Source organism: Binatus soli (SeqCode) (assembly GCF_050015535.1).
Taxonomy (GTDB): Bacteria; Desulfobacterota; Binatia; order Binatales; family Binataceae; genus Binatus; species Binatus soli.
On the sequence record NZ_JBEKBF010000001.1, the window covers coordinates 57,672 to 115,083 of the forward strand.

Below are 57,412 nucleotides of genomic sequence, written 5' to 3' on the forward strand. Positions count from 1 at the left end.
GGGCGTTGGCCCTGAAAATCCGGCCATCGAGACCGGTCGGTCTCGATCCAGAAGAACAGGCCCGCCTCACGCTGGCCGATGAACCTTCTCGGATCGGCCGGTACCTGATGCTCGCCCACGTCATGACTGAACGCCCGCATCCATTCGGTTGCCAGCGCGAGATCCGGCTGATGGCAGAGATGAAGATGCCCGACTATTGGACGCTGCGGATTCACCCGATCGAGGCAATATATCCGCTGGGCGTGCTCCCGCCTGATCCTGGCGCCGGTTATTTCACACCAGGTCTCCGCGAAAATATCGGCTTCTCGCGAGGGAGCGTTAACGCCCGGAAGCTGATGGCCCGCGGCCCACAGCTCGCGCGCCAGAACCGAGACCGCCTCCTCTGACTTCGCCTTCGAGAGCACGAGATTTTGCGGTGGAGTCCGAAGCGCGACTAGTTGACTTCCAGTTTCGGCCTCCACCGAACAAAGCAGCGGCGGCTTGTCGCTAAACTTCTGTCGGCCATCGATTATGCCCGAGAGGATTCCGAACACGAGGTTGTTCTCGGCCTCGCGCTCGCACAAAGAGCCCTCGACGTGCGATCGAAAAAGCGCCGGATCGTGCCAATTTACCAGTCTAAGTTGCATAGCGTTCAATGGTTCCTTTGAATGCTAGAGCCTATCAATAAAGTGCCGGTGAGATGAACGCGGAGAGGGCGGTGCGCGAAAACGGACGGCGGCGGCGTTGCGTCGATTGCGCGGAGCGTACCACAGCCCCCGGCTTCAGCATCGGCGGCGTTACGCGGTGAAAGATTGAAAGAGTTACAGGCTGGCGGCGAACTCTTCGATGACGCGGGCGACCGCTTCGGGACGCTCCAGAATCACATGATGATGTGCGTCGGCAATCGTCACCAGCCGCGCATTCGGATTCGACGCGCGCGCATGCTCCGCGCCCTCCGCGGTCATGATGCGACTGTGCTCGGCGCGCACCAGCATCATGGGAATCCTGATTTGCTTGATCGTCTCGAGCACCGCCATCCCGTCGCCGCCGAGGAAACACTCGCGATCGAACTTGAGCGTCCAGCGGCCTTCATCGGTGCGCGCCAGGCTTTTTTCGGCGATCTCACCAAGTACTTCGTCGGCGACTCTGCCCTCGCGCGGCATCAGCCGAAAGCGCGCCTTCGCCGTTGCGAGATCGGCATAGGTCACCACCGGGATTGATTTCAGCCGCTCCAAATATCGATCGCGCCCGCGAGTCGAGGTGACCGGGACGTCGATCGCAATCGCGCCGCGTGCGCTGTCCGGATGATCCCGCGCGAACGCCAGCACGTTCAGACCACCCATGCTGTGACCGGCGACCACCGGCTTTTCCGCATTCGCGGTCGCGTGCGCGACGAACCTCGCGATGTCGTTTGCGTAGTCGATCGGCGAGTACGCCGCCGGGCGCGCCCATTCGCTGTCGCCATGCCCGCGCTGGTCGAGCGCGAGGAGGCGGTACTCCGCCGCAATCGCGCGCGCCACCGGTTCCCACCACCACGCATTGGCAGAGTTGCCGTGGAGCAGGATAACCGTTCGCGGCGCGTGCGGATTCCACTCCAGGTAATGGAGCCGCGGAGAGCCTTCGAGCAGATGGCTGTGCGGCGCGGTCATTTCAAACCGTGCACAAAATCCCGGATTATTTCGATCAGCGCCTCGGGATTGTCCAGCATGACGTGATGATACGAATCATCGATCTCCGCCATCCGCCCATCGGCAATCTGCGCGGCCATTTTTTTTGCGAGCTCGCGATCCAGCAGCGGACTCTTTGTGATCTTCACGATCAGCGCGGGGCATGCGATGCGATGCAACGACTTCCACACCCGCGACGGTTCGCGAATCATCGTGCGCCGATCGATCTTGTGCGTCCACCCGCCGTCGGCGTGCCGCTTGAAGCTCAGGCGCGCGACGTGCTCCAGGATTTCCTTTTTCGCCAGCGTCTCACGCGGCAGGACCCTGAAATTCCGAGCCGCCTCGTCGAGCGATTCGAATCGGCGCGGCGGCTTTTCCGCGATCGACTTCAAAAATTCGACCACCCCCTCCGGGTAGTCGGGCGGAGGATCGATCGCCACGATTCCGCGCAATTTTTCGCTTTCGCTTTCGCTGTGCTCGGCGGCGTATGCGAGCACGTTATGCGCGCCCATCGAGTGCCCAACCAGGATCGGCGCGCCGAATCCCCATCCGCCGATCACTTGATCCAAATCCGACACGTAATGACGCGAGCCGTACGCCCATTCATCCGCCCATTGGCTGTCGCCATGCCCGCGTTGATCGAGCGCCAGCACGTGAAAATCGCCGACGAACGCCGGCGCGACAAAGTCCCACCAATGCGCGTGCGCGGAACCGCCATGCAGAAACAGGATCGGCGGCTTGCCCTCGCCTCCGTAATCAAGGCAATTCAGCGCAAGCCCGTTGGCTATGAAACGATGCGACTTCATCCGTCCCCCGGAATTTCCTTTCTCATCTCGAAGCCGATCCCACCCGCGCCGACATGATACCTTTGCAGCGTGCGCCTTTCATGCCACCATTTAGCTGCCAGTTCACACCTGAAGCCATGCGAGATCGAACCGCGCTGAAACCACTGACGCTAGTCGCCGCACTGATACTTGCGCTCGCGTCCGTTGCCTTCCCGGCGCGCGCCCAGGATGCCAACGCGGCCAAGGCTCGGGCGCTCGTCGATGCCGCAATCAAAATGACCGACAGCGACGCCGCCCTAAAGCTGCTCTGGCAGGCCACCGAAATCGATCCCACTCTCGACGACGCCTACGTTTATCTCGGCCTCTACTACAACTCGCGCTCCGACTTCACCGACGTCATCAAGGTTTATCAAAAGCTCATCAAGTATCAGCCCAGACAGGTCAGCGCCTATCTGAATATCGGCGAGGCGTACATGTCGTTTTCCCCGGCCAGGACCGACGACGCGCTGGTTTATTTTCGCAAGGCGTACGATCTCGATCGCAATAACAGTTTCGCCGCGCTCAGAATTGGACAACTGCTCGCGCAGACCGGGCAACGCGACGAGGCGCTCAAGTATCTGAGAATTGCGCTGGGCGACAGCGCCAGAAATCCCACCGTCGCGTCGGAAGCTGAGAAGACTCTCAAGCAGATGGGCGCGCTGTGACAGGGGCCGCCGGCTTCACTTCCTCGCCGCGGCGACCAGCGCGCGCACTGCAAATTCGACCGTCTGGCGGGCTTGCGCCGCTCCCCGCTTCTGATCGCGGCGCAGATGCTGCCAGGTCGCAAAGCTAAGCACCAGATCGAGCGCCTCGAAAAATTTGCGGTCGTGCTTGAGCGTCGTCGGCAACGCGGCCGCGAGCGCGGTCCGCTCCTCGCTTCTCATTCTCTCGTAGTCCTTGCGAAGAAAGACCGAGCGATGGCGATGCACGTCGGCCGCGTCCTTGAAAGGCATCGCACGCTCGAACAGACGCGCGCGCCGATCCGCCATTTCTCCGAGCATCCCCTTCCAGTCCCGCGATGCGAACGGAGCATCGACGATCGGCTGCAGTTCATTGCGCATCGCCTCCGCCATCTCGCGATACAGGCTGTCCATATCGTCAAAATGCCGGAACACTGTGCGCAGGCCCAGGCCTGCCCGCGCCGCGACCTCCTCGGCACCCGGTGAGATCGCGCCGGCGCGCACCAGCTCGAGCATCGCCGCGACAATTCGGCGCCGATTGTTGTAGCGCCGGATTATCCGTCCGTCGATGGTTTCGGGTCTCGCCCGTGTATCCTGCGCCATGGTCATCGGCGATGTTTCCGCGCGCGTGCGGACGAAGTTTCATTTCGTCGATGCGATAAACTCGTGGATCAAGTCGGCGATCTCATCCGGCTTATCCTCCTGCAGAAAGTGGCCCGCGTCCGTGATAGTCACATGCTTTTGCCCCTTGGTCCCTGGAACGCGCTGGTGGAAGAGGAGCTCGCCTCCTTTCGTAATCGGGTCCGAATCGCTGAACGCGGTCAGAAACGGCTTGGTGAACCCCTCCAGAACTTTCCACGCGGCCTTGTTCTCGGGGACAGAGCCGTGTTCCGGCGTAATCGGGACAAGGGCAGGAAAGCGGCGCGCACCCGCCTTGAACGATTCATCCGGGAACGGCGTTTCGTAGGCGGCCTTTTCGGCCTCGCTCAGGCTGCGGCGGCATCCCATGCTCAAAATCTGCCCGATCGGCAAGACGGGTGCGCTCTGGCTGAACTCGAGCCATTGCTTGAACCCTTCGCTGAATCCCTCGCCGGTCGGCAGCCCGGTATTGGCGACCACCACGCGCGCGAATCTCTCTGGAAACGCGGCCACCAGCCGAAGCCCAATCAGCCCGCCCCAGTCCTGGCAGAAGAGCGTAATACCCGACAGGCGCATAGCAGTCAGCCAATCACTCATCCATCGCACGTGCCGTTCGAAAGTGTAATCGGATTGATCGGCAGGTTTGTCCGAACGGCCGAAGCCCACCAAGTCCGGCGCGACCGCGCGATGGCCGCGCGCGGCGAGACTCGCGATTATCCGCCGATAGAGGAACGACCACGACGGCTCGCCATGCATGAGCAGCACTGGAGCGGCGCTCGGCGGACCTTCGTCGAGATAGTGGATTCGCACCGCGGTCCCGTCGGGGTCCGTGACTTCGTAATAATGCGGCTTGAATGCGAAGTCGGGAAGATTGGCAAATCGCGCGTCGGGAGTTCTCAAGATCTTCAAGGCGCACCTCACCCGGAATCAGAGTTGGCGATCATCGATATATTGACACTATGAATGCCATTATATTGGGGCCGGGTCAACCAACGGCAGGAGTGACCCCTGCACCCAGTGAAAAGAGAATCGGCACCGCCGCGGGATGCGGGCTTCGCCCCGTTAGAAGAGTAAGGGGGAGGGGTTTTTCATAGGAGGCCGGGTGCGGCCGCGCTTAATTCTGCGGTGCGGACGGGGGCGGCTGCGGAGGCGCCGGCGGCGGCGCGCCCTCCTCGGGCGGCATCCGATCGCCACCATTGCCGCCGCCGTGGCCGCGATGCGTCCACGGCTGCGTGAAGTCGCGATCGAATATCTTCTGCTGCTCGGGCGTCAGCACGGCGCGAATCTCGCCGAGTCCATCCCAGAACAACTCATGCCGCTTATGCTCAAAATCCTGCCGCGCCTGCGTCACTTTGAACCGCGTATCGCGCAGGATGTCGCCGATGCGATCGCGTTGCGCCGGCGTCAACTGAAGCTCATGATTCATTCGCTCGATCAACCCCGGCCCCGGCACCCGCAAGTAATGATACCGGTACGCCAGGGTGCTGAGCGCGAAACCAATCAGAAGGCACGAGACTCCCACCACCAAGCCGAACAGGAAATTCGACTTAGCTGGCAAGGTCGCTCTCTGTCATCGGCATCTCGGGCGCCAATGGATCGCCTGCGCTTTCGGAATTCATACTCGCCTCGGGTATCGATAGCGCCTCGCCCAAAGACTCATTCGGCGCCCGCGTCGAAAGATACGCCGCGCTGCTCGCGAATACAAAGATCGCCGCCGCCGCCGACATCGCCAGCCATCGATTCGGCTGCCGCGACAACAACGTCTCGCGCGATACCGACGCGAATCGCCGCGGCCTGTCTGCCAGCGAGAACTCGCGCCGGGCCGGCCGCGATACGCGAGCCGCATCCGGTTCCATCTCGCCATACAGCACCGGCGCCGTCAGCGCGAAGACGCGAAACGCATGATCGCACTTCCCGCATCCCTTCAGATGCGCCAGCAACTCGGCCCGCCGCTCGGCCGTCGCGGTCTTGCGCCATAGTCCCGAAAATTCCTGTCGTGCTTCAAAACAATTCATGACTGTTACCTGTTGCGGCCCGTCGCGAGCATCCGCTCCGCCTGCTTGCGAAGCGCCTGCCGGGCGCGGAACGCGCGAATTTTTACCTTGGCCTCACTCCATCCAAGCGTCTGGGCGATTTCGCTGACGCTCATATCTTCGCTCTCTTTGAGCACCATCACCATGCGGTCCTCGGGCTTGAGCGTGTCGAGCAGGCGATGCGCCAAGTCGTACGCTTCGCGCCGCTCTTCGGCCTCACCGACGATGTCCTCCGGCGACGCGACGTTCGCCGTCTGCATCCATTGCACTTCCGGCGCGCTGAAGTCTCCGACCAGTTCCTCGGGACGCCGGCGCCGGCGGCGCAGCTCGTCGTAACATAGATTCACCACGATCGCGCGCAGCCACCCGCCAAACGGCATCTCGGCCCGGTACGTCGCCAGCGCCGTGTACGCGCGGATGAAAGCTTCCTGCGCGATATCCCGCGCCATCTCCTCGTCCGAGAAAAAACGCCGGCATAAACGCTCCACACGTGGGCGATGCCGCCCCGCCAACTCGGTGAAAGACTCCGTTTCCCCGCCGAGGACTTCGGCTATCAGTTCCTCGTCGGGTTTGGCGCTCAATCTCCACCCTGCCCTGCTACGCGCCGAGAGACCCAACATAACCGTTTATTAATACGCATTATCCTGCCGATGGTTACATGGTTTCCGGCCGAAACTGCAACCAAAACCGCGTGCCTTTCAATCGCCCAGAGCTTACCATCTCCGTTCGGGTCGCGTAGATTCGCGGTGTCACCGCGCGGAGGTCCCAATGGCGGCGGAGCGCAAGGGTGCGATCGATATCTTCAAGGTGGCCGGCATCCAGGTCGCCATCGACTATTCCTGGCTGGTCATCTTCGCGCTGATTCTGTGGTCACTGGCCTCGGGATATTTCCCCAAGGAGTATCCCGGCTATTCGACCGGCAGTTATTGGCTGGTGGGACTGGTTGCGACCATCCTGTTCTTTGGCTCGGTGCTCGCACACGAGCTGTGCCACGCCGCGATGGGGAACCGGCTCGGCGAGGGAGTGCACCGGATCACGCTGTTCATCTTCGGCGGAATGGCGGAGCTCGAGCACGAGCCCAAGAGCGGGATCGATGAGCTCAAGATCGCCGCGGTGGGTCCGCTTAGCTCGCTGGTGATGGCGGGAATCTTCTGGCTGATCGCGCGCGGGATCGGCGCGGCTCCGGCGACGACGCTATGGAAAGCGGTCTTCTCCTATCTCGCCTACATCAATCTGGCGCTCGCACTGTTCAACCTGCTGCCCGGATTTCCGCTCGATGGAGGGCGGATACTGCGCGCCGCGCTGTGGATGCGATGGGGCGATCTGCGCCGCGCGACGGCAGCAGCGGCTGATTGGGGCAACACGATCGCGTGGGGACTGATTGCGTTCGGCGCGATGGAGATCTTCGCGGGCGCGCTGATCGGCGGGATGTGGCTGATATTCATCGGGCTGTTCCTGCGCAGCGCCGCGTCGATGGGCTACCAGAGCATGATCGTCGAGCAGGCGCTCTCCGGCGCGCGCGTGGGCGAGATTATGGTGCGCGATGCGATCGTGCTCGGCCCCGATGAAACGGTCGCAGACGCCATCGAGAACTATTTCCTGCGCTACGGTTTCGGCGGCTTTCCGGTCGTGGCGGATGGAAAAGTGCTGGGCGTGGTGACTCTTGCGCGGGTGCGCGAATGTCCCGCGTCCGAGCGCGCGAGCAGGCGCATCAGCCAGGTTATGCGGCCCGCCGATGGGACAATCGAGATAGCACCCGGCGCCGGCGTCACCGATGCAATCCGGCAGATGGTGGCTGCGGACATCGGACGGCTGCTGGTCGTCGATCAGGGCAAGCTGGTCGGGCTCATCACCCGTACCGGCGTAACGCGCTACGTGCACACCAAAACGCTGCTCTCGACGCCCGCCAGCACGGCAGCTTAAAACGAGTCCACTATGTCGAGCGCCTCAACAGCGCTGAGAACGGCGGCGGCGGCGGGAGGCCGGCGCGGGCTAGATCAGCGGGCGTGTCCAAATCGAGATTGATTCCCGGATCGTCCAGGTCAACGTAAGCCACCCGCGACGCATCGGCATTCACGACGAACCGCGCGCCCTCTTTTTCAGGAGCGGAAAGGATCTCGGCGAACAATGCGCGGTCGAAAATCACCGGATGCCCCCGGCGGCCATCGTGGCGCGCGATCACAATCGGCTTGCCCGTTCGATTGTACGAATCGACGATCGCTCGAAACGTTTCGAGGCGCACCATCGGATGGTCCCCGAGATGCACAATCGCGCCCGCCGAGTCCGGTTGAACAGCACCGAGCCCGACCTTCAACGACGACAGTTGTCCGCGCGAATAGTTCGGATTCTCGGCGATCGCGATACGCGCGTCGCGCGGAATCGCGGCCCGAACGCGATCGCGATGCGCCCCGATCACAATCACGAGCCGCGGCACCACCGCGAGCATCGTCTCTGCTATCTGCTCAATAAAGGTCCGCCCGCCGATCTCGAGGAGCGGCTTCGGATAGCCCATCCGGCGCGACTCGCCCGCCGCCAGGATGATTCCTTCGAGCTGCCGCTTCATCGTGTCGACCTAAGCGCCGGACGCCGCATCGATGCGGGCTACTTCGAGCGTTTGAGGATGCCGAAACGCACACCGAGCGTGAAATCGTCGCGCTCGCCGGTGCGGCGTTCGCGAATAATCTCCGCGATGATCGAGATCGCGATCTCCTCCGGCGTCTCGCCGCCAATCGTGACGCCGAGCGGCGCATGAAGGTCGCCGAGCCGCTCTATCGGAACCCCGCTCTCGCCGATTCTCTCGAGCGTGGCCTTCACCCGGCGGCGCGAACCGATCATCCCGACGAATCCGCACGGCTGCATCAGGGCCGCACGCACAACTTCCTCGTCGAAAGAATGACCGCGCGTGACGGAAACCAGATAGCAGTGGCCGTCGAGCGCGAGCGAGTCGATCGCGGCCTTGAAAGGTTTGACGATTATTTCGTCGGCATCCGGGAACCGCTCGCGGTTCGCAAACGATGCGCGATCGTCGATCACCGTGACGTGAAGCCCGATCATCGCTCCAAGCGCACACAACGGCGCCGCGATATGGCCCGCGCCGGCGATTATCAGCCGCTGCGCACCAACGATCGGATCGACGAACAGGCGCACGCCGCCATTGGGTTCGAGACGCGTGATGGGTTGAAGCCCGCCGGCGCCATCGATTTCGAGCAAGGTGGGAATCGCGCCGTTCGTTCGCTCAACGATTTGTGCGAATTCCGCCGCGGGCAGATCGATCGGTCCCGCACCTCGCGCGCCCGCATCCCGCGGATCTATAAACGTCCGCGACCCGGCCGGCATTTCGCTCCGCGAACCCGGATCTACCACCGTCAGCAGTGCGCCGGGAGCGCTGCGGCCGGCGGCGTCGGCCAGCTTGCGGGCGATTGCCAGGTCGCGGGCCGGGGACCACAGATCGACGAACACGTCCATTATTCCGCCGCAGGTACCGATCTCGGGCTGGTCGAAATCGCCGGTGAGATCGACTTCCGCAAGCCGCGCGCCGCTTTCGTCGCCTTCTTCAAGTAATACACGAGCTTTTCGAAAGACCTCGGCTTCGCCGCATCCACCGCCGATGGTGCCGAACTGCCCGTCCTCGCGGACGATCATCTTGGCGCCGACTTCACGCGGCGTAGAGCCGCGAACGTTCACCACCGTTGCCAGCGCAAATGGCTGCCCGCGCTCCAAGGTGCGCAGCGCTTCAGCCCAGATTCGATCCGAACCACTCATTTGAACCCGTGATTAGAACTTACCAGAACGCGCACTCGCGATGAATGCGGTCGCCGGTGTCAGTGGGAGGTTTCGCGCAGATGGCGGAGAATCTCGCGGGCATGAAGCAGGCTGTCCTCGGCGGATTTGTAATCGCCGGATTTGATTGCCACCTCGCCCTTCTGTTCCAGCTGGCTCGCGTCGAAGAGCTGCTTGCGCTTGACGGGATCCGTGGGTCCGCTGTCGCGCACGTGCGCAAGCTCGAGCGACACCTGGCGCTCCATCTCGACCAGGTCCGGCGGCGGCGAAGCGGCCCGCGCCGGGAATACGCCAACAAAAGTTGCGATTGCGGCAATCGCCGTGAAAAGTCGTGCGCCCGCCCTCATCAAGACGGAATTGTCATTGAATCGATCGAGGTTTTCCAGCCCCTGAAAGCTGACCGAAGTTGACGGAACGCGACGAGAGCAGGCGGCGCAGTCTCAGAATGGAAAGCCTCACAAGCCGGGAGCAACTGGCGCCACGACCGGTTAAGGGGTGGTATCTTCTGCGACCGTACAGGAGATGCTGCCATTCGGACCCGTAGCCTGGGTACATGTGCACAGACACTCATTGATATCCGGAAGTGGTGGTCCGTCGAGCTGTAGCGCAAGGAATTTCGGGACTCCGGTTGCGGCTCCAACGCGGAGGGCGGCTCCGTTAGCGGTGGGGTCAGCCACGCTGCAGGATGCACAGGCGCTTGCGTCACATCGGCTTCCTTTGGGGGCGGCCGGATGGTACGGGCCGAACACTTGATATCCCAAGCTATCCGAGCTGCCTGGCGTCGCGTCAGATGAGATCGGGCATGAGCAAATTATCTCATCATCCTGGAGCCGGCCGGCGAAGCCCGGGAACTTTTGGCCCGTGCTGCTCTTGAAGCAAATGCCACCGTCACATTGGCCAAAGGCTACCGGCGCGATCACCCCACTTCCCGCGTCAGCCGATCCAGGGCAGGTGTAGACGGCCGCGGGACCACCCTTCTCCACATTCTCCGGCAGGCTGAAGGTGCTCACCATATAACCATTCGTCTTGCCCTGCCGGTTCACATCACAGACATTTTGCTCGCTGACAGGGTTCGAGTAGCTGAGCTGGAGACTGATGCTGTCACCTTGCAAGATAGCGCACTTGCAATAGGCGACTCCGTCGTAAACGAAGCAAGTCGCCGCGGCGCAGAGCGCGTATTGCTGGTTTTTGCAAATCACGAAGGGGGGCTCGGGATCGAGCGACGGATCCGGATGGAAGCCGAACGCTGATACCGCGGTGAAGAGTTGGACGGCCGCCATGACAGATATGGCCTTAAGGAACCAACGCATAATCTTAGATAGGGTGCGGGACGGATAGCCGGTGCGGATTCTCGGCGATCCCATAGCGAAGGAGCATCCGGTAGAGCGTCGAGCGCGAAACGCCCAGCAAGCCGGCGGCGCGCCGTCGATTTCCCTCGGTCTCTTCGAGCGAACGCATCAGGGTCTTCTTGATCATGTCATCGAGCAGGAACCCCGGCGGCTCGCCGCCGAAATCTATGGTGGGCAAGCGGCGCGCGACTGGCGCGGTCGCGTGGTCGTTGGCGGACGATTGCTCGTGCGGGTACAACAACTCGGCGCCGGTTCCGTTTACGATCTGCTCGGCGAGATCGGATACGCCGATGCTGCTGCTCTCGCTTAAAATCACGGCGCTTTCGATCGCATTGGAGAGTTCGCGGACATTTCCCGGCCATTGATATGCGCAGAGGATCTCGATGGCGCGGCGCGAGATTTCCGAGACATTTTTGCCGAACAGACGATTGTATTGCTCGATGAAAAATCCGATGAAGGCTGGGATGGCCTCGCGCCGTTCTCGAAGGGGCGGGATAAAGATCGCCGAAGCGCTCATGCGGTAGTAAAGATCGTCGCGAAACTGGCCCGCTCTGACCATCGCGTGCAGGTCGCGATTCGTCGCGGCGACCAAACGGAGATCAACCTTGTAGCAATGCGACGATCCGACCGGCTGAACCTCGTGCGTCTCGACCGAGCGCAGCAGCTTGGGCTGGAGCTTGAGCGGCAATTCGCCGATCTCGTCAAGGAACAGCGTGCCTCCGTTGGCGGATCGGAAGTATCCCTGCGACTCCTCGCGTGCGTCGGTGAAGGCGCCGCGAACGTGGCCGAATAACTGCGACTCGGCCAACGATTCGACGAGGTTGGAGCAGTTCAGCGTCACGAAGGGACCGTTTGGAACCGGACCCAGCGTGTGGAGCGCGCGCGCGACCAATTCCTTTCCCGTTCCGGATTCGCCTGAAATCAGCACGGTCGCTTTGTACGGACTCAGCTGCGATACCGACTTTAAGACCTTGCGCACCTGCGCCGATCGTACGACCATGCCGCCGAGCCGGTCCGCACTGCGCACGAGATGGTCGAGCGGAACCATCTCGTTTGCACGGTCCCCGTTGGCAGCCGTCCCGGATGCGGGCTGAGTTCCTGAAGCCGATTGAGTATCTGTATCTTGCACAGTGCTCCGTCTTTGGCCTGTAGTCACAGGTCAACCACAAGGTTTCAGAGCAAATGACGGGCCATCGGCTCGGAATCGGGACACTCATTGAACGGTTGTCTGTAATAGGCACAACTGCGCGCTGCGCCGCATACGGCGCTCGATGCGGCATTTCGATGGCGTCGAGCAGTCGGAATGCGACATCGGTTTGCCGCTACTCGCACGCGGCGAGCAGGCGGATTAGTCGGCGCGCGTCAGCAGCGCAGGCAAGTCGCGCCGGCCGGTGAGCTGGAAGTCGGGGCTGGTATGGCGGGCGGTGAGCGTTCTGTTGTAGCGATTGATCCAAACGGATCGTGATTACCTGGAAAGTGCCCGCATGATCTGAATCATGGCGGGGCCGACGATCACGCTCATCATGGCGGGCAAAATGAACAGCACCAGCGGGAAGAGAATCTTGACCGTGGTCTTTGCCGCCGCTTCTTCGGCGCGCAGGCGGCGGTTGTTGCGCAGCGTGTCCGAGATCGAACGCAGCGCGGGACCGATTTGCGCGCCCAGCTTTTCGCTCTGCACCAGCGTCGCGGCCAGCGGTTTGATGTCGTCGACGGCGGTGCGAACGGCGAAACTTCTCAGCGCCTGGCCAAGCGAACTGCCGGCGGCGAGCTCGGCTGACACGATCGACAGCTCGGCCCCTATTTCCTGATTTTGGCGCTGCGTTTCCGATCCGACGATCTTGATGGCTTCGCTGAGGCCGAGACCGGCTTCGACGCAGACCACCAGCAAATCCAAAACGTCGGAGAGTTGGCTGGCGATTAACTGCTGACGGTTTCTGGCCTTGCGGCCGATATAGTAGCTGGGTGCGAATGCGCCGGCGCCCAGACCGATCAGCATGAACAGCAGCGGCTTGATGCCGTGGAAGCCAAGCGCGATCGTGACGACGAGCGCAAGGAACGCAGTTCCCGCCGTCGATGAGAGGCGGGCGAAGTGAAAGGTGCGGACGGCGCCGGGCCCGGGAAAGCCGGCGCGAACCAAGGTCTGTGCGAGCTTCTCGCGCTCCGGAGTATTTGGCGCGGGTTCGGGAAGATGCCTGGCGACCCATCGAAACAGCGAACGCGCGAAGGTCTTGGATTCCATGTCGAGATGGGCGGGATTTCCATAGGCGACGCGCATCTTGACGCCGATCTCGGTGATGCGCTCGTCAAACGGGCGATTAATCCCGTAGATCGCCGCGTAGATCGCGAGGAAGATCGCGCCGAACAGAACAAACACCGTCAAGCTTGCATAGATGGCCGGCATCGCAGTTATTTCAGTACTTCACCTTCAGGAGCTTGCGAATTGACAGGAACGCCAGGGCGTCAAGCACGCAGGCAACTTCGAGAATCTTTTGGCCGGTCGGATCGTAAAAGAGCGTGTTGGTATAGCTTGGCTGGATGACGCTGAACGCAGCCAGCATCACGATCGGCAGGAACCCGACCAGTATCCCGCTCATTCTGGATTGGGCCGTCAGCGCCTTGATTTGCTGTTGCAGGCGCTGGCGGGTGCGAACGATTTCCGAGAGCCGTCCGATTATTATCGCCAGCGAGCTGCCGACCTCCGATTGCACCCGCACCGCGACGACCAGCAGGCGGAGATCATCCTGCGGCACGCGCTTGAGCATCTCTTCAAGCGCCCGCGGCAGCGGCAGCCCCAGCCGGCTCTGTTCGATAGCAGAGCGGAATTCTGTGGAGATCGGATCGGCGAACTCTCCGACCACGACTTGCAATCCGCGCAGCAGCGTATGGCCCGCTTCGAGTGACGATTTCATCAAATCAAGCGCGTATGGCAGTTGCTTGGCGAATGCCTTGAGGCGCCGCTGCCTGCGCACCCGGATATAAACTATCGGCAGGCTTGCCATAGCCGCGCCCACCGCGATTGACACCAGTTCCATCCCCCAAATCGCCTCGCCCGCGAACAGGCCCGCCGTGAACATCAGCAGGATCACGAGCAGCACGTCGCTAATGCGGGCGTAGATTCCGGCCTGCCAGAGGTTTTCCTCGAGCTTCTGGAGCAGATCGAGCCGATAGAACCTGTTTAGAAATTCGCGTCCGGTCAGGTGGTAACGATCGGTCCTGGTGATGTCGTCGGCCGGGATTGCGTTGGGCCGCGACATCCGCCGCATCACGGAGCGCGTGACGCGGGGCCGATTGCGCCGCATGAACAGCAGCGCGCAGGCAATCAGCACGAAGCCCGCGGCCGCAGCCGGAATCAACAGGTCGCCGAGGTTCATCGCGCAGCCATCTTGATCACCTTCGATTCGGTCTTGTATCCGGCCGTTTCGAGGCGCTGCGTGTAGGTTGAACGAATGCCGGTCGATTGAAAGGCGCCGTTGATTTTTCCTGCCGGCGTGGTGTCGGCGCGGACAAACTCGAACAAGTCCTGCATCATGATCATCTCGCCTTCCATGCCGCTGATCTCGGAAATCCTCATGACTTTGCGCGAACCGTCGGACAGCCGGCTGACGTGAACGATAATGTTGACGGCAGAGGCAATTTGCTGGCGCATCGCGCGCTGCGGAATCGACATTCCCGACAGCAGCATCATCATCTCGAGCCGGCCCAGGCATTCGCGAGGACTGTTGGAGTGGATGGTGGCGATAGAACCGTCGTGGCCGGTGGACATCGCCTGCAACATGTCGAAGACTTCTGCGCCGCGGACCTCGCCGACGACGATTCTGTCCGGGCGCATTCGCAGACAGTTCTTGACCAGGTCGCGCTGCGTGACCTCGCCGCGGCCTTCAAGATTCGGCGGCCGCGTCTCGAGCCGCACGACGTGAGGCTGTTGCAAGGAAAGCTCGGCAGAATCCTCAATCGTCACGATTCGCTCGTCCTCGGGAAAGAACGCGGACAGACAATTGAGCATCGTGGTCTTGCCCGAGCCGGTACCGCCGCAGACGATTACGTTCAGACGCGCTCGAACGACAGCGAGCAGAAACTCGACCAGGTCCCAAGTGAGCGCATCCTTTTCGACCAGCGCGCCGATGTCGAAGCGATGCTTGCCGAAACGCCGGATCGACAGTGACGGGCCGTCGAGCGCCAGCGGCGGGATGATCGCGTTGATACGCGAGCCGTCGGGCAACCGCGCATCGACCATCGGCGACGACTCATCGACGCGCCGTCCGACGCGAGACACGATCCGATCGATGATCATCATCAGATGCTGGTCGTCCTGGAACACGATGTCGGTGGCGTGCAGCTTGCCGCGCTTTTCGACGTAAACCTGGTTGTAGCCGTTGACCAGGATGTCGGTGATTTCGTCGTCGCGGAGCAACGGCTCGAGGGGACCCAAGCCGAGCAGCTCGTTCTTGAGTTCCTCGATGAGCCGGCTGCGGTCGGTGTCGGTCAGGAGGCGGCCATCTTCATTGAGAATATCGTTGATAGCGGCGGTGACTTTGGCGGAGACCATCGCAGGCTCGAGGGTCTCGAGCTTGGATACGTCGATGGTCTCGAACAGTCTGTTGTGAACTTTGACCTTTAAGCGGCGCGAGCTATCCGCGATCGCATCCTTGCGCCGGCGCACTGCCGCGCCGATAAGGGAGCCACCGCCGCCGACAATCTCCGGCGGGCGTCCGCCCCTGGGGGCATTCGATAGCCTGTCCGTGAGTCTCATCTTGCATACCTCATCGACTTCAATGCGTGGCGAAGGCGGATTTGAGCCGCGACATAAATGTTTCCTGAAGCGGGGCCGGTTCCGTACGCGGCATTACCAGAGCTGCGAGATCGAGCATCGCGTGCGCGACCGGGGACGACGGCGCGAGCTGGAAAAGGTCCTGCGCCTTCATCTCGATAGATTCGAAAGTCCGGTCGTCGCTTGGAATCTTCGCGTAGATGGATCTGGCGAGAGTTGCTTCGATCGCCTTCTCGGTCAAAGGATGCGACGGACTATAGCGATTGAGAATGAAGCGCGGCTCGAGGCTGGTCAGGTCCAGGCGCTCGAACAGATCGACGAATCGCCATGCGCATCGCGCCGCCGCGATCGACTGATTGAGGACGTAAAATAGATGCTCCGAGCGCTCCCACGCCGCGACCGCGTTTTCGTCCACGTGGTCGCCGCAATCGACGATCACGTAGTCGAACAACTGACGAATCAGATCGAGCACCGTGCCGACCGTGATGTCCGAAACCAGTTCGCCTTCTTCTATTCGCTTGGGCGCGGCCAGCAGATAGACACCCGATTGATGCCTGGTCAAGGCGGATTCGAGCTGGATCGAATCGAGCTTACGCTCCAGCCGCACCAGCGGCATGATTGTCACTTCCGGATCGAGGTTCATAAAGACCGCCAGGCCTCCGGTCTGAAGATCGAGATCGACCAGCGCTACGCGTTTATGCAACGACTCGAGCGCCAACGCGAGGTTGGCAGCCAGCGAGGTCACACCGACACCGCCTATCAGGCTGGTGACGGAAATGACCACACCGCCCTCGTGGCGCTCGGTGCGCCAGCGCGCCTCGCTTATTTTCAGCAGGGCGCGGGTGGCCTCTCCCGGGTCGAGCGGCATGAAGAGAATCTCATCGGCGCCCGAGCGCAGTGCTCGCTTCATCAGCCCGGCCGAGCGCGCGCCAAGGACGGCGAGCAGACTTGGGCGCGGCGAATGGAGCGACTGGCTCTGGAGAAAGCTCAGAGCAGCCTCCTCGTTGCCGTTGACCATCACCAAGGTTGCGTCGGGCGGCGCGGCGGCATTCTCGGAAAGATTCGCGGCGGTGGCAGTTTCGCCCTCGACGATCTCGAGTTCAGGCTCAGCCAGTGCCGCCAGCACCGTCTTGAGCTGGCTGCGCTGCTCGCCGGGATCGCCGACCAGCATGACCTTCATCGTGCTGCGACGACCCTCACTCTTTAATCCGACAACTGGCACTCGATCTTTCTCCTGGGTATGGCCGCCTGGAAGCGGGGAATGTTCGTGCGTATGTTCTTGCGTACCCTCATGGCTTCCCCCCTTATTGCCACCTGCGATCACTGAACTTCATAGGTCTTCGGCGCCGGTACATGCCCCGGATCCCCCGGCCCGATAGGCGCCGCGAATGCGCTCGCGGTCCATCCGGCAAAGCTCGCGGACGAAGCAGGCTTTGCGGCCGAGACCGGAGATTGCGGTGCGTCGGGCAATCCCGGAGGCGCAGGCAACTGCGGCTCCGAAATGGCAGGCGCGTCCTGATGCGCTTGAACGAAAGAACGCGCTCCCACGCCGGAATTGACAAAGGTAATCTCCTCCGACGATGTGCCATTGCGCATCACTTCCACTTCGACTCGAAGCGGCGTGGGTCCATGCACTGGGCGCGCGCCGAGCGCCGCTGCCGGCTGCTGTTGCATCACGGGCAAGGTCGGGCCGCCCGCATGCAAAAGCTCGCCGACTGCGATTCCTCTGGTCGCGACAATTTTGCTGTCGCTGTAGTTGCGCATCGCCAGACGCAGCATTCCCTCATGGCTCGCAAGGGTAAGTTTTTCGGCGTCGGTCGGAGTTACCAACAGGGTCACGACCTTTACTACTTCCGGCTCGTCCTTGACGTGTTCGATTTCCTGGGCGACAGCCAGAACCTCGATGTTCTGGAGAACGATCCGCGAGAAGGACCCCTCGCTCGGGCCAGTGCCCGAGACCGCGACCAGGATGTCGACGCGCGTGTGTGGCGCGACAAAGCCTGCGATGTCCGCGACCTCGTCCACCGGCACCGACATCGCACGCATCCCGGCTGGAATCAGCAGCGGCATCACGCCGGAGGTCTTTTCGCCCATGAACAGCTTGCTCGCGACAACCGGCTCATTGGCGACGAACTCGCTCCTGGCGAACGAGCCCGCGACCGCCTGCGGATCCGTGAACGCGCCCTGCGGAACGCCGTCGCGTGCCCAGCGAACCACTTTGACGGCGTCGGGCTCAAGTTTCGCGCCGAGCGGTATGTCCTTTGCCGCGACCACGATTTCGACCGTGTGCGCCATCGCGCGCTGGACTTCGGACTCGCGTTTTCTGATCGCTGAAAAGACCACAATCGCGGCCAGCACCGCGCCCATTCCTGCAAGGATTACGAAACCTATAGGTCGTTTCATCTATGCCCCCGTTCTTGTGCGACCCGCCGGTGCGGACCGCCAGCACCAGCAGAATTCAATCGCTCACGCTCCCATTACGACCTCCGTCGCGAGCTGCGCCGAACCGGGCGAACTCGGAGCTTCCTGAAGTCACTGTTTCCCTCGCATCGACCCGTCACTTCGTCTGCAAAGAAACCCTGATTTTGCGCGGCGGGGCACTCGGTCCCCGCCGCTTATCCCGCGCGCCGGGTTTCGGCCTCGCGGGCTTGGGGGCTGGTCTCACGCAGCCTCCAGACTCGCGGTCACGTTAATAATGATCGAGTTGATTCCGCCTTCGAGGCCTTCATACGCGATGTAACCGGCCACCCGATCGCCGCGATAATCAGCACATACTCGGTCATCGTCTGGCCCGCTGGGCCTTCACGAACCCGAACAATGAGTTTGTTGACGTAGTTCATTGCCGATGCCCCTCTTTGTGCGTTGCCTCAGCGCAATCGACTGGTTGCGAGAACCAGCGTTCTTACGCAGCCTTCAGCGTCGCAGTCACGTTGGTGATGATCGTGTTGATTCCGCCTTCGAGGCCTTCATACGCGATGTAACCGGCTACCGCGATCGCCGCGACAATCAGCACGTACTCAGTCATCGTCTGGCCCTTCTTGCTCTCGCGAACCCTGACCATGAGTTTGTTGATGTAGTTCATTATTGATTTCTCCTTTGCGCGTTGCGTCAGCGCAATCGATTTGTTCCACGTTACCCGGCAGTTGACCGCGGCGCTTGTGTTGCCTGCCAAATTCATTTTGTTTCTGCAATGAGCCCAGCTCTTCCGCTTAGATCTCCGATCCGTTCAGCATTCGGCTCACTGCCCCGTAGTGAGGTTTAGGTGCACCACTCATGCCAGCCGTTGCTTCGAGAGAAAGTTAGACGTAGCCGCCCAAAGAAAGAGCGAGCGGGCCAATCTGAGACTGCCTGTGTCCCATCGCGATACATCGAATGATTCAATCGCCGACGCGGCATCCCTTCTTCATCTTGAGGAGTAGGCAATCGGCTGCCGCCTTTGCCATAATCAACTCATGCCTCGCTACCGCCGCACATCTATCCTGCGCTACGCTTCGCCGTGCCTCCGCTCCGTCAAGTAAGAAGGCGCCATGCCGGCATCAACGAAAACGAATTCTCTAACCGAGCGCCCCGCGTGGAAGGCATTGCAGGCGCATTACAACCAGATCCACAGCCGCCACCTGAGAACTCTGTTCGCCGAGGATCCTAAGCGCGGTGAACGGCTCGTCGTCGAGGCGGCCGGCCTGTACTTCGACTATTCCAAGCATCGCGTGACCGACGAGACTCTTCGCTTGCTGCTCGCATTGGCCGAAGAGGTGGGACTCCGCGGGCGCATCGACTCGATGTTCCGCGGCGACCAAATTAACGTGACCGAAAAGCGGGCCGTCCTGCATGTCGCGCTGCGAGCGCCGCGCAGCGCTTCAATCGGCGTCGATGGCGACGACGTGGTGCCCAAAGTCCACGCGGTACTCGATCGCATGGCGGATTTTTCGGCGGGCATCCGAACCGGCTCCTGGAAAGGTCACACCGGCAAGCGTATCCGCAACGTGATCAATATCGGGATCGGCGGTTCCGACCTCGGCCCGGTCATGGCGTACGAGGCGCTGCGCCATTACAGCGACCGTAATCTGACCGTGCGCTTCGTCTCCAACGTCGATGGAACCGATTTCGCCGAGGCCACGCGCGATCTCGACCCGGCCGAAACGCTATTCATCATTTCGTCGAAGACTTTCACCACGCTCGAGACGATGACCAACGCGCAGACCGCGCGGAGTTGGAGTCTCGCCGCGCTTGGCAACGACCAGGCGGTGGCGAAGCATTTCGTCGCGGTCTCGACCAACGCCGCCGCAGTGGCGAAGTTCGGAATCGACACGAAAAACATGTTCGGTTTTTGGGATTGGGTCGGCGGCCGCTACTCGATGGACTCCGCGATTGGCCTTTCCACGATGATCGCGGTCGGCGCCGACAATTTCCGCGCGATGCTGTCCGGCTTCCACGCCATCGACGAGCATTTTCGCACTGCGCCGTTCGCGCGCAACCTGCCGGTCCTGATGGGCCTGCTCTGCGTCTGGTACAACGATTTCTTCGGCGCGCAAACCGTCGCGGTGCTGCCGTACGAGCAATACCTCAAGCGCTTTCCCGCCTATCTCCAGCAGCTAACGATGGAATCGAACGGCAAGCACGTCACGCTCGAAGGCGCGCCGGTCGATTATCAGACTGGACCGATTTACTGGGGCGAGCCCGGCACCAACGGCCAGCATTCGTTCTACCAGCTAATCCATCAGGGGACGAAACTTATTCCGTGCGACTTCATCGGTTTCTGCCGAGCGCTGAATCCGCTCGGACGCCATCACGATCTGCTGCTCTCGAACGTGTTCGCGCAGGCCGAGGCGCTGGCATTCGGGAAAACGCCCGACCAGGTCAAGGCCGAAGGCACGCCGGATTGGCTGGCGCCGCATCGCGTGTTCGAGGGCAATCGTCCCTCGACGGTAATCCTGGCCGACGAGCTAACTCCCGAAACGCTCGGCAAGCTGGTCGCGCTCTACGAGCATAGCGTGTTCACCCAGGGCGCAATCTGGAACATAGACTCATTCGATCAATGGGGCGTGGAACTGGGCAAAGTCCTGGCGCAAAAAATCATCCCGGAGCTGGAATCTCCTGCGGAACCTCCACTAGCCCACGACAGCTCGACTAATGCGCTGATTCGCCGTTACCGCGCGCGCCGCAAGAGCTGATGACCGTCCGCCGCGATTGTCGCGGCTCGCCACCGGCCGCCCGGGGTCGTAAAAGGAACATCGGAGGACAACTAATGAATTTCAAGATCCACATCCCGCCCGTCGACGAGCATCTTCCTGACAGCGAAATCCATTTTCTCGAAGATCGTATCAATGAGTACAACGTCCAGCGGACTGGTATCAGAGACGGCAAAATCCTCTCTTACCTGGTGCGCGAGGAAGACGGAACGATCATTGCCGGCCTCTACGGTTGGACCTGGGGTGGATGCTGCGAAGTTCGCTATCTTTGGGTACGGTGGGACTATCGCAATCGTGGATACGGCAAAGGTCTGATGGCGGCCGCGGAGGCCGAGGCAATTGCACGCGGCTGCGGCCAGATGGTCCTGGACACTCACAGCTTCCAGGCACCGGGCTTTTACCAGAGTCTCGGGTTTGAGATTGTCGCCACTCATGCCGACTATCCGCGGGGCCATCAGAAGCACTACCTGAGAAAAGCTCCTTTGGGATCTTGATCACCTCTCAGATGTCAAAGAGGCATCGGACAAGCGCGCCGCAGTTGTCCCGCCGCCACGCATGGCATCCACCGCCGCGCCTGCCATATGATTTCACTCAATCCGGCGGCCGTTCCGATCGATGCATCGGCCGCAGCGGCATTTTGGAGGAAGTTAGATGATGCACCTGGTCGAGGTCCGGATGACGCGAAATGTAGTCACCGTAAGACCGGGCGATACGCTCGCTGCCGCAGCATCCAAAATGAAGGCGGGACCATTTCGCCGGCTGCCGGTCGTCGAGGCAGACCAGCTGGTCGGGATCGTGAGCGAATTTGACTTAAGACGCTACGCGGACGCGCTCGACTCGACGCTCGTCGAAACCGCGATGACGCGCGATCCGGTCACCGTGATACCCTCGGAAACGCTGGAACATGCGGCCACCCTGATGCGCGAGTACAAGGTCGGCGCCCTTCCCGTTATGCACCTGGGCAAACTCGTCGGCATCGTTGCGGCAAAAGACCTCATGATGCCCGAGCCGCAGCCACTGCCGGAATGGGACCCGCGCGCGCACCGCAAGAGCTAGTCTCGATGCCGATCGCCATGATTCTCGCGGCTCGCGGCTAGCTGCCCGGATTTGTTAGCGCGGCATTTTCGTGCCGCCGCTGTCATTGAATTGCCGCCGTCCGCACGCTCAGTTCTCTTTCAACCAGCCCATTTATTCACCGCGCGCGGCATAAATCTTGAACTGGAAGAACAAGGCGCTGCCAAGGCAGTGAAGTGAGAAGGGGAATCTGTGAGCGAAAAGATGCCTGCGAAACGGAACTTCAGCGACAGATTACTTTGGGCTGGCTTTGCCGCGGCGATCGTTGCCGCAGTGCTAATCGGGGGGACTGCCTATAAAGACGCGAACGAGTCCTACGCCTGGAGCACGTGGATAACTCACACACAGGATGTTCTCGGTGTTCTGGACGACACTCGAGGGAACACCCTCGCCGCGCTCGCGGCAATTCAAAACTACTACCAGAGCAACGATCCGCGGAACCTGGATCGCGTTATCGATATCGCCTCCAAACTCAAGCGCCAGTCGGTAGTACTCCGGTCCGTGACCCTGGATAACGCGTCCCAGCAGAATCGACTCGATCAATTCGATCGGATTGGGCGGCAAATGACAGCGCTCTCTGAGGACATTATTCGTTCGGCTCCGGCCTTTGACCGGCAACAGTCGATCAGGACGCCGCAGCTTGCAGAGTTGAGTACTGTTGTTTACCAAATGGTTGCGCAATTGCAGCAAATGTCCGCGGCGGAACAGCTGCTGCTGACAGAACGCACCGCAAAGGCCCGCGCGACGTCGCGCCAGAGCATGATCGTATTGGGGATCGGCGGCGGCATCGTCATCGTATGGCTGTTGATAGTCGGCGGCTACGCCTTCCTGATCACGCGGCGGCTGACTGACATTGCCAAAGCACTCGCGATCAGCCAGGCGGAATTGGCGCGCGTCACCGAGCACAAACGCGTCGAGGATGAAGCCCGAGTCGGGCGCAACCGCGAGGAAGCCCGCTACCGCAGTCTGGTCGAGCGGGTGCCGGTGGGCTTGTACAGAATTTCAACCGGCGGAAACATTCTCGAGGCCAATCCGGCCATGGTCGAGATGCTGGGATTTCAGGATGCCGACAGTCTCAAACGCGCCAACATCGCGGAGCTATGGCTGGACGCCGAGGAGCGCGCCCGGCTCGAGGCTATCATCGAAGGCGAGGGAGTGGTCCAGAACTTCGAAGTGGGGATACGCCGGCGCGACGGCAGCATCATCTCGTGCGAGCAGAGTGCGCGCGCCGTTTACGATGCAGCGGGCAAAGTCGAACACTACGAGGGCGTGCTGGTGGATATCACCAGCCGCAAGCGCGCCGGGGAACAGGCCGATCGCGCGCGCGATCAAGTGCGCGACGTTGCGCTGGAAGCAGCCCGTCTGCGATCCGACTTCCTGGCCAGCATGAGCCATGAGATTCGCACGCCGCTTAGCGGAATCATCGGCACCGGAGAGCTGCTGTCGCTTTCCGATTTGACTCCCGAGCAGCGCCGCCAAACTGATATCATCCGGTCCAGCGGCGAGCTGCTGCTGACCATCGTCAACGACATACTCGACTTCTCGAAACTCGCCGCCGGCCGGGTCGTGCTCGAGAAGCTCGACTTCGACCTTGTCGAACTGACGGAAAGTCTTATCGATTCTTTTGCAGTGGCTGCTCGCGCCAAAGGAATCGAGCTTGCCCTGTATGTGGACGTAAACATGCCGAGCGGTTTGCGCGGGGATCCGAGCAGGCTGCGCCAGATTCTCAACAACCTCGTGTCCAACGCGATCAAGTTCACCCATCAAGGCGAGGTGATGGTCCGGGCAAGCAGAGTGGAAGACTCGGCCGGCGGCGTGCTGGTGCGCTTCGAGGTGATGGACACGGGAATTGGAATTCCACCCGAGACACAGGGGCGCCTGTTTCAGCCATTTGTTCAGGCGGAAGGATCGACCAGCCGGCGCTTCGGCGGCACCGGACTCGGCCTGGTCATCGCGGCCAGACTGGTCGATCAAATGGGCGGCGAGATCGGATTTGAAAGCGCGCCCGAAAAAGGATCGAACTTTCATTTCACCGCGCGACTCGAGAAGGGACTCGAGATTGTCCGTCCGTGGATGTCTGCGACCGCCGCCTCATGTTTCAACGGGATGCGCGCGCTGATCGTCAACGATAATCCAGCCAGTCGTCAAGTCATTTCCGAATACCTGTCGTCGTGGGGCATTGAGAATGTGGCGGTCGGCAGCGGGGCCGAAGCGCTGGATATCCTGGAGCAGACGCGGGCCGGCGACGAGAAGCAAATCGTTGTGCTCATCGATGAACAGATATCCGGCTTGGGCGCACTCGGCTTCGCGCGTGCGATCAAGGAGGACCCCGATATCAAACATAGCAAGGCGATCATGCTTAGCGCGGAAAGCGCTGCGTGGAATGCGACCGAAGTGGTGGATGCCTGGATTACCAAGCCGGTGCGTCCGTCGCAGTTGTTCACCTGTCTCCTCGAGCTATTTGCAAAGCCCGATGGCATCGCCACCAAGACCATTGCCGACGCGCCGCCGAGCCCGATTGGCAATCAACCGCCGCCATGGCGCAAGGCGGTACGGGTGCTGTTGGTGGACGACAATCTGGTGAATCGAACTATGGGGGCGCAGCAGCTTCACGTTCTCGGCTACACCGCGGAAATCGTCGACAGTGCGCGCCGTGGGCTGGAGGTCGTATCGAGCGGGCACCCCGATATTGTCTTGATGGACTGCGAGATGCCCGAGATGGACGGCTACGAAGCGGTCGCGGAGATTAGGCGGCGCGAAGGAACCACTCGGCACACCGTGGTAATCGCCCTTACTGCGCACGCGACCGAAGGCGATCGCGCCCGATGCCTCGACGCCGGGATGGACGATTATCTGAGCAAACCCGTAAAGCTGCAGTCGCTTGCAGCAATGCTGGACACCTGGGCACGCGGCCAGCTCGACCACATCCTCAGCGCGGCGTAGTCGATGACCGGATGAATTCGGCTGGCCGACACTCTGCTCGGTCGGGCTCGCGCGTCTCGCGTATTGGATGCTTAGTCAGGCCTGCTAGGCGATCCTGAGGCGACTAAATACCGGGAATTTCGCCACATCCGCGACGAATGCCAAGGCAACTGCCGCGGCCAGCGTGCCGACCACAAGCACGTCCGGCAAAGCCGTCATTACGATTCCGCAGACGGCCAACGTCGAAGCGATCAGGACATCCGCTACGGACGACAGAACCAGCCATCGGCTTGGCGCGGACCACAGGCGTTGGCGTGCGCGGATGGCGTAGAGCGACGCCTCATTGCCGAACACAACGGCTAGAAAGGCCATGGTTTGCAGCGCCTCGATCCCAAGCCCCAGCCGGAATTTGCCGACGGCCAATACTGCCGTGCAAAAGGCCAACTCGCAGACTCCCATAAAGACCCCAGCTACCGTCAAGCGGCCGATTCGCCAGGCATCGGGCAGCGGGGAGGGACTCACGTTGTCGGTCGTCAGCGACATGCCCAGGAAGTCGCCGGTGAGCATAATGATGACCATCAGCATGGGGGTCAGGATGGCGTGTCCAGTCATGACCAGGCCAACCGCCAGAAAGAGCACCTGCACGATCTTTTTGGTAACCGAGCTCAGCGTATAGGTCAGGATGCGCTGAAAGGTCATGCGGCCTTCCTTAAGCGAGGCCACGATGCCGCCAAGGCCGGGCTTGGTCAGCACTATACCTGCCGCCGACTTGGCGACGTCGGTGGCGGTCGATACCGCGATTCCCATCTGCGCCTGCCGCAATGCGGGCGCGTCGTTGGCGCCGTCGCCGCACATCGCAACATTGTGGCCACCCTTCTGGAAAGCCTTCACGAGTTTGTACTTGTCCTCCGGCAGGACGCCGGCAAAGACCGCGAATTGCTCAGGCGTCACAGCGTCGCCAATCGGCCCGGGCGGACAGACGGCTCCATCGAGGCCCACCGCACGAGCCACGATTGCAGCCGTCGCGGGGGCGTCGCCGGTCACCATCACGGTCCGCACGCCTAACGTGCGCATCTCCGCGACCAGCGCCGCCGAGTCAGCTCGCGGCGGATCGCTCAGCGCGATCAGTCCCGCCAGGCGCATCGCCGCGGCGGTGCCGGCCGCGACGGCGAGCAGCCTGAAGCCATCCGCCTCCAGTTCGGTAGCCGCCGCGGACAGCTCCGGCAATGGCGGCGCAAGGCCGATCACTGCGGCATAAGCTCCCTTCACGACTCGCGTGGCGCCGCCTCCGCTTGGATCCGCGGCAGTCGCCTCGGACGTCTTATTTGCGGGATCGAAGGGGATGAACTTAATCAGTTTCAGCAGCTTGGCGCCCTTGCTCGAGGCTGCGGAGCGAATCGCTGCATCGACAGGATCCTGCCCGCCTTCCGCGCTCGCTATCGCCGCGAGTCCCAGCAAGCCGGCCTCGTCGAAGCCCGGCGCGGGACGGACTGCGGTCACCGTCAATTCGTTGCGCGTCAGCGTGCCGGTCTTATCGGCGCACAAGACATCGATGGTTGCCGCTTCGTCCACGGCCGAGAGCCGCGTCGGAAGCACGCCCAGACGCGCCAGCGCGCGTGCGCCCAGAGCAGCCGCAACGGTAAACGTGGCCGGCAGCGCCACCGGGATCGATGCGAGGATCGCGGTCAGCACCAGCGGTATGATCTCGGCAAGCGGCATCGCGAGCCGGTAGGCATACGCCACCAGCATGACAATGACGACGCTATTGAACATCGCGAGATTGCGCACGACGCGAAGAACCGCCTTCTGCTCCGAACTCGTGACATGCGCCGTGCGGACCAGCTCCGCAGTGCGCCCGAACTTCGTGCGCGGTCCGGTCGCCGTGACCTCCGCAACCGCCTCACCGCGCCGCACCAGCGCGCCGGCATAGGTCTGCAAGCCCGGACCGGCTTCTATGGGTATTGATTCGCCGGTGAGCATGGACTGATCGAGCAAAACTGACCCCTCGACGATGCGCACGTCGGCAGCTACCACGGCGCCCAGAGACAGCTTCACGATATCACCCGGCACCAACGAGACTGCGGGCACAATCGTCCAAACACCGCCGCGCCGGACCGACGCGTTCAGCGCCAGCCGCGACTTCAGCGCCGCAAGAGTTGCCTGGGCGCGCGACTCCTGAAAAAACCCGAGCGCGGCGTTGAACACCAGCAGGCCCGCGATGATCGCCCCCTCGACGTACTTGCCGAGCGCCACCTCAAGCACGATCGCAGCCTCGAGCATCCATGGAACCGGCGTCCAGAATTTGCTCAACGCCGAACGCAGCGGATGCACCGCTGTGTCGGGCATCGCGTTGGAGCCGAACTTCTTAAGCCGGAGGCCGGCCTCGTCACTCGTAAGGCCGGTCGCTGAGCCATCGGTGACGTTGGAGGACTCAGCCTTGGGCGCATCTGCGGAAACTGATGCCTCTGCCTTTTGCCAGTCGCCGATCTCATTCCCCGGTCCGCCGTGGCGCGCCTGGAATATTTCGTAGGCGCGCGTGCGAATCTCGTCCGCGCTGGGCTTCGACTCATTGGGCTTGGCGACACTTGCCTTGGACGGGTTAGGCGAGGAGTCCTTTGAATCGTCTAAGGTCTTCGCATCTTCTCGTGACTTCTTCTCAGTAGCCATCCTTTAACTCCCGCCAAAATTCCTTCCATACAGCCAAGACTGACGCGACCCATTCGAGGTCTAGGTGGCGTAGCGAAGCCCGAACAAACATTTGTTACCTGTGCGGATTCGAGAGCTGGCAACACATCACTTGTGGACCGTACGCCGACTGAGTTTCCCAACACCTTGAGTTAAAAATGCTCGGTGGTGGTACAAGGAGCGGCTTCGCAACCGTATCTTAGCAGATTCGGAGCTAGGTCACCTTCCTGTTCCATAACCCTCATCATACGGCCGACGGTCTGCGATTCTCCCTTACATGATCGCTACTTCTACCCGCTTGAGTCATCGGACGATTCAGGATTCATCGGAGGGTTTGACGGCGCGGAACTGAATCAGCAGTGCGATGTCGTAAATTGTTTTGAGCGCGCCCGCGCAAATCAGCGGCCATCCAAACGACGAATGAGTCAGCATCGCGCCCGCCGGCAACGGCGCCATCGCCGCTGCCAGGCTGCGCGGCACATTGGTCACTGTCGCCGCGGCCGCGCGCTCTTCGGGCGGCACCACCGCCATCACATACGACTGGCGCGCGGGAACGTCCATCTGCGAGGTCGAAAAGCGCAGCAGCAGAAATGCCATCGCCAGCCCCGGGGTCGGCATCAACGCCGCGACGATCAGCATGGCGTTCGACGGCAGATGGCTGAATACCATCGTGTTGATCCGGCCGAACCGCGCCGCCAGCGCCGACGAAATGAACTGTGAAAACGAGCCAAGCAGTCCGGCCGCAAAGAAAAACGTGCCCGCCGCTTGAACCGAGAGGTTGAAGCGGCGAAACAGCCACAGCGCCAGCAGTGACTGAATTACGAATCCGCCGCCGAGCGAGTCGAGACTGAACAGCGCCGAAAGCCGGAGCACGATTGCCCGCGATTTCGCCAGCGGCGCGGACTTGGCGGGCTGGCGCTCGACTTCGACAGCCGGGGAGAGACGCCGATAAACCGCGAACGCAATCGCCGCGATGATCGCGTATGCGACAAAACCCGACCGCAGCGCCGGCGCGAGCGCCCATCCATGCCGCGCCGCGAGTATCGCCGGCACGCCACTGGCGAGCGCGCCGAACGCACCGGCCGTCGCGCCCGCAACGTTGTACAGCGCGAACATCGCGGTCAGATCGCGCGGCTGTGCGGCTTCGGCCAGCGCCGCCTGTTCGACGGGTAGAAACAGGCTGACGTCGCCCGCCGACGGATTCAGCGTGCCGACGACCGCGACTACGAACAGCACCCAGAAGCTCGCCGTGGCGGCAAATCCAATTCCCGTCGCCAGCATCAGCGCGCAAGCCGCAAGCAGGACTCGACGCCGGCCCAGCCGATCGGTGGCCAGCCCCACCCATAGCGTCAGCGCCGCCGAGCCCAGCAGCGTGCCAAACACGATTGCGCCGACGCGCATCGGATTGAATCCGATCGCGGTCAGGTAGCTCGGCAGCAATATGCTGACTGTCCCGTCGGCAAGGCCCCGGAGCGCGCGTGTCGCCAGCAGCAGCTTGGCGTCGGTTGTAGCGCTGCGCGGAAACCATCGATTGATCGGGCTCAGCATGATGTCGCAATGCGCACGTCTATAAGGCTCGCGCCGCCGAGGAAAGCCAATACCAGAACCCTGTTTCTCGCGATGGCGCCGCGAGCCCGAGCCGCGTACCAGCAATTCGTCTTAAGATAGCTGCGAATCTTAGCTCCGCAATGCCCCAGCGTCTCTACGTTTGCGAAACAGCAGGTCGCGACGCTTGAACGCAACCAAAAATAGGCGGGCCGGATAATACAGCGGGTAAAGCGCGCGCGGCAACGGCATCAGCATGCGGTCGCTCATCTTGGGAGCGAATACGCGCTCGACGATGTATCTGACGCGGTCGCGCGCCGACTCGATCGTTCCCAGCGCGATCAACCATTCGTCGAGCTCAACTGCACGCCTTAAATTGAAAATACCCCGCGTTACCCGGCGGCTGAGCGACGCGACGTGCGAATCGCGACGGGCAGCGTCGAGCAATTCTGCCGGTACCTCGCAGAGCGAAAGCGAATGCGCCAGGTCCACGCCGAGCAGGAGCATCCTCAGGCTTCGCGTCCGCCGCGCGTCGTCGAGCACGCTTGACCAGCTGCTGGGCTTGGCGATCGCGAGAACGCGTGCGAAGTCGGATACTTGGGCAAGCGTCATCCAGCCGTCCTTGGAGCCGTGGCAGGCCTGAAACAGAATCGTGTCGGCGGGGCCGAGCATGCGGACGCGCCTGCCGAGTAACTCGATCTCGACGGTTCGATTCCAGACTTGCTCGCCTTCGGGAGCAAACGGGAAATGGCCGGGCGACAACCGCCAATGGAGGTCCACGACACTGTCTTCGCGTGAGAAGTCCAGCGTCACGTCGGGAAAGAATCCGCTCTCGACCACACCGGCTCGGTACGCTGCCGATGAGTAGCCGACTCGCTCCAGCGCCTCGGCCGCACGCGGCAGATCCGAAAGCCGCACCATGAAATCCAGGTCTCCGAACACCCGCATCGCGACGTCACCGTACGCGGCAATCGCGAGAGCCGGACCCTTGATCGCAATCGCCGGCACGCCGCCGGCCGCAAAGGAATCGACGATTTCTGCGGCGCAGCCTGCCCGATGGTTACATCGCAGCGCGTTGACCTGGTAGCTCAGCCTAAGCGCCCGGGCGACGTGTGGAGGCAGATTGGCAACGCCTTCGGCGCCGAGACGCGCACCGACCATCGGCGCCACGCTGTTGCGATTGGCGAGCGCGAGAAATCGATTCCAATCGACGCCGCACCCGGCCAATGCAACCATCGCGGCTCTATCCGCGAACGGGCCGGATGCCGCGCAGCATCGGATTAATAACTCGCTCTCGGTGTCAAGCGTCCGTAGCGTCGGATGATTCATTCAGATTGCGGAGCGCCGCCGGCGGCGCAAACCGCCTCGCGCGACTATACTACGAGCAAGATGCCGGCATCGAGCATCAGCGCCGGCCGCCGCGCGCGTGATGAACCAAAGGGCACTGCTTCAGTCTGGATTAAGGGAATGACCTGTTCAGCCTGCCCACGGCGCATGTGACGTGCTATGCCTACGGTATGGATAGCCGTCAGCATGCCACATACTCGCCGTACTCGCCCGAAATCGGGCGGCGCCAGCTTCGCGCAGAAATAATTTTTGACGGAACGAAACTATCCATAGAGCCCAGCCGTCCTAAAACCACTACGGGTGGTATAAATTCCTGTTTCAGGCCCTGTTCCATTAATCACAATCGCGCCAGTCATAGTCTGATCTTCACGGCGCTAGCGCATTCTATCGACTGTTGCCGATCGCATCAGCGAGCGGCGCCGATCGCGCGATGTCGGGCACTGGTCAGGCCGGCAAACTGAGCCGGTGTCGGCCAAAGCAACCGGTTGCCACACGGCACACGGTACGCTATTGTTTGATGACTCTAAATTAGTAGTGGTGAGTAAAATGCTGAAATTTCAGTCGAGGCCCTGGATCATCGGTTTACTCATTTGTGGCTTCGCGATGCCGGTCTGGGCCCAGGGCAATGAGATGAGTCTCGATGACGCGGTTCATGGCTACGAGGCCACCACGCATCAGACCTTCCAGGGCGTGGTCGACGACTGGAGCACCCATCACGTTGTTTTCTCGCGGCCCGAGCCCGGCTCGGAGACCGAATATCGAGTTCAGCGGGACGGGCGCTACTGGCTCCAGCAGATTAAGGAAAAGATGCCCGCGGCTGCGGCCACCTACGACCTTGGCTTGCAGTCTGATTTCGGGCCTCCTCCAAAAAAGAAGAAAAAAAAGCCCGTGAAACCCAAGGGCAAACTGAAGAACGACTGGAGCGTGAACATGGGCTCCGGCGCGAAGGTGGGCGCAGGCCAGTATCCCGCGAAGTTCCAGCTCCGTACGGGTACTGCGCCACTTTGCACGGACTATGTGGTGTTCAACACCGGCCTGGCCGGTTCAGCTACGCAAGCGAGCATCCTCGCCTTCGACAACCTGTATGCAACGACGTGCACCGGCACCGTCCCCACGGTCTATTGGGCATTCAACACCGGCGGGACGGTAGTGACCGCGCCAGCGCTTTCCCCCGACGGCACGCAGGTCGCTTTCGTCCAGTCATCCTCGGCAGGTGTCGCAAGCCTGGTCCTGCTTAAGTGGAAGGCAGCTAGCGGCACCCTCGCCGCACCTGACACTCTTACCGCTGTCGCGACCACCGCTTATCGCGCTTGCACCGCGCCATGCATGACCACAATCGCGTTCCATGCTACTGCTACTACTGATCCTACGCCCAACGACACCAACTCGTTTCCGTTCTACGATTACAGCGGCAGCGACCAACTCTTCGCCGGGGACAACAGCGGCTACCTCCACAAGTTCACGGGTGTATTCAATGGGACCCCGGCAGAAGTAGTGACCGCTACCGAATGGCCTGCGGCTGTGAGCACACCCACAGGCGAAGCCGGTCAAGCCTTGTCTACCCCGGTTTATGATCCCAATAGCCAGCTGGCCTTCGTGGGCGACGGGCATGAGGCCGGCAACACCACCGACGGGCACGTTCACTCAGTGTCTTCCACCGGTACTGTAACTACCTCGGGGCCTGCCGGTGACGCGCTATGCCATGGCATCGGTTTCGCGGAGGGTCCCTTGCTCGACCCGACCGCCGGCGCCAGCGGCACGCTCTATATCGGTTGCGACCATGACGCGGGCGGTGGTAACTGCCCCACCTCCGGAGATTACGCGTGTGTCCGCCAGTTTGCGGAAACCGGATTAACCGGAAATGGCATCGGGATAGGTGAGGAGTTGGGAACCCAGGCGGACGCTGAAATGTACGCCGGTGCGTTCGATTACAAGTACCTGACTTCGACCGGCGGCACGCCCGCCGGCTCGGCTCCCACGGGCCACCTCTACTTTTGCGGCAACCCGGGCGGCACGGTCTCTCTGTACGAAATACCGATTACTTCCAATGTGATGGGAACGCCGGTCCTCGTTCACGCGTTGTCCAGCTCCTCCGCCACCGCTGGAACGGAAGGCTCTCCGATTACAGAGTTCTACAACAGGGGAACGAGCACCGACTGGTTGTTCATGAGCGAGCCGAACACCGCTGATATGGCTGTTGGAACTTGCACCACCACCAGCACCGGGTGCGTTTACTCGTACAACGTCACTACTGCGCCGGTTGCCGGCGCAACCGCGACCGCCGGGCTGGCCTCCACAGACGGCTCGAGCGGAATTATAGTTGACAACTCGTCGACTGCAACAGGGGCATCCCAGGTTTACTTCTCGACGCTGGGTAACGGGTCGTGCGGCGGCGGATGCGCCATACAGGCGGCACAAAGCACCTTATGAGCGATTAAAGATATGAACAAACAAGATCATACCGGAAAGAAGCCGCGCGAAGCTCAGGTCCGCAAGCATTACACGAAGCCTGCCTTCCGCTGCGAGCGGGTGTTCGAGACCATGGCTCTCACCTGCGGGAAGACTGCCACTCAGGGGATTTGCACACGGCTGGTGAAGTTTTCCTGACCGGTGACCAGGCCGCCGGATCCCGGCAACCGCAACTCGATCGGATCGGCTGCGAGATAGTCGCGGATTGTCTGCGCGCAGGGCGCGAGGTTCGGCTGCGGGTCGCGGGAAGCAGCATGCTACCTGCGATTTGGCCCAAGGATGTGCTGCTGGTCCGCCCAAAGGCCGACTCGCAACTATTCGAGGGAGAGGTCGTGGTTTTCGCCAGAGACGGACGCCTGATTACGCATCGGGTGGCACGGCGCCTCGACGCAGAGGGCCATCGACTCCTGACGCGCGGCGACAGTTCGCGCGCCTTCGATCTTCCCGTTGAGGCGCATGACGTCCTGGGAACGGTGTCGGCTATCTACCGAAGTGGACGCGAAATGCAGGTTCACAGGGCCGGCCCGTCGGGCGCCGGCGGCCTGCTCGCGTTCGCGCTGCGTCATACTCCAGATCGCATTCGAGAACTACTTTTGAGGTTCCATGCGCTGCGCCGCCGGCTTGCCACCTGGACGCCGTGGGGGACTGATGCTGTCGCCAGCGGCGAATGAAACCCTCGAAATCGGAATCGATATAGGGCGACTGCCGATTGCGATTCAGACCGACGATCCCGAATACATCCGGACTCTTGAACATCGCTTTGCGCGCTTCCAATGCAATCCCGCCGGCGCGATCGCGCGTCTCCAGGTGACCGTGACAGAACCGCCAGTCTCGAAGGGCGGTGACGATGAGCTCAAGGTGGAACGAGCCGGGACGCAATGGACGATGCGGCGCGGTGATTTCGCTGCGCAATGGAATCCAACCGAGCGCCGGGGCCAGCTACGTTCGCTGCCATTTCACTACGCTCTCGATTCCGTATTGAGAATCGTGCACAGCCTGGAGCTGGCCGAAAGCGGTGAGGGATTCCTGTTGCATTCCGCGAGCGTGATACGCAACGGCCGCGCGTTCCTGTTCTCTGGCGTATCGGGCGCCGGCAAGACCACGATCTCCCGGCTCGCGCCCGCCGATGTAACCCTGCTGAGCGACGAGATCTCCTATGTGCGGATGCTTGGCGAGCGTTACTACGCGTTCGGCACGCCGTTCGCCGGCGATCTGGGAATATCCGGTGAGAACGTAATGGCGCCGCTCCACACGGTCTATTTCCTGAACAAGGGAGATCGGAACCGGATCAGCCCCGTTTCGCCGGCCGCAGCGGTTAGCTCCCTGTTGCGAAATGTGCTTTTCTTTGCGGACGACGAAAGACTGGTCGGAAGGGTTTTCCAGACCGCCTGCGAGTTTGTCTCCCGGGTCCCGGTCTTCGAGTTGACTTTCCGGCCGGATGAGGAGGTCTGGAACCTCATCAGATGAGCGAGAAGTACATCAAGCCAAGCCGCAATATTGCCGCCCGGATGCTGGACGATGAGATGATCGTGATGTCGGTGCGCGATTCGGCGGTCTACAGCCTGAACGCGACCGCGAGTGTGATCTGGAGCGCGGCGGACGGTTCCACGCCGCTTCGCGAAATCGTCGCGAGCAAGGTCGTCCCGCAGTTCGAGGTCGAGCCGGAGGTCGCGTACCAGGATGCCTTGGAGCTGGTCGAAGAACTGGCCAGGGAAGGAATCCTGGTTGTCGCAGACCATCCGATCCCAGGCGAAAGCGCATGAGTACGCTGGCGCAATCGATCAACGAGAAGGCGGTCCGGCTGGGCATCCCGCTAAGCGTGCATCTCGACGTCACCTATCGATGCAACGAGCGCTGCGTGCATTGCTACCTCGATCACGACGACAATGGCGAGCTGACCTTTGACGAAATTCACGACCTGCTGCAGCAGATGGCCGATGCCGGAGTTTTCTACCTGACGCTGAGCGGCGGCGAGCCGCTCCTGCGCAATGATTTGTTCGCGATCATCCGGCGCGCGCGCGAGCTGACCTTCAGCGTGAAACTCAAGACCAATGCGATCCTGATCAAGGAAAAGGAAGCGGCGCTGATCCGCGATCTCGGAGTGGAAAGGGTCCAGATCAGCATCTATTCGCATCGGCCCGAGGTTCACGACGCGATCACCAAGGTGCAGGGCTCGCTCGACCGTTCGCTTGCCGCGATCCGGTTCCTTGAGTCACAAGGCCTCAAGGTCACCATGGCGCATGTGATAATGTCGCAAAATCGATTCGACTATTCCGGCGTGCAGGCGCTCGCCGCCGAGCTTGGCGCCGAGTGCACCATCGACCCCACCATCACGCCGCACATCAACGGCGACCGTGGATTGCTGAAACTCAACATGTCGCGCGAGAACCTGCGCGACGTGATGCATGATCCGACGGTACTGGGCGGCGATCCGGCGAAATTTTGCGCACCGCCTCTACCCGCCACTGATGACGACCTCGACGCGCTGCCATGCAGCGCGGGCAATAGCGCCTGCTACATATCGCCATACGGCGACGTATTCCCGTGCGTGCAATTCCCGCTGCCGAGCGGCAATATCCGCGAGCAGAAGTTCATCGACGTCTGGAAGGATTCGCCGCAACTCAAGGAAGTGCGCTCGATTCGAATGCGCGACCTGCCGGTGTGCTCCGGATGCGCGCACGTCGCGGGGTGCAGCCGCTGCCCCGGGCTGGCGTACATGGAAGGCAGTATGCGCGGACCGTCGACGGCCGACTGCGAGAAGTCTTACGCCAAGACCGGAATTCCCAGCCCGAACATGATACGGCTCGGGCTCGCGGGTGGATCCGGCCGCTAGCGCCGGCGGCGCTCTTCCCGCCCTACTTGCCGATTCGGCCGTTTCTCATGACAGTGCAATACGGGTCGCGGCTGGTCCGCGCTCTTCGAACAGCTAGAACGCCTGAGCGTCCTCGCCAAAAAGCGGGATGGTGCCCTTCTCGACTAGAGTTGGGTGTCCACGCTGGTCAGCACGCTGGTGACGGTCGTCCCCATGAGTTGGTAGCCGGCGAACACCACAACCGCGACTGCGGCGAGGATCAACGCGTATTCCGTCATCGTCTGACCGCGCTGGCGCTGATACTCGCGCACCTTGACAAACATCCTCGTGGTCATATTTATTTTCCCGTGTCCTCTTTGCTCTCGGCACTGAATTTCAAACAATTTCTCGCAGCTTTCTCATATATCCCCATGACGCATATGCGTCAACGCCGAAAATTCAAGGTTTTTCTGGGTTATTTCAAAAAATTCAATTGAAATTTTTCGCGGCCCTGTCTCGGAAAAGATCTCGTAATCCGCCCTGCGTTGCGGGTCAAAATGTCTATGTCGCGTCTAACTTGATTCTACCCTGGCGCCGGCCCGATCGCGCGCTGAGCGGTGAAATCGCTGGGAGAGAAGGGAATTTGAGTGAGCCGGCCGGGACTTGAACCCGGGACCCTGTGATTAAAAGTCACATGCTCTACCACCTGAGCTACCGGCTCACCGAGAGATTTCAATGCTTACAGGTAATTCAAAGCATTGGAAACAGTCGCGACTTCAGAAGCCGGTTCCGCAATCGTGCGCCTCCGCGACGGATTAGAGGGCGAGGCGCAGGCAGAAGGGGGATTATGTCATTCGCGACGTTGTCCCCCGTCATGATTGCACCGCGCTTGCCATGAGGAAAATCGCGACGGCGAAACATAAATGGACTCGCCTTTGCCCAAAGACGGTGAAATCAGCATTCAGCAGCTTGACATGCTACCCACTACTCGAATATACCCAAATCCTACAAAGAAGTAGAGCAGGTTTTGTAAATAAGTGTAAGTTGGCGGAATCAGGGTTGATTTGAGGGGAACCAAAGATGCGCCTACAAGAGTACTCGGCGAACAGACCGTCGGTCGCGGCTGCGAGCGAGAATTTTGGCGCTGCGCCGGCGGACGCGACGCGCGAGTGGTTGAGCCTGGCGGATCTTGCGCATGGGTCGGAACGGGTTGCCGGGGCGGTGGTGCGGTCCGCGCAAGCGCGCAAGATACTCAAAACCATTTTGCGCTTGAGTCCGTACAAGTCAACCATCCTGATTCAGGGCGAATCCGGGACCGGCAAGGAGCTGGTCGCGCGAGCGTTGCATACGCACGGCCCGGCGCCGGGCGGCCCGTTCGTGACCTTCAATTGCTCCAACCTGGTCGAGTCGCTGGCAGAGTCGCAGCTTTTCGGCCATGTGCGCGGCGCTTTCACCGATGCCCGCGAGGATTCGCTCGGTTATTTCCGCTCCGCCAACGGCGGAACTCTATTTCTGGACGAAGTCGGCGAGCTCCCGCTGCGCCTGCAGCCCAAGCTGCTGCGCGTGCTCGATACCCACGAGATTCAGCCGGTCGGTTCGGCGCGCTCCTACGCGGTTGATATTAGGCTGGTCGCGGCGAGCAATCGCAATCTGCGCGCGATGGTGAAGGCGGGGGAATTCCGCGACGATCTCTACTACCGCCTTAACGCGGCGGCAATCCTGGTTCCGCCGCTTCGCGAACGACGCGAGGCAATCCCGGCCTTCGTCGCCCATTTTATCGAGCACTTCAACCGCCTGTTCGGCAAGGACATAAAGCTGGTTTCGCGTAGCGCCTTGGACGCGCTGTGCGCCAACCAGTGGCCCGGCAACGTCCGCGAGCTCGGCCATGCAATCGAAAGCGCGGTTCTGATGACCGAATGCGATCGTATTGATCTCGACGACCTGCCTTTCCCCCACGACGATGCGAATCTGGAAGCGCTGAGCGAGCCGGCCGAGACGCTGCCGCAAGACGGCGGGCCCAATCTCGAGGGTGGGCCCAATGGCGCCACGATTGACTGCCCGAACGCGTCGTCGAGGCGATGCTTCCAAATGGCGGGCTGGCCCTACTCGCTCGACGGTGTAATCCGCGAGGCCTCGAAGATCGCGCTGATTCGCGCATTGCAGGCGACCGAGGGCAATTGCCATCGCGCGGCCGAGCTGCTGGGCGTATCGCGCTACACGGTTTACCGGATGCTGAACCGGTTTGGCCTGGGCGAAGGCCGTACCTACAAGACGCTGCGCAAGTCGACCGCCCGCCGCGCGTCATAAATACCGTCCGACGGGGCCCCCCCGGTTTGCGCTGGCGACCAGTCGCCGGCCGCAGGAGCGGCTATTAGCTTAGGCGGATCAGCCAAAGAAAAAAGACGACGGGATTTCTCGAGAGATGGACAGTACGCGATCGATCCTGTACACGTGACTCGGTTGCAGGATGTCAGGGTCCTGGAGCCGTGAACGGGAAGTGAACTGACAGGCTCTGTGAGTTGCTGAACACGGTGCGCCCGCGAACGGCGCGGTAAAAGGAAAGGCGCGCATGCCCGTCGAAACATCGCGCGACGAATTCCCCGAAGAAGACCTTCCTCCGCCTACCGGCACGATCTTCATATTAGGAATGTACATGCTGGTGCTCGCCGTGGGTTGGGCCGTGATGTTCTGGATGCTGGTGGACAGGTAGATGGAACGGTACGAGAAGGCCTTCCTTTCGGCATGCGCCGCGGTGCTGGTGATTTTCCTGTGCGCGCTTGGCTACAGTAGCGTCGCGATGAACGTCCATCTGCCTTCGCATAGCGGGATGATCTATTGCAACGCCGGCCAGAAGCTTCGCAAGGTACTGCTCAAAACGCCGCCGTTCGATCACACAGGAGTGAAGGAAATCGCGCCGGGGAAATACCAGGCGGTGGTGATCGCCAAGACCTGGGCCTTTACTCCCAATGAGATCGACCTTCCGGTCGGCGCCGAGGTGAAATTCATCGCAACCTCGGCTGACGTAACCCACGGATTTTTCATCGTCGGCACGCGAGTCAACATGATGCTCCTCCCCGGCCAGATTTCTGAATTGGACTATCGCTTTACCAAACCCGGCGAATACTTGATGATTTGCCACGAATATTGTGGCGAGCTGCATCACACGATGGCCGGAAAGGTGGTGGTCAAATGAGTACGGCTGTCGTCTCGGAGCCATCCGGCTTCGCCCTGCCGCAGGGCCAGTTGAACGTTATCCGATGGAACATTTATTTCGGATTCGCGGTGCTCGCGATTGGCGTCATCATGGGACTGGGCCAGGCGCTCAATTATGCGCAAGTGGACATCATCCGGCACTATCCGGTAGTGAAATCATACTACCAGGGACTGACGATTCATGGCGTGTTCAACGCGCTGGTGCTCACGACAGCGTTCGCGAACGGCTTTATCGCGCTGACCACCGCGCGAGGGTTCGGGCGCAAGCTCAATGATGCGCTCCTTCAGGCGGCGCTCTGGACGCTTCTTATCGGCTCGCTGCTGGCGGCGTATGCGATGTTCGCCGACAAGGCCTCGGTTCTGTACACCTTCTATCCTCCCCTGGAAGCCCACTGGACGTTCTACCTGGGCCTCGCGTTGGTGGTGGTGAGCACGTGGTTCATCTCGGCGGCTCAGCTGGTGGCGCTGCGCGGATGGCGCAGGGATCATCCGGGCGAGCGAGTTCCGCTGCTCGCCTTTATGTCGATCGCGACCTACGTGATGTGGGATATCGCATCGGTCGGCCTGGCCGTAGAGGTCGTGGTGTTCCTGCTGCCATGGTCGCTGGGTTTGCTTCCGGGCGTCGATCCGATGCTTGATCGCACGCTGTTCTGGTTCACCGGGCATCCGATCGTGTACTTCTGGCTGCTGCCGATCTACGTTTCATGGTACGGACTGATTCCCAAACAGGCCGGCGGCGTGCTGTTCAGCGACACCCTGACGCGGGTGGCCTTCATACTTTTTATCCTGCTGATCCCGGTCGGCTTTCATCATCAGTTCGTTGACCCGGGAATATCGCAGGGACTGAAGTTCACTGTCGCGGCGATGACCTTCGCGATTTTCTTCCCCAGCCTGATGACCGCGTTCTCGGTGATGTATGCGCTCGAGATCGGGGGACGCCGCCGTGGCGGGAAGGGGTTGATCGGATGGTTCTTCAGGATTCCATGGAGCGATCCCTCGGTGGCGGCGCAGGTGCTGGCGATGATCGCATTCCTGCTCGGCGGCATCTCCGGCCTGATGAACGGGAGCTACACCATGAATATGGAGATTCATAACACCGCGTTTGTGTCGGGCCATTTTCATCTCATGATCGGCTGCGGGGTGGCCCTCTCCTACATGGGAATCGCCTACTGGCTGATACCGTATCTCGAGCGGCGCGAGCTATGGTCATCTCGCCTCGCATTGTTCCAGGCGTTTCTATATTTCGTCGGAGTGATGATTTTCTCGCACGGCCTGATGGCCGGAGGCATAGCGGGAATGCCGCGGCGCACCGACATGCTCCAAGCCAGCTACGACCTGCCGGCGTGGAAGATTCCGGAAATCATGACGGGCGTGGGCGGCTCGCTGATGTTCGTAAGTGCGATGCTGTTCTTCTTCATCGTGGTGATGACGATAGTTGCCGGCAAAAAGACCTCGCAGCGCGACCTCCCGTTCACCGCGACGGTCCAGGCACCGCCCACCATCGGATGGCAGCCGCGGCTTGATCGGCTTAACTACTGGGTCCTGGCTTCGGTCGTCCTCGTAATAGCGGTCTATGGCCCCGTCATCCTCGGACACTTCCCGCTCCGCCTCACCACCGCGGGCCTCCTCTATCCTTAGACGCCTGAGCCGGTCGCCTTCATCGCCTGCCGCGCGTGAGCGGGCGGATGAAGCCGCTTATTCGCTAGCGCGCGGTGCGCGATCGTCCGCTGAGCGCCCGCGCCATCGCGTCCGGCAGGATAGTCCTCGCCAAGCGCAGGTAATTCTTGATTCGTAATGGATCGAAGCGGATTGCGCGCGCGAATGCGCGGCGTGCAAGCGTCCGATCGCCCTCTCTGAGCGCGCGAAGCCCGATATAGCCGAGGATGCTCCGCGGCGCGCGACGGCGGGCGACCACATGACGATGCGCCGACACGCCGTAGCGCTCGCGCACCATCCGCTCGAAGACTACGCCCGCCTCCTCCTGCCCTCCGCCGGGCTTGAGCGGCTCCGGGAACAGCGCGAAGCGCCATACCGCGAGCGGCTCGGCGAGATAGTGAAAGTTTCCGTGCTCGCGAGCGCGGAGCCAAAGGTAAACGTCCTCAAATGCGGTCAGCGCCTCCGGGAATCCGCCCGCAAGCTCGAACGCGCGCCGGCGCATCACGACTCCACTCGGCAGAATCGGCCACAGCCGTTCGAGCATCTCGTCAACCGTTGGAGGGTGGCTGTCGCCGACCAGCGACGCCATCTGCTCCCGCCCGGTGCTGTCGACCAGCGCAAGATCGGTATAGACGAGCACGCAATCCGGGTCGCCGTCGAGCGTCTGGACCGTGCGCTCCAGCATAGTCGGCCGCCACCAATCGTCGGCGTCGAGGAATCCCAGGTACTCGCCCGACGACGCGCGCACGCCGGCGTTGCGGGCAGCGGAGGGTCCGCGCTTGGGCTCCTCGAGAATTTTTACGCGGTCGGCGTACCGCGCGAGAACCTCGCGGCTGCGGTCGATCGACCCGTTATCGATCGCGATGATCTCGAAATCAGTGAACGTCTGCGCGAGCACGCTCTCGATCGCGGCTGCGACCGTAGAGGCGGCATTGAAGACCGGGATGATTACCGAAACCCGCGGCATCCGCCATCCCCGATAGGCGAGCTACGCGACCGCCGAACGGCCGGCGCTGGCGCCGTGACGGGTGGGGCCGATTGCGGCGCGCGGGCGCTTCCACGCCGAGAGATCGCGCCCTGTCATCCGCTCCCCTGATCGGGGATTTCCTATTTGAATCTCCAAATGTAAACTCTGAGATACGCTGCACGGCCTCGGTCCGCAAGGCCCCAGCGCTAGCTTTGGCCCAGGTCCAAATTATGTTGGCATCGCGCGTGACTCCTGCGCATCACATGGAAAACATCGTAACATTTGTTATCCCGGTTCGGCATCAGGAGAATGCCAGGGACTGGCCCCAACTTAAAAGACATCTGAGTGAAACCGTTTCGTCGATCTCTCGGCAAACCAAGCCGGAATGGAAAGCTGTGATCGTCGCCAATTACGGTGCCGATCTTCCCGAACTTCCGCCTGGCTTCGAGGTCAAACGCGTCGACTTTCCTCCCAATCAACTGCATGAACGAGGGAAGAGCGATAGGGAGGATTTTTACAACGCCCTTCGGCTCGATAAGGGACGGCGTGTTCTGGCCGGCATGTTGCACGCCGGCGAGATGGAATATGTCATGATTGTTGATGGCGATGACTTTGTCAGTTGCAACCTGACATCATTTGTGGCTGCCAATCCTCACGCGAATGGGTGGTATATTCGCGATGGGTATGTCTGGAGCGGCGGCAATCTACTTTATCTTTATCCGAAGTTTTCCATTTTGTGCGGGTCGTCGCACATCGTGCGCGCCGATCTTTATCATCTGCCGGCCCGTTTCGAGGATGCCGACGACGCCTACATTCGCCGCATGCTGGGGAGCCATATTTTTATTGATGACCATCTGAACGCGGCCGGAACGCCTTTGGCGCCATTGCCTTTTGCTGGCGCCGTGTACCGTACCGGGCACGATGAGGCACACAGCCGTTCAGACACAATTCTGAAAATGTTCTTCTGGCATAAAGATGTTCTACGCAAACCCCGTAGGTTACCTCGCCGCCTGTTTCGCCTGCGAGTGAGAACCAAGCGCTTGAGGCAAGAATTCTTTTCGTGAAATGAACCTATGCCTTCAGTCCCGCACGCGCCTACGATCGGCGCGAGCAGCCTTCCAGGCAGAGAGATCACGTCCGGTCATGCGCTCGAGGCCGTCGATCTCGGGGCGCATGAGTTCGTACAGGTGCGACTCGCTGGCAGGATCGAGCGGCGGGAAGCGCGAGCCGCCGCCGAAAACCAACTTCCATGCACCCGCCCGCTCGAGAAAATTGCTTGTGCGGTAGGCTTGCTTCTCCCTGAGCCAGTACATGAGATGGCGCGCCTTGCGAGCTACACGCCAGAACCTGGGCAGATCGTTAATTGAATTGATCAACTCGCCTTGGCCCGCAGACGCCGGCACGGGGTACCGCTCGATGCCGATAAAATCGCAAACCCGGTCAAGGTAAGCCTGCGGATCGGCGCGCAGGTCCTCGTTGAGCAAGACCAGCACCCGGTCCTGACCAAAACGCGCGAGCCAGTCGGGCAGATGCTTGGCATAGCGGGTCGATTCGATCACCTGCGGAACTTTTACCAGGAACTTATCGAGCGGAAAACGCGTCAGGGTGTAATGCCGCCAGAGTTTATACTCCGAGTAAATACGCTCGACCGGGTTGCGAAAAGTGCAAATAATCTTGCATCGCGGAATATGCAGCGCGACGCGCTCGGCCGACTCGGGAAAGCCGAAGTATGGATTAACCTCGCCAACCGGACGCACGCTGTCCGCGTTGCGGAAGTGATGCGCGTACCAATCGATCCCCTTGTAATAATTGGTCGTGAAAAACTCGGTTTCCTTGATCCCCGCAGGCAGGTTGACGCGGCCCTTGAGGATCTCGTGCAGCCACGTCGTGCCGGTCCGGCCCGGCCCTACCGCGATGAAATCGGGCAGTCTCAGTTGACGTCCGCTATTTGAAGATTGGGTCACGAAGATCGTCAAGGCTGGTCGCGCGCGCGACAGACATCGCTGCCTTCCGCTTATCGCTGTGGCCGGCTTGTGGATCGCGCGGTTTCTTCCACGCGGAAAGATCGATCGCAAGCAATTCCTCGAGCGCTTCGACTTCGGGCCTGTACAGTTCCCGGACGCGCGCTTCGACGTCGGGCGCCAGCGGCCCATACGGCCGCCCGCCTTCGTACACGAAACGGCCCAGCGCACTCTTACGAAACCGTATGGCCGCCCGATGCATCCGGCGCGAATGCATCCAGGTAATGATCTGGCGCGTGGCACGCACCAGCCGGCGGCTCGGCGGCGCGGTTTCGATCGGATGCACGCGCTCGAAGGCCCGCCCCGGCGGAATCACGATTCGATCGATCCCGACAAAGGCGGTTACCCGGTCGACAAACGCTTGCGCGTCGGCCTCGAAGTCATCATACAGACCGACCAGCACGTGGTCAGCGCCAAATTGCCGCTGCCATCCGGCGAGATGAAACGCGTAGCGGTTCTGCTCGCGGATTTCGCGATGCTTCGCCGCCGCTTCTTCGAATGGGAGCTTGGTCCACGCGTGCCGGCGGAGCAGCCTGTAGAACGAGTAGGAGCGATCGACCGGGTCGCGGAGCGTGCAGATGATGCGGCATTCGGGGAGGTGCCGCGCGATTCGCTCGCGAGCCTCCGGCGACGCAAAATAGGTCGCGCACAGTTCGCCGATTTTTATCGCGGGCGGACAATGGCGGAAGTAGTCGGCGTACCAGTCGATTCCCTTGTCGTAGTGCTTGGAAAAAAAGTCGGTCTCCTTGATGTCGAGCGGCAATCCCACGTGGCCCTTCAAGACCTCGTGCAACCAGGTGGTGGCGGTTCGCGGCGGTCCGACCGCGATGAAGTCGGGGAGCCGCAACGGGCGTGAGCTTTGTTTTGCGCGCGATATAGGGTTCAAGGATTGCGGCCTGGCGATGCCTTTCCGGGCGAGCCCCGGCGCGGGCATCGCGGCGATGACAGTCACGCTAACATCGCCAATATTTCATATCAATGAGGCCGCCACCGCCCGCGCAGGTCGGCGATCCCCGCGCGCCGCGGCGGACGCGCTCGGACAGCGGCATACGGTGTTGCGATGCTCACAGTTGACCGAGTAACAGTTTCGACCCGCCGCCAAATCAGCAATAATTGACCTCCACTATCCGGACTGATACTTCAGCGGTGCGGCGCAAGCAGCGCGAGCTTTCCGAGTTCTTCTACACGGCCCTGCACAGTCGCGGGCCCCAGACTGGGTGCAGCGTGGAACAACCAAAACCGCCCTCATCTACGGATACGGAAACGCCGGTCTCAAGCACGAGGATTGAACCCGATCTTCATCCGAGTCTGCTAACCCTGTTCAGAATCTTCATTCTCGCCGGCGGGCTCAGCTTCGGCGGCGGCGCGGTGGCCTATCTGCGCGAGTACCTGGTGCGGGAAGAAGGATGGCTGGACGACGAGGGATTTCTCGGCGCGATGGAGATCAGCGAGACCCTGCCGGGGCTCAACGCCGTCAACATGGCGATCATCATGGGCGACAATCTGCGCGGGCTGGCCGGCGCGGCGGTGTCGGTCATCGGGATGCTGCTGCCGGGGACGATCGTCGTGATGGTGCTGGGGATACTGTATCAATCGAATCACAGCAATCCCGACGTCAGGCGCTTCCTGCTGGGGATCGCAGCCGCGGCGGTTGGTTTGCTGTCGGCGGTGACGTTGCAGATCGGGCGGCGCCAATTTCGCCAGCTTCCGGATATCGCGATCATCTTCGTGACGTTTCTCGCGGTCAGCTTCGTTAAATTACCACTGTTCGTGGTGCTGCTGGGTCTCGGGCCGATATCGGTCTGGCTGTACCGGCCCACGGTCTCAAAACCGCGCGCGCAGGACGAGCATCTGCCATTTCATCGCGGCGAGCGCCATCACCTGTTTCGTCATTAACTATTGAGATCGAAGTCCGCATGACGCGATTGATACATCTGTTCCTGGTCTTCGCACTGCTGTCGGTGATGGCGGTCGGCGGCGGCACGGCGGTGCTGCCCGAGATGCAGCACATGACGGTGCATACGTTTCACTGGCTGACCGACGCGCAGTTCCGCAACATCTACAGCCTCGGCCAGGTTGCGCCGGGACCAAACATGTTGATGGTGCTTGTGATCGGCTATCAACTGGCGGGATGGGCCGGGATGGCGGTGGTGGGAATCGGATTCTTCCTGCCCGACTGCGTGATTACGCTGTTCGTCAATCGATGGTGGGTACATCTGGGCGGGTGGCCGTGGCGCACGTCGATTCAGCGCGGGCTCGCGCCGGTGGCGGTTGGCCTGATGACGTCGGGGACGTTTGCGCTTGCGAGGCTTTCGATCCTGAACGTGCAGACGCTGGCGATCGCAATTGCGGTGTTCGGGATTTTGCTCTGGCGCCACATCAATCCGGGCGTGCTGGTGCTGCTGGGAGGGGCGGTTTGCATATTGTGGAGATAGGCTGCGGGAATCGGCGCCCGCGCCGAAGAGAAAAGAAAACGCCGGCAGGAGCGGATGCTCCTGCCGGCGTCGTACAATCCGAATCGTAAGGCGACTCGCCTCGCGGCCGCTCGCTACATGTGGCCGGTTTCGGACATCTTCACCATCGCCTCGGTGCTGAAGAACGCTCGATCCACCGCTCCCATGTTGATGTACCAGCATTCACGCTCGGGCGTCTCGATGCCGGGCAGGTAGCACATCGATGCCTGGCCGCTCTGCACATCGGTGGAGGAGGAGCCGACGACGAATTCGCGCTTGAAAGGATAGATGGCGATTTTCGCGTCGGGCACCGGACGATCGCGATACGCGAGCCAGAAGACGTTGTTGCGGAACAGTTGGCCGCGGCGATCGTAGGTATCGATGTACGGCTCGAACCACACTTCGGAATCCATGTAGATGATGCTCTTGGAATCGAGCGCCTCGGCGTTGTTAACGCTGCGCCGCGGCTCGGCGGTCACAATGTACATGTGGCGCATCTGCCAGCGCTCGGGGCATGCACTGCCGCCGCCGTCGGTGGAGCATCGGATTTCCGGTGAATGCTCGGCGTCAACCGTCGCGAGCATCTCCTTCTCGCCGATCAGCTTATAGTCGTACTGTTCGGTCTTGGGATTGAAACCCGAATAGTGATCGGGACTAAACGTCTGCGCGCCGGTCGCGGTCGAATTCATCGCCTCGTTCAGACGGCGCAGGCGCCGCGTGCCGGGCTCCCAGCTCCAGGTGTCGTCGCCATGAGCCGGATTGCCGTACCGATAACGCAGCAGACTGCTGCCACGTTCATTCTGGGGCGCGAGTTCCGGACCGAGCAGGAACAACCACAGGCGGTTGGTATTCTTGAAGTCGGGATCGACGGGAATCGGCTCCACCTCGGTTCGGCCGACGAGATCATAACCGGCGTAGTGCCCTTCCTGCAGGTATTCGACTGGAAAGAAGGGCTTGTTGTAGCCGGTGAAAACCGTCTCGCAATCGAAATATCGCAGGTCGTAGTCGTCAGTGCTGATCGGGCGCCACAAAGAGTTCCAGACGATCTTGGTCGCGACGTAGGGATCGTTCGCGTCGATCAGCGGAAACGGCTGGCCGGCGACATAGCCGATGACGGTGCGATGATCCTTCGAGAGCTGCACCTGCGACGAATATTTCTCGGTCGCGTCCTTGTACGGAGGCGGCCAATCGATGCGCAAGGTGGGGACTATTTTCATCGTCATCCCGCGCTGCACTTTGTAGTACACGCCCGGCGAAACAAGATCCTTCACCTGCGACGCGTTGTCTGGAGTGATGAAGTCGCCCGGCTTGACGCCGGCCTCCCCTGGCAAGCTCAGGGCCACGAGGGCCAACAATGCAATGCCCCCGGCTACGACCGCTTTGCGAAACTCCAGCTTCCCCATTTGCATTTGAACCTCCGTAAGAGCCCTGAACTGTTTTTCCCCTGGCTCGAGTAAAAATACCCGCCAGCGCTAATATTTCACGAACCTGTTATTAGAATGAATAAATGCAGAAGTCAATCAATCCGCCCACTTGCGCAGTTTACATATTGGTGGAGATAGGCCGCGGAAATCAACGCCCGCGCCGAAGAGAAAAGAAAACGCCGGCAGGAGCGGATGCTCCTGCCGGCGTCGTACAATCCAAATCGTAAGGCGGCTCGCCTCGCGGCCGCTTGCTACATGTGGCCAGTTTCGGACATCTTCACCATCGCCTCGGTGGTGAAGAACGCTCGATCCACCGCACCCATGTTGATGTACCAGCATTCACGCTCGGGCGTCTCGCGGCCGGGCAGGTAGCACATCGTTGCCTGGCCGCTCTGCAAATCGGTGGAGCTGGCGCCGACGACGAATTCGCGCTTGAAAGGATAGATGGCGATTTTCGCGTCGGGCACTGGACGATCGCGATACGCGAGCCAGAAGACGTTGTTGCGGAACAGTTCGCCGCGACGATCGTAGGTATCGATGTATGGCTCGAACCACATTTCGGAATCCATGTAGATGATGCTCTTGGAATCGAGAGCCTCGGCGTTGTTAACGCTGCGCCGCGGCTCGGCGCTCACAATGTACATGTGGCGCATCTGCCAGCGCTCGGGGCATGCACTGCCGCCGCCGTCGGTGGGGCATCGGACTTCCGGTGAATGCTCGGCGTCAACCGTCCCAAGCATCTCCTTCTCGCCGAGGAACTTGTAGTCGTACTGTTCGGTCTTGGGATTGAAACCCGAATAGTGATCGGGGGAAAAGGTCTGCGTGCCGGTCGCGGTCGAATTCATCGCCTCGTTCAGACGGCGCAGGCGCCGCGTGCCGGGCTCCCAGGCCCAGGTGTCGTCGCCATGAGTCGGTTCGGCGTACCGATAACGCAGCAGACTGGTGCCACGTTCATTCTGGGGCGCGAGTTCCGGACCGAGCAGGAACAACCACAGGCGGTTGGTATGCTTGAAGTCGGGATCGACGGGGAGCGGCTCCACTTCGGTTCGGCCGACGAGGTCATAACCGGCGTAGTGCCCCGTTTGATAGTACCAGAGTTCAAAGAAGGGCTTGTTGACGCCGGTGAAAACCGTGTCGCAATCGAAATATCGCAAGTCATAGTCGTCATTGCTGATCGGACGCCACAAGGCGTTCCAGACGACCTTGGTCGCGACGTAGGGATCGTTCGCGTCGATCAGCGGGAAGGGCTGGCCGGCGACATACCCGATGACGGTGCGGTGATCCTTCGAGAGCTGCACCTGCGACGAATATTTCTCGGTCGCGTCCTTGTACGGAGGCGGCCAATCGATGCGCGTGGTGGGGACGATTTTCATCGTCATCCCGCGCTGCACTTTGTAGTACACGCCCGGCGAAACAAGATCCTTCACCTGCGACGCGTTGTCCGGAGTGATGAAGTCGCCCGGCTTGACGCCTGCCTCCCCCGGCAAGCTCAAGGCCCCAAGGGCCAACAACGCAATGCCCCCGGCGACGACCGCTTTGCGAAACCCCACTATCCCCATTTGCATTCGAACCTCCGTAAGAGTCCTGAAACGTTTTCCCCCTGGCTCGGGTAAAATACCCGCTCAGCGTGACTTTTGAGTATTAGAAAAAAAGATGCTGAAAGTCAATCCGCCTAATTGCGCATCAAATAGAATTTACCTGTTGCGTTCCGAGAGGCACGATTGTGACTCGAAACCACCCAGCGAAACCTTCCACCTGTGGCGCCGTTAGCTACACATGATCCGGATTTAATCGCGAACCGTCCGTTTCGGTCTGGCACAGCGGATGCTCTGTCCTACAGATGCTAATAAATCCACTGGCGGCGAAGCGTTTCTGGCCGATCGCCGTCGCGGTCCTGGCCGTGGCAGCCGTTTCGCTCTATTACCTTCTCCGCAGTACGCCCCAGCCGCGATACACGACTGCCGCGGTTGACCGCGGTGCTGTCGTTCGCTCGGTCACCGCAACCGGCACCGTCAATCCGGTTACCACGGTGCAGGTCGGCACCTACGATTCAGGGCCGATCATCGCAATCTACGCTGATTTCAACACTCCGGTTAAGTCTGGCCAACTCATCGCCAAGATCGACCCGCGTCCCTTCCAGGTCAAGGTGGACCAGGCGGCGGCTGCGCTTGCGAACGCGAAGGCTCAACTCATCAAGGACCAGGCCGACGTGGCCTACAAGAAGCTCACGTTTGAGCGCGACAGCCGGTTGCTCGAAGCGAACGCAATTTCGCAAGACACGCTTGACAGCGCGCGCAGCGCCTACGATCAGGATGTCGCTCAGGTAGCACTCGACCGCGCCAACATCCAGCAGCAACAGGCCAATCTGGAGGAGGCGCAGGTCAATCTGGACTACACGAATATCATCTCCCCCGTCGATGGTACCGTCGTCTCGCGCAATGTCGATGTCGGACAGACGGTAGCCGCAAGTTTTCAGACGCCGACTCTGTTTCTGATCGCGAAAGACCTGACGCAGATGCAGGTGGACACGAATGTCAGTGAGTCTGACATCGGCAACTTGCGAACCGGCCAGGCAGCCGATTTCAGCGTCGACGCATTTCCGGATCGGGAGTTCGAGGGCACGGTTGGCCAGGTACGCAAGGCGCCGATTACGGTGCAGAATGTGGTCACCTACGATGTGGTGGTTAACGTGCCCAATCCGGAGTTTCTGCTGGCGCCCGGGATGACCGCCAATGTGACGATAGTCACAGCCCGACGCGACAATGTCCTGCGGGTTCCGGTTCAGGCACTGCGGTTCACGCCGGGCAAAGACAACCGCGAAACTACGAATCAGAACGTCGCCGAAAAGTCTTCGCGGCAGAGGCGCGTATGGCTCGAGGATCGCGGGATGCTCAAACCCATCTTCGTCGTTACCGGCCTCGACGACGGCAACTACGTCGAAGTTTTAGGCGGAGATCTGAAGTCGGGCGATGTGGTCGTGACGAACAAGCTCCGCACAACTGACACCGGAGGCAGCTCTCCTTCTTCCTCGTCGCTTCGGCTTTCTATGCTGAGGTGAGGAACGGTATGGCGCCGCTTATCGAGATCGTAAGTCTGACCAAGACCTTCCGAATGGGTGAGATCGAGGTGCCGGCGCTATGCGGCGTCAACCTTAGTATTGAGCGCGGTGAGTTCGTCTCGATCATGGGCGCGTCGGGTTCGGGCAAGTCAACCTTGATGAATATCCTCGGCTGCCTGGACCGGCCGACGAGCGGTCGTTACCTGCTGGAGAGCGTAGACACCGCCTCGCTCAAGGAAGAAGAGTTGGCCGGCATCCGTAGCCGCCGAATCGGGTTCGTTTTTCAGACCTTCAATTTGCTGTCGCGGACAACCGCATTAGAGAACGTCGAATTGCCGCTCTTTTATTCGCAATGGAATCAGGAAGGCGACGAACGCGCCAAGCAGTTGCTCGGCAAAGTCAGGCTCCAGGGACGGGAACAGAACAACCCCAATCAGCTTTCCGGCGGCGAGCAGCAACGAGTCGCCATCGCCCGCGCGCTGGTCAACGATCCTGCGATTCTGCTGGCCGATGAGCCCACCGGAAATCTCGATTCTAAGAACTCGGCTGAGATCATGGAGATCATCAGTCGGCTCAACCGCGAGCACGGGCTCACAGTGCTGGTGGTGACCCACGATGCGGACGTTGCCGCCTATACCGATCGCGTGGTGACTTTCCGCGACGGCGCGATTATTTCCGATGTACGCACGCGTGAAGCGCCGTCGGCGCCTCCTGGTGTCAATCGAGTCACCGCTACCAGGACGGCGGTGCGGCCGCAGAGTGAGAAGAGCTGGAGATTCGGCGGGATGGCGCTGAGCGCGGCCTGGCGGGCGCTCATGCGCAACAAGACTCGGGCTGTGCTCACGATGCTTGGTATTTTCATTGGCGTTGCGGCGGTGATTACGATGGTGGCGGTGGGCGACGGTGCGCGCTATTCGGTGCAACAGCAGATCCAAAGTCTCGGCACCAACTTGGTGGTGGTGTTGCCAGGCGCGACCACTTCCAATGGCGTGCGCATCGGCTCCGGAAGTACCTCGACTCTGACCGTGGCGGACGCCGAGGCGATTGGGAAAGAAGTGGATACGGTTTCCGCCGTGAGTTACGCGGACCGGCAGATCGCACAGGTCGTCCACTCGAACCAGAATTGGAGCACCTTCGTGGCCGGCGTCACACCGGCCTACTTCGCAATTCGTGACTGGCCGATGGCCGCAGGGCGCAGCTTTACGGACGAGGAGCAGCGCAGCGCCGCGCCCGTGTGCCTGCTCGGCAGGACGGTGGTCAGCAATCTCTACGGCGAGGACGAAGATCCGATAGGTACCACCGTTCGGGTCAAGAATTTTCCCCTGCGCGTGATCGGCGTGCTTGCAGTCAAAGGCCAATCCAACTACGGCCAGGACCAGGACGACGTTGTGTACGTGCCGTTCAATACCGCCGAGCGAAAGGTGCTCGGCACGTCACAGGTGACCGCGACGGCACCGTCGAGCACCACGGGATCGAGCAATCCGGTCCTGAATCCCTATCTGAGCGTCCCAATCACGAGTGCCTCCAGCCCCATGTACGCATCAGACACCGCAGTCATAAGCCCGTTCGGAAGCCCGCCCAAAATCTCCGGCGTCGTGAATATGGTGTTTGTCCAGGCGCGCGATGCCGAAGATGTCGATGCGGTGCAAGACGACGTTCAGCAACTGCTCCATCACCGCCATCACGTCGGCCCCGGACAGGACGATGACTTCACGGTGCGGAGTCTCAACGAACTCGCGCAGGCCTCCGAGAGCGCCAGCCGGGTCATGACTCTGCTGCTGGCCGCCGTCGCGTCGATTTCATTGCTGGTCGGTGGGATCGGGATCATGAACATCATGATGGTTTCGGTGACCGAGCGTACGCGCGAGATCGGCATCCGGATGGCGATCGGGGCCCGCCGCCGGCAGATTTTGCTGCAATTTTTGGTGGAGTCAGCCTTGCTCAGCGTCATGGGCGGGCTGGCTGGAGCAGTGCTTGGAATAGTCGCTTCGAAGGTGCTTTCGGCGCTGGCGCAATGGCCGACGCTGATTTCACCATCGGCTGTGGTAGGCGGATTTTGTTTCGCGGCGGGTGTCGGTGTGTTCTTCGGCTGGTATCCCGCACGCAAAGCCTCGCTGCTCGATCCGATTGAAGCGCTCCGCTACGAATGACCGCATCGTGTCGAGAGCACCCTAAGATATCCGTTCCGCCTCGACGGATTGTTTTGAGGAAGTCGTCCCTGCCTGCCGGCGGTGCGGCATTAGTCGCACTACCTCGACGCGAATCGGCTGACCTCTTCCTGCCACTTGTCGCCAAACACCAGGATCATCACCTGCTGATTAATGTCCGCGTCGTGACTTAAGCTGCGTATCGATCCACCGCCCTCGACCGCCAGCACCTTGTATGCGGCCTGAGTTTGCTTTGCGAATTCAGGAAGCGGCCCAATCTTGTCCGGCTCGCGGCCATGCACCCTGATCGAGAATTCGCGCTCGAAGCGCTCATGCTCCTCTTCCATGACATCGACGCCGCTCAGCGTACCGTTGTTGTGCTTGAAGTCCCGGATGAGCGTGACCAGCGGTGCGAAGTCCTCTTTTTCGGGCGGAGAGTCGCCGATCAGCACGATCACCTTGCGCGCGTAAGGCTTCCAATCCATCTTCGTGACCGCAGCCTGAACCGCGCCGAGTGTGTTCTCCTGCCACTCGCCGCCGCCCCTAGCCTGAATCGAGCCGAGAAACGACCTCAGCTTGGCGGTCGAGAGCGTCAGCGGCTGTATGTCGAGTGGTTCACCCTTGCCGCCGAACACGACGACGCCGACGCGCGCGATCGGAACCAGTTGGCGAACTCTGACCGCGAGTTGAGCCATCCGCGCTTTCACGTCAGCCATCACGAAGTCCATCGACTTCGTGCCGTCGATCACCAGCACTATGTCGAGACCCTTGCGGCGCAACTCGCCGATGAAGCCCGGAAAGCTCGCGGCGCCGCCGCCTCCTCCGGGGCGAAGGTTCAGGAACTCGCCGAGGTGGCGACCGAGACCGATTCCCGTGTCGGACGATGTACCGGCAATCGTGCTGAAGCCTTTGAACACTTTGTCGACGTCCACCACCGGCGGCGAATCGTCTGGTGATTTGGTGGTGAAATCAGGAATCGCTTCGTCGGGTATCTCGAATCGCTCGGCCTCGTCGAACGGGTGAAGGGATCCCGGCTCCATCGTGACGATGATCAGGTCCCGCGCGCGGCTCTCATGCACGGCGATGATGAGCGCGAGAATAATCGCGAGGTGGATCGCGATCGAAATCGAAAAGGGACCGCCGGCAAAGCGGGCCGCGCTGCGCAGCCCCGGCGGCATCGATGCCGCGACAGGAAGACCGCGAATCCGGTTCCATGCAAAGGCTACGATCACTATCGAGCCGGACACGACAAGGCAGGTAATCAGCATCGCAATCATCGCACCCTCCTTCGCGCCACAGGCCGCCCCGAGCGTTGGCGTCTCCTGAAACTAAGATCGTAGGAGGGGGAACTTTCTTGCGATTTATTTTGGCCAGTATGGAAAGTCTGGTTGGCCGGCTGGCGCGGGAGCCCGACTTATGGACTGGGACTCGAGCTGCTACCACCCAGCCCGCGGCCGAACGACGCGACCTGCGACTGCCATTGCTCGCCGAAGGCCAGGATCAGCACCTGCTGATTGATGTGCGCGTCCTTGGTCAGCGATTTCATCGAGCCGCCACCCGCGGTAGCCAGCACTTTGTACGCCGCCTGCGTCTGCCGGTAGAACTCCGGCAACGGCGAGATTTTCGGCGGCTCCTCGCGATGCACCTTGAGCCAGAACTCACGCTCGAAGCGCTCGTGCTCCTCGGCCGCCACGTCCACCGTGTTGAAAGTGCCGTTGTTGGATTTGAACTGCCGGATCAGCGCGAGCAGCGGTGCGAAGTCCTCCTTCTCCGGGGGCGAATCGCCGACCAGCACCACCACCTTTTTTGCATAGGGCTTCCAGTCCATCTTGTCCATCGCCGTCTCGCACGCGCCCAGCGTATCCTCTTCCCACTCGCCGCCACCCATCGCCTGGATGCCGTTGAGGAAGTCGCTGAGCTTTTGCGGTGACAGCGTCAGCGGCTGGACATTCCGCTTCTCGCCCTTGCCGCCGAACACGATTATTCCGATTCGCGCGATCGGCACCAGCCGGTGAATCGACTGCACCAACTGCTGCATCTTGGCCTTGACGTCGTCGATGATCAGTTTCATCGAGCCGGTCCCGTCAATGACCAGCACCACGTCCAGTCCCTTGCGCCTAAGCTCACCGATGAACCCGCCGAAGCCCGAGCCGATGCCGTGACCGTAGCCCGAGCCCATGCCGCCGCCGCGACCGATGCCGATGCCGCCGCCGCCGGCTGCGCGCACGTAGTCATTGGCCAGCCCAACCGCCTGCGAGGTGTCCACCGCGGTCGGCTGCTCCATCTGCTGCGGCGCCGTGTCGGGCATCGGCACTTCGGGCATGTCGAGATCCTGCATCTCGTTGCCGCCACCGCCGCCGCCGCCCGCCTCCAGGTTCACCATGATCAACTCGCGCCCACGCTGCTCGTGCACCGTGATGATCAGGAAGAACAGCAGCACCACATGAAGCGCGACTGAGAGCGGGAACGGGCCGATCATGAATCGTACCGCGCTGCGGATCGTTGGCCAGAATCCGCCCGCTTCCTCGCGAGCTTCGTCGGCATCGACAGTTTCGATTTCTGGCTGCGACGCGACCGCTGCTGCAGGCGCCCCGATCGCACCCGCTCGCGCGAGCACCGCGAGCTGGCGCTGACAAATCGCGCATACAGCGACGTGAGCATTCCATTTGGCGCGCTCATCCGGCGCGAGTATGTTTTCCGCAAATGCCGCGAGCAGATCCGGATCGGGACATCCCGCCCCTGACGCGTCGAGGCCCGATGCGAGACTCGTGCGAATCATCGCGTCAAGGCGGTTATCTGAGGCCTTTTCGTCTCCCATCATTTTCCCAGCGCGAGCATACGACCGAGGTCGATGGGCCAATCGCCGGTCGCATACTCGAAGCATTGGCTGATCTGATCGTCACTGAAATGGTACTCGCGGCGCAGCGTGCGCGTGACGCGATCGCGGATCGCAGTCCTTGCGCGCGCGAGATTGCGCGACGCGCTCGACTCGTGCTCGCCGATCAAAGCCGCGGTCTGTGCAAGCGTAAGATTCTGGACGCAATAATACGAAAGCCTGAGCCGATCGTCCGGGGATAGCGCGTTCAGCGCTCCGCGCAGCGATTGCTCGAGGGCCGCGATCAGCCTTGCCCGATCGGGATCGGGCGAATCGGTCGCATCGATAAGGACGCTGGAATTGCCGTCGCGCTCTTCGTCCAGCACTTCCATGCGCCGCGTCGCGCGCCATCGATCAGCTTCGAGCCTGGTGACTACTACTCGGAGCCACGACATCAGCGAGCTGCGCCCCCCGTAATGCTCAAGTGGCGAGCGGCGCTCGCTGTCGTAGGATCGCAAACCATAAAGATCCGCCCATAGTGAATCAGCGACTTCGCTTGCGCGCGAGGAGTTGCCGAGTACTGCCCGCGCGAAGGCGTCGACCGGAGCGCGATACGTCGATACGAGATGACGCCAGGCCTCGGCGTCGCCGTCACGGCATCCGATGGCGAGCGCAAGGTCGGCGGCATGCAGCGAGTCGAGAAAGCGTGTGACTTCTGCGTGGTCGGCAGAACCGGTAACCGGGCCGAATCGGCGTTCCAAGCTCCGCCACAACGCACTGGCGAAGGACGAGCGTGATACTCGCCACTCCGCCGCATTGCTCGCGGAATACAATCGATCAATCGTGTCGCGGTAGTTTTCGAGGAATTGTTCTAGCGACATCGCCGCCATGATTTCCCGACCGCTGCGTCCACGACCCTCGCGCCGGTCATCCGCTATGCTGAGCCTGCGTCAGGCCAATCTCAATCCCGTCCGCGCGGTTCGATCGGCGCCATCAGCCGGCCCGAGCGTTGGCGTCTCCTGAAACTAAGATCGCAGGAGGGGGATTTTCTTGCGCTTTATTTCGGCGGGAACGGAAGTCTGGCCGGCCGCCGACGCGCGAGCGTCGAGCGTCGCGCAACTGCGACCGTCCACGGCCTCATTTTCTGTTTCTGTGATCCCGTGGCTGTCAACTGTGGCTGTCAAACGCCCTGAAGAATCAAAAAACCTTGGCGTCCCCGACGGGATTTGAACCCGTGTTACCGACGTGAAAGGCCGGTGTCCTAGGCCGAGCTAGACGACGGGGACGTTAGGATCGAAGCCCGAAAATACGAACGCGCGCTATGCGCGCGCCAGACAGTCGAAAGTATCAGAGCCGCAAGAAGGGGAGCAAGTCATCGCGGCCAGCGGTCCAACGGCCCGAAGACTCATCCCGTGAAGCGAACAAAGCGGCGGCGTTGTTTGGCGAAGCGGCGACCGATAATTTCGACATGATGTCCAATTCTGTCATCTTGGTCGCCGGCGCCGGCGCGATTGGCTCGATTCTCGGCGGGATGCTGCATGATGCGGGGCACGACGTCACGCTGCTTGGCCGGCGAGCGCATCTCGAGGCGATTGCACGCGGGGGCTTAAGAATTTCGGGACTGCTTGGCGATCGAACCGTCACCGGCATGACGCTGGCCGACGATCCCGCGCGGCTCGGCAGGCGGTTCGGATTAATCGTGTGCACGGTCAAGAGTTATGACACCGAGTCGATCGCGGCTCGGCTGGCCGACCGTTTGACCGACGACGGCGCGGTGGTCTCGATGCAAAATGGCCTGGGCAATATCGAGTCGTTGATCGAGAGCTTCGGACGGCAACGGGTGTTGGGCGCGCGCGTGATCTTCGGCGCGGAAATACCCTCGCCGGGCAGTGCGCACGTGACGGTTTTCGCGCAGCC

Annotated in this window: 54 protein-coding genes and 2 tRNA genes (3 of these 56 cut by a window edge); 22 read left to right on the top strand and 34 right to left on the bottom strand. The window is 61.3% G+C overall.

Translation table 11 applies throughout. The annotated features are described in order from the left end of the window. Positions 1-27: the 5' portion of a GNAT family N-acetyltransferase gene (locus ABR989_RS00255; protein ID WP_428124973.1), read on the bottom strand. Its footprint begins 216 nt before the window's first position; 27 of the gene's 243 nt are visible here — the first part of the coding sequence; the start codon lies at positions 25-27; the stop codon falls past the left edge of the window. Next, positions 1-626, bottom strand: the 5' portion of a protein-coding gene (locus ABR989_RS00260; protein ID WP_428124974.1) for a hypothetical protein. Its footprint begins 10 nt before the window's first position; only the first 626 of its 636 coding nucleotides appear in the window; it begins with the start codon at positions 624-626; its stop codon lies beyond the left edge, outside the window. The genes ABR989_RS00255 and ABR989_RS00260 overlap by 37 nt, the downstream gene beginning before the upstream one ends. 174 nt (positions 627-800) lie before the next feature. After that, the gene (locus ABR989_RS00265) at positions 801-1,628 is read right to left on the bottom strand and encodes an alpha/beta fold hydrolase (RefSeq protein WP_428124976.1); all 828 of its coding nucleotides are present in this window, start codon (positions 1,626-1,628) and stop codon (positions 801-803) included. Next, positions 1,625-2,452, bottom strand: a complete 828-nt coding sequence (locus tag ABR989_RS00270; protein ID WP_428124977.1) for an alpha/beta fold hydrolase — start codon at positions 2,450-2,452, stop codon at positions 1,625-1,627. The genes ABR989_RS00265 and ABR989_RS00270 overlap by 4 nt, the downstream gene beginning before the upstream one ends. Positions 2,453-2,568: 116 nt before the next feature. Here ABR989_RS00270 and ABR989_RS00275 point away from each other — a divergent pair, with 116 nt between their 5' ends. Further along, complete coding sequence (locus ABR989_RS00275) at positions 2,569-3,135, top strand: tetratricopeptide repeat protein (protein ID WP_428124979.1); 567 nt, start codon at positions 2,569-2,571, stop codon at positions 3,133-3,135. Positions 3,136-3,150: 15 nt separating this feature from the next. On the opposite strand, the gene ABR989_RS00280 is transcribed toward ABR989_RS00275, so the two are convergent. The 5 genes from ABR989_RS00280 to ABR989_RS00300 form a co-directional block, all read right to left on the bottom strand. Next, entirely contained in the window at positions 3,151-3,759 is a 609-nt protein-coding gene (locus ABR989_RS00280; protein WP_428124980.1) for a TetR/AcrR family transcriptional regulator, read from the bottom strand. A gap of 33 nt (positions 3,760-3,792) precedes the next feature. Continuing rightward, the gene (locus ABR989_RS00285) at positions 3,793-4,698 is read right to left on the bottom strand and encodes a haloalkane dehalogenase (RefSeq protein WP_428124981.1); all 906 of its coding nucleotides are present in this window, start codon (positions 4,696-4,698) and stop codon (positions 3,793-3,795) included. Between the two features lie 205 nt (positions 4,699-4,903). Next, the gene (locus ABR989_RS00290) at positions 4,904-5,347 is read right to left on the bottom strand and encodes a hypothetical protein (protein WP_428124982.1); all 444 of its coding nucleotides are present in this window, start codon (positions 5,345-5,347) and stop codon (positions 4,904-4,906) included. Then, complete coding sequence (locus tag ABR989_RS00295; RefSeq protein ID WP_428124983.1) at positions 5,337-5,804, bottom strand: hypothetical protein; 468 nt, start codon at positions 5,802-5,804, stop codon at positions 5,337-5,339. Before ABR989_RS00295 ends, ABR989_RS00290 begins: the two co-directional genes overlap by 11 nt. A 5-nt stretch (positions 5,805-5,809) precedes the next feature. Then, positions 5,810-6,403, bottom strand: a complete 594-nt coding sequence (locus ABR989_RS00300; RefSeq protein ID WP_428124984.1) for an RNA polymerase sigma factor — start codon at positions 6,401-6,403, stop codon at positions 5,810-5,812. 187 nt (positions 6,404-6,590) lie between these two features. Between ABR989_RS00300 and ABR989_RS00305 the strand changes: the two genes are divergently transcribed. After that, positions 6,591-7,745 carry a CBS domain-containing protein gene (locus ABR989_RS00305; protein ID WP_428124986.1) on the top strand — a complete coding sequence of 385 codons (1,155 nt, stop codon included), beginning with the start codon at positions 6,591-6,593 and terminating at the stop codon, positions 7,743-7,745. Positions 7,746-7,755: 10 nt separating this feature from the next. On the opposite strand, the gene ABR989_RS00310 is transcribed toward ABR989_RS00305, so the two are convergent. The 10 genes from ABR989_RS00310 to ABR989_RS00355 all read right to left on the bottom strand — a co-directional run bounded on the left by ABR989_RS00310 (position 7,756) and on the right by ABR989_RS00355 (position 18,897). Then, positions 7,756-8,385 (bottom strand): nucleotidyltransferase family protein, encoded by a 630-nt coding sequence (locus tag ABR989_RS00310; protein WP_428124987.1) that lies wholly within the window; start codon positions 8,383-8,385, stop codon positions 7,756-7,758. Between the two features lie 38 nt (positions 8,386-8,423). Further along, the gene (locus tag ABR989_RS00315; protein ID WP_428124988.1) at positions 8,424-9,584 is read right to left on the bottom strand and encodes an XdhC family protein; all 1,161 of its coding nucleotides are present in this window, start codon (positions 9,582-9,584) and stop codon (positions 8,424-8,426) included. Between the two features lie 59 nt (positions 9,585-9,643). Beyond that, positions 9,644-9,949 carry a hypothetical protein gene (locus ABR989_RS00320; RefSeq protein WP_428124990.1) on the bottom strand — a complete coding sequence of 102 codons (306 nt, stop codon included), beginning with the start codon at positions 9,947-9,949 and terminating at the stop codon, positions 9,644-9,646. A gap of 967 nt (positions 9,950-10,916) precedes the next feature. After that, positions 10,917-11,999, bottom strand: a complete 1,083-nt coding sequence (locus ABR989_RS00325) for a sigma 54-interacting transcriptional regulator (protein WP_428124991.1) — start codon at positions 11,997-11,999, stop codon at positions 10,917-10,919. 417 nt (positions 12,000-12,416) lie between these two features. Continuing rightward, a complete protein-coding gene (locus ABR989_RS00330; RefSeq protein ID WP_428124993.1) occupies positions 12,417-13,352 on the bottom strand; it encodes a type II secretion system F family protein in 936 nt (311 codons plus the stop codon). A gap of 10 nt (positions 13,353-13,362) precedes the next feature. Next, positions 13,363-14,322, bottom strand: coding sequence for a type II secretion system F family protein (locus tag ABR989_RS00335; protein ID WP_428124994.1), 960 nt, complete (start codon positions 14,320-14,322; stop codon positions 13,363-13,365). Then, positions 14,319-15,701, bottom strand: coding sequence for a TadA family conjugal transfer-associated ATPase (locus ABR989_RS00340; protein WP_428124996.1), 1,383 nt, complete (start codon positions 15,699-15,701; stop codon positions 14,319-14,321). Before ABR989_RS00340 ends, ABR989_RS00335 begins: the two co-directional genes overlap by 4 nt. A 19-nt stretch (positions 15,702-15,720) precedes the next feature. Then, complete coding sequence (locus ABR989_RS00345; protein WP_428124997.1) at positions 15,721-16,899, bottom strand: CpaE/TadZ family protein; 1,179 nt, start codon at positions 16,897-16,899, stop codon at positions 15,721-15,723. A gap of 140 nt (positions 16,900-17,039) precedes the next feature. Continuing rightward, on the bottom strand, positions 17,040-18,122 hold the full coding sequence (gene cpaB, locus ABR989_RS00350; RefSeq protein ID WP_428124998.1) for a Flp pilus assembly protein CpaB: 1,083 nt from the start codon (positions 18,120-18,122) through the stop codon (positions 17,040-17,042). Positions 18,123-18,621: 499 nt separating this feature from the next. Next, positions 18,622-18,897, bottom strand: a complete 276-nt coding sequence (locus ABR989_RS00355) for a Flp family type IVb pilin (RefSeq protein ID WP_428124999.1) — start codon at positions 18,895-18,897, stop codon at positions 18,622-18,624. A 349-nt stretch (positions 18,898-19,246) separates the two neighbouring features. Here ABR989_RS00355 and pgi point away from each other — a divergent pair, with 349 nt between their 5' ends. The 3 genes from pgi to ABR989_RS00370 all read left to right on the top strand — a co-directional run bounded on the left by pgi (position 19,247) and on the right by ABR989_RS00370 (position 21,964). Next, the gene (gene pgi, locus ABR989_RS00360) at positions 19,247-20,890 is read left to right on the top strand and encodes a glucose-6-phosphate isomerase (RefSeq protein WP_428125000.1); all 1,644 of its coding nucleotides are present in this window, start codon (positions 19,247-19,249) and stop codon (positions 20,888-20,890) included. A 74-nt stretch (positions 20,891-20,964) separates the two neighbouring features. Further along, complete coding sequence (locus ABR989_RS00365) at positions 20,965-21,402, top strand: GNAT family N-acetyltransferase (protein ID WP_428125001.1); 438 nt, start codon at positions 20,965-20,967, stop codon at positions 21,400-21,402. Between the two features lie 157 nt (positions 21,403-21,559). Continuing rightward, entirely contained in the window at positions 21,560-21,964 is a 405-nt protein-coding gene (locus tag ABR989_RS00370) for a CBS domain-containing protein (RefSeq protein ID WP_428125002.1), read from the top strand. A gap of 294 nt (positions 21,965-22,258) precedes the next feature. On the opposite strand, the gene ABR989_RS00375 is transcribed toward ABR989_RS00370, so the two are convergent. Continuing rightward, positions 22,259-22,546: a hypothetical protein gene (locus ABR989_RS00375; RefSeq protein WP_428125003.1), complete on the bottom strand. Its 288-nt coding sequence runs from the start codon at positions 22,544-22,546 to the stop codon at positions 22,259-22,261. Between the two features lie 105 nt (positions 22,547-22,651). Between ABR989_RS00375 and ABR989_RS00380 the strand changes: the two genes are divergently transcribed. Continuing rightward, positions 22,652-24,925, top strand: a complete 2,274-nt coding sequence (locus ABR989_RS00380; RefSeq protein ID WP_428125004.1) for a response regulator — start codon at positions 22,652-22,654, stop codon at positions 24,923-24,925. Between the two features lie 84 nt (positions 24,926-25,009). Here ABR989_RS00380 and ABR989_RS00385 read toward each other — a convergent pair whose 3' ends face one another. The 3 genes from ABR989_RS00385 to ABR989_RS00395 form a co-directional block, all read right to left on the bottom strand. Beyond that, complete coding sequence (locus tag ABR989_RS00385) at positions 25,010-27,571, bottom strand: HAD-IC family P-type ATPase (RefSeq protein WP_428125005.1); 2,562 nt, start codon at positions 27,569-27,571, stop codon at positions 25,010-25,012. A gap of 333 nt (positions 27,572-27,904) precedes the next feature. Next, on the bottom strand, positions 27,905-29,137 hold the full coding sequence (locus ABR989_RS00390; RefSeq protein ID WP_428125007.1) for an MFS transporter: 1,233 nt from the start codon (positions 29,135-29,137) through the stop codon (positions 27,905-27,907). Between the two features lie 129 nt (positions 29,138-29,266). After that, entirely contained in the window at positions 29,267-30,370 is a 1,104-nt protein-coding gene (locus ABR989_RS00395; protein ID WP_428125008.1) for a nucleotidyltransferase domain-containing protein, read from the bottom strand. 714 nt (positions 30,371-31,084) lie between these two features. On the opposite strand from ABR989_RS00395, the gene ABR989_RS00400 reads away from it, so the two are divergent. The 6 genes from ABR989_RS00400 to ABR989_RS00425 are packed head-to-tail and all read left to right on the top strand — an operon-like array spanning position 31,085 to position 35,783. Then, a complete protein-coding gene (locus tag ABR989_RS00400; protein ID WP_428125009.1) occupies positions 31,085-32,911 on the top strand; it encodes a hypothetical protein in 1,827 nt (608 codons plus the stop codon). A gap of 12 nt (positions 32,912-32,923) precedes the next feature. Further along, entirely contained in the window at positions 32,924-33,088 is a 165-nt protein-coding gene (locus ABR989_RS00405) for a hypothetical protein (RefSeq protein WP_428125289.1), read from the top strand. After that, positions 33,061-33,621: a S24/S26 family peptidase gene (locus tag ABR989_RS00410; RefSeq protein WP_428125010.1), complete on the top strand. Its 561-nt coding sequence runs from the start codon at positions 33,061-33,063 to the stop codon at positions 33,619-33,621. Before ABR989_RS00405 ends, ABR989_RS00410 begins: the two co-directional genes overlap by 28 nt. Then, positions 33,599-34,417 (top strand): hypothetical protein, encoded by an 819-nt coding sequence (locus tag ABR989_RS00415; RefSeq protein ID WP_428125011.1) that lies wholly within the window; start codon positions 33,599-33,601, stop codon positions 34,415-34,417. Before ABR989_RS00410 ends, ABR989_RS00415 begins: the two co-directional genes overlap by 23 nt. Continuing rightward, entirely contained in the window at positions 34,414-34,713 is a 300-nt protein-coding gene (locus tag ABR989_RS00420; RefSeq protein WP_428125012.1) for a PqqD family protein, read from the top strand. Before ABR989_RS00415 ends, ABR989_RS00420 begins: the two co-directional genes overlap by 4 nt. After that, positions 34,710-35,783, top strand: coding sequence for a radical SAM protein (locus ABR989_RS00425; protein WP_428125013.1), 1,074 nt, complete (start codon positions 34,710-34,712; stop codon positions 35,781-35,783). Before ABR989_RS00420 ends, ABR989_RS00425 begins: the two co-directional genes overlap by 4 nt. 143 nt (positions 35,784-35,926) lie before the next feature. Here ABR989_RS00425 and ABR989_RS00430 read toward each other — a convergent pair whose 3' ends face one another. Beyond that, entirely contained in the window at positions 35,927-36,097 is a 171-nt protein-coding gene (locus ABR989_RS00430) for a Flp family type IVb pilin (RefSeq protein ID WP_428125014.1), read from the bottom strand. Between the two features lie 292 nt (positions 36,098-36,389). Next, positions 36,390-36,462 (bottom strand) — tRNA-Lys (locus tag ABR989_RS00435). Positions 36,463-36,821: 359 nt separating this feature from the next. Between ABR989_RS00435 and ABR989_RS00440 the strand changes: the two genes are divergently transcribed. From ABR989_RS00440 to ABR989_RS00455, 4 genes are all read left to right on the top strand, one after another. Further along, positions 36,822-38,048 (top strand): sigma-54 interaction domain-containing protein, encoded by a 1,227-nt coding sequence (locus tag ABR989_RS00440; RefSeq protein ID WP_428125015.1) that lies wholly within the window; start codon positions 36,822-36,824, stop codon positions 38,046-38,048. Between the two features lie 262 nt (positions 38,049-38,310). Beyond that, positions 38,311-38,451, top strand: coding sequence for a hypothetical protein (locus ABR989_RS00445; RefSeq protein WP_428125016.1), 141 nt, complete (start codon positions 38,311-38,313; stop codon positions 38,449-38,451). Further along, positions 38,452-38,934, top strand: coding sequence for a cytochrome c oxidase subunit II (locus ABR989_RS00450; RefSeq protein ID WP_428125017.1), 483 nt, complete (start codon positions 38,452-38,454; stop codon positions 38,932-38,934). It abuts the gene before it with no gap. Then, positions 38,931-40,592, top strand: coding sequence for a cbb3-type cytochrome c oxidase subunit I (locus ABR989_RS00455; RefSeq protein WP_428125018.1), 1,662 nt, complete (start codon positions 38,931-38,933; stop codon positions 40,590-40,592). Before ABR989_RS00450 ends, ABR989_RS00455 begins: the two co-directional genes overlap by 4 nt. A gap of 64 nt (positions 40,593-40,656) precedes the next feature. Here ABR989_RS00455 and ABR989_RS00460 read toward each other — a convergent pair whose 3' ends face one another. Continuing rightward, the gene (locus ABR989_RS00460) at positions 40,657-41,577 is read right to left on the bottom strand and encodes a glycosyltransferase (protein WP_428125019.1); all 921 of its coding nucleotides are present in this window, start codon (positions 41,575-41,577) and stop codon (positions 40,657-40,659) included. A gap of 263 nt (positions 41,578-41,840) precedes the next feature. Between ABR989_RS00460 and ABR989_RS00465 the strand changes: the two genes are divergently transcribed. After that, on the top strand, positions 41,841-42,641 hold the full coding sequence (locus ABR989_RS00465; protein WP_428125021.1) for a galactosyl transferase: 801 nt from the start codon (positions 41,841-41,843) through the stop codon (positions 42,639-42,641). 15 nt (positions 42,642-42,656) lie between these two features. On the opposite strand, the gene ABR989_RS00470 is transcribed toward ABR989_RS00465, so the two are convergent. Together ABR989_RS00470 and ABR989_RS00475 are read right to left on the bottom strand one after the other, a co-directional pair. Further along, positions 42,657-43,541, bottom strand: a complete 885-nt coding sequence (locus ABR989_RS00470) for a sulfotransferase domain-containing protein (protein WP_428125022.1) — start codon at positions 43,539-43,541, stop codon at positions 42,657-42,659. Continuing rightward, positions 43,522-44,445, bottom strand: a complete 924-nt coding sequence (locus tag ABR989_RS00475; protein WP_428125023.1) for a sulfotransferase family protein — start codon at positions 44,443-44,445, stop codon at positions 43,522-43,524. The genes ABR989_RS00470 and ABR989_RS00475 overlap by 20 nt, the downstream gene beginning before the upstream one ends. 377 nt (positions 44,446-44,822) lie before the next feature. Between ABR989_RS00475 and ABR989_RS00480 the strand changes: the two genes are divergently transcribed. Together ABR989_RS00480 and ABR989_RS00485 are read left to right on the top strand one after the other, a co-directional pair. Continuing rightward, the gene (locus ABR989_RS00480; RefSeq protein WP_428125025.1) at positions 44,823-45,494 is read left to right on the top strand and encodes a chromate transporter; all 672 of its coding nucleotides are present in this window, start codon (positions 44,823-44,825) and stop codon (positions 45,492-45,494) included. A 20-nt stretch (positions 45,495-45,514) separates the two neighbouring features. Further along, complete coding sequence (locus tag ABR989_RS00485; protein ID WP_428125026.1) at positions 45,515-46,033, top strand: chromate transporter; 519 nt, start codon at positions 45,515-45,517, stop codon at positions 46,031-46,033. Positions 46,034-46,146: 113 nt separating this feature from the next. Here the strand turns inward: ABR989_RS00485 and ABR989_RS00490 are convergent, their stop codons facing one another. Together ABR989_RS00490 and ABR989_RS00495 are read right to left on the bottom strand one after the other, a co-directional pair. Beyond that, the gene (locus ABR989_RS00490) at positions 46,147-47,460 is read right to left on the bottom strand and encodes a DUF1329 domain-containing protein (protein ID WP_428125028.1); all 1,314 of its coding nucleotides are present in this window, start codon (positions 47,458-47,460) and stop codon (positions 46,147-46,149) included. A 266-nt stretch (positions 47,461-47,726) separates the two neighbouring features. Beyond that, entirely contained in the window at positions 47,727-49,040 is a 1,314-nt protein-coding gene (locus ABR989_RS00495; RefSeq protein ID WP_428125029.1) for a DUF1329 domain-containing protein, read from the bottom strand. Positions 49,041-49,315: 275 nt separating this feature from the next. Here ABR989_RS00495 and ABR989_RS00500 point away from each other — a divergent pair, with 275 nt between their 5' ends. Together ABR989_RS00500 and ABR989_RS00505 are read left to right on the top strand one after the other, a co-directional pair. Beyond that, the gene (locus tag ABR989_RS00500) at positions 49,316-50,533 is read left to right on the top strand and encodes an efflux RND transporter periplasmic adaptor subunit (protein ID WP_428125030.1); all 1,218 of its coding nucleotides are present in this window, start codon (positions 49,316-49,318) and stop codon (positions 50,531-50,533) included. Between the two features lie 8 nt (positions 50,534-50,541). After that, positions 50,542-52,683, top strand: a complete 2,142-nt coding sequence (locus ABR989_RS00505) for an ABC transporter permease (protein WP_428125031.1) — start codon at positions 50,542-50,544, stop codon at positions 52,681-52,683. A 98-nt stretch (positions 52,684-52,781) separates the two neighbouring features. On the opposite strand, the gene ABR989_RS00510 is transcribed toward ABR989_RS00505, so the two are convergent. From ABR989_RS00510 to ABR989_RS00525, 4 genes are all read right to left on the bottom strand, one after another. Further along, positions 52,782-53,957, bottom strand: coding sequence for a VWA domain-containing protein (locus ABR989_RS00510; protein WP_428125032.1), 1,176 nt, complete (start codon positions 53,955-53,957; stop codon positions 52,782-52,784). A gap of 137 nt (positions 53,958-54,094) precedes the next feature. Next, positions 54,095-55,501 (bottom strand): vWA domain-containing protein, encoded by a 1,407-nt coding sequence (locus ABR989_RS00515; RefSeq protein ID WP_428125034.1) that lies wholly within the window; start codon positions 55,499-55,501, stop codon positions 54,095-54,097. Continuing rightward, a complete protein-coding gene (locus ABR989_RS00520) occupies positions 55,498-56,376 on the bottom strand; it encodes an RNA polymerase sigma factor (protein WP_428125036.1) in 879 nt (292 codons plus the stop codon). Before ABR989_RS00520 ends, ABR989_RS00515 begins: the two co-directional genes overlap by 4 nt. 327 nt (positions 56,377-56,703) lie before the next feature. Further along, a tRNA-Glu gene (locus tag ABR989_RS00525) sits at positions 56,704-56,781 on the bottom strand. Positions 56,782-56,963: 182 nt separating this feature from the next. Between ABR989_RS00525 and ABR989_RS00530 the strand changes: the two genes are divergently transcribed. Further along, positions 56,964-57,412: the start of a ketopantoate reductase family protein gene (locus tag ABR989_RS00530; protein WP_428125037.1), read on the top strand. The gene runs 547 nt beyond the window's last position; only the first 449 of its 996 coding nucleotides appear in the window; it begins with the start codon at positions 56,964-56,966; its stop codon lies off the right edge, out of view.

Bases quoted from the DNA above. Each gene is read 5' to 3' on its own strand.
- ABR989_RS00265 (WP_428124976.1), bottom strand. From the start codon at position 1,628: ATGACCGCGCCGCACAGCCATCTGCTCGAAGGCTCTCCGCGGCTCCAT.
- ABR989_RS00270 (WP_428124977.1), bottom strand. From the start codon at position 2,452: ATGAAGTCGCATCGTTTCATAGCCAACGGGCTTGCGCTGAATTGCCTT.
- ABR989_RS00275 (WP_428124979.1), top strand. From the start codon at position 2,569: ATGCGAGATCGAACCGCGCTGAAACCACTGACGCTAGTCGCCGCACTG.
- ABR989_RS00280 (WP_428124980.1), bottom strand. From the start codon at position 3,759: ATGACCATGGCGCAGGATACACGGGCGAGACCCGAAACCATCGACGGA.
- ABR989_RS00295 (WP_428124983.1), bottom strand. From the start codon at position 5,804: ATGAATTGTTTTGAAGCACGACAGGAATTTTCGGGACTATGGCGCAAG.
- ABR989_RS00305 (WP_428124986.1), top strand. From the start codon at position 6,591: ATGGCGGCGGAGCGCAAGGGTGCGATCGATATCTTCAAGGTGGCCGGC.
- ABR989_RS00310 (WP_428124987.1), bottom strand. From the start codon at position 8,385: ATGAAGCGGCAGCTCGAAGGAATCATCCTGGCGGCGGGCGAGTCGCGC.
- ABR989_RS00315 (WP_428124988.1), bottom strand. From the start codon at position 9,584: ATGAGTGGTTCGGATCGAATCTGGGCTGAAGCGCTGCGCACCTTGGAG.
- ABR989_RS00320 (WP_428124990.1), bottom strand. From the start codon at position 9,949: ATGAGGGCGGGCGCACGACTTTTCACGGCGATTGCCGCAATCGCAACT.
- ABR989_RS00325 (WP_428124991.1), bottom strand. From the start codon at position 11,999: ATGGTTCCGCTCGACCATCTCGTGCGCAGTGCGGACCGGCTCGGCGGC.
- ABR989_RS00330 (WP_428124993.1), bottom strand. From the start codon at position 13,352: ATGCCGGCCATCTATGCAAGCTTGACGGTGTTTGTTCTGTTCGGCGCG.
- ABR989_RS00335 (WP_428124994.1), bottom strand. From the start codon at position 14,322: ATGAACCTCGGCGACCTGTTGATTCCGGCTGCGGCCGCGGGCTTCGTG.
- ABR989_RS00340 (WP_428124996.1), bottom strand. From the start codon at position 15,701: ATGAGACTCACGGACAGGCTATCGAATGCCCCCAGGGGCGGACGCCCG.
- ABR989_RS00345 (WP_428124997.1), bottom strand. From the start codon at position 16,899: ATGAAGGTCATGCTGGTCGGCGATCCCGGCGAGCAGCGCAGCCAGCTC.
- cpaB (WP_428124998.1), bottom strand. From the start codon at position 18,122: ATGAAACGACCTATAGGTTTCGTAATCCTTGCAGGAATGGGCGCGGTG.
- ABR989_RS00355 (WP_428124999.1), bottom strand. From the start codon at position 18,897: ATGAATTTGGCAGGCAACACAAGCGCCGCGGTCAACTGCCGGGTAACG.
- pgi (WP_428125000.1), top strand. From the start codon at position 19,247: ATGCCGGCATCAACGAAAACGAATTCTCTAACCGAGCGCCCCGCGTGG.
- ABR989_RS00365 (WP_428125001.1), top strand. From the start codon at position 20,965: ATGAATTTCAAGATCCACATCCCGCCCGTCGACGAGCATCTTCCTGAC.
- ABR989_RS00370 (WP_428125002.1), top strand. From the start codon at position 21,560: ATGATGCACCTGGTCGAGGTCCGGATGACGCGAAATGTAGTCACCGTA.
- ABR989_RS00380 (WP_428125004.1), top strand. From the start codon at position 22,652: ATGGTTGCGCAATTGCAGCAAATGTCCGCGGCGGAACAGCTGCTGCTG.
- ABR989_RS00385 (WP_428125005.1), bottom strand. From the start codon at position 27,571: ATGGCTACTGAGAAGAAGTCACGAGAAGATGCGAAGACCTTAGACGAT.
- ABR989_RS00390 (WP_428125007.1), bottom strand. From the start codon at position 29,137: ATGCTGAGCCCGATCAATCGATGGTTTCCGCGCAGCGCTACAACCGAC.
- ABR989_RS00395 (WP_428125008.1), bottom strand. From the start codon at position 30,370: ATGGTTGCATTGGCCGGGTGCGGCGTCGATTGGAATCGATTTCTCGCG.
- ABR989_RS00400 (WP_428125009.1), top strand. From the start codon at position 31,085: ATGCCGGTCTGGGCCCAGGGCAATGAGATGAGTCTCGATGACGCGGTT.
- ABR989_RS00405 (WP_428125289.1), top strand. From the start codon at position 32,924: ATGAACAAACAAGATCATACCGGAAAGAAGCCGCGCGAAGCTCAGGTC.
- ABR989_RS00415 (WP_428125011.1), top strand. From the start codon at position 33,599: ATGCTGTCGCCAGCGGCGAATGAAACCCTCGAAATCGGAATCGATATA.
- ABR989_RS00420 (WP_428125012.1), top strand. From the start codon at position 34,414: ATGAGCGAGAAGTACATCAAGCCAAGCCGCAATATTGCCGCCCGGATG.
- ABR989_RS00425 (WP_428125013.1), top strand. From the start codon at position 34,710: ATGAGTACGCTGGCGCAATCGATCAACGAGAAGGCGGTCCGGCTGGGC.
- ABR989_RS00430 (WP_428125014.1), bottom strand. From the start codon at position 36,097: ATGACCACGAGGATGTTTGTCAAGGTGCGCGAGTATCAGCGCCAGCGC.
- ABR989_RS00440 (WP_428125015.1), top strand. From the start codon at position 36,822: ATGCGCCTACAAGAGTACTCGGCGAACAGACCGTCGGTCGCGGCTGCG.
- ABR989_RS00445 (WP_428125016.1), top strand. From the start codon at position 38,311: ATGCCCGTCGAAACATCGCGCGACGAATTCCCCGAAGAAGACCTTCCT.
- ABR989_RS00450 (WP_428125017.1), top strand. From the start codon at position 38,452: ATGGAACGGTACGAGAAGGCCTTCCTTTCGGCATGCGCCGCGGTGCTG.
- ABR989_RS00455 (WP_428125018.1), top strand. From the start codon at position 38,931: ATGAGTACGGCTGTCGTCTCGGAGCCATCCGGCTTCGCCCTGCCGCAG.
- ABR989_RS00460 (WP_428125019.1), bottom strand. From the start codon at position 41,577: ATGCCGCGGGTTTCGGTAATCATCCCGGTCTTCAATGCCGCCTCTACG.
- ABR989_RS00465 (WP_428125021.1), top strand. From the start codon at position 41,841: ATGGAAAACATCGTAACATTTGTTATCCCGGTTCGGCATCAGGAGAAT.
- ABR989_RS00485 (WP_428125026.1), top strand. From the start codon at position 45,515: ATGACGCGATTGATACATCTGTTCCTGGTCTTCGCACTGCTGTCGGTG.
- ABR989_RS00490 (WP_428125028.1), bottom strand. From the start codon at position 47,460: ATGCAAATGGGGAAGCTGGAGTTTCGCAAAGCGGTCGTAGCCGGGGGC.
- ABR989_RS00495 (WP_428125029.1), bottom strand. From the start codon at position 49,040: ATGCAAATGGGGATAGTGGGGTTTCGCAAAGCGGTCGTCGCCGGGGGC.
- ABR989_RS00500 (WP_428125030.1), top strand. From the start codon at position 49,316: ATGCTAATAAATCCACTGGCGGCGAAGCGTTTCTGGCCGATCGCCGTC.
- ABR989_RS00505 (WP_428125031.1), top strand. From the start codon at position 50,542: ATGGCGCCGCTTATCGAGATCGTAAGTCTGACCAAGACCTTCCGAATG.
- ABR989_RS00510 (WP_428125032.1), bottom strand. From the start codon at position 53,957: ATGATTGCGATGCTGATTACCTGCCTTGTCGTGTCCGGCTCGATAGTG.
- ABR989_RS00515 (WP_428125034.1), bottom strand. From the start codon at position 55,501: ATGATGGGAGACGAAAAGGCCTCAGATAACCGCCTTGACGCGATGATT.
- ABR989_RS00520 (WP_428125036.1), bottom strand. From the start codon at position 56,376: ATGTCGCTAGAACAATTCCTCGAAAACTACCGCGACACGATTGATCGA.